The organism is Phenylobacterium sp. 58.2.17, assembly GCF_026411515.1.
Classification (GTDB): domain Bacteria; phylum Pseudomonadota; class Alphaproteobacteria; order Caulobacterales; family Caulobacteraceae; genus Phenylobacterium.
The window spans coordinates 55,658-106,494 of sequence record NZ_JAPMTQ010000013.1; the positions used below are offsets into that span (position 1 = coordinate 55,658).

Consider the following 50,837-nt stretch of genomic DNA (forward strand, 5'->3'; position numbering starts at 1 on the left):
CGCCTCCTGCGAGGCCGGCAGGCCGAGGCTGAGGTCGAGGCCGAGCGGGCCGGCCAGCTCCTCGGCGACGAAGGCGGTCAGGCTGCGGCCCTCGATGCGGCGGAACAGTTCGCCGGCCAGCACGCCGATCGAGATGGCGTGGTAGCCGGAGCGCGAGCCCGGCGGCCACAGCGGCTCGGTGGCGGCGAGCCGCGCAGCGGCGGTCTCCAGGTCGTAGAAGTCCTCGACCACGGCCGGGTCGCGGAAACTGCACAGCCCGGCCTGGTGCGACAGCAGCATGGCGATGGTGACGCCGTCCTTGCCGTGGGCGGCGAACTGCGGCCACCAGCGGGCGACGAGGTCGTCATAGGCGCAGGCGCCGCGCTCGACCAGCATGGCGAAGCAGAGCGCGCCCACCGCCTTGGTCGTCGACCAGACGTTGACCACCGAGTCGGCGGCCCAGGGGCGGGCGCCGGCGGCGTCGAGGCTGCCGGCCCAGAGGTCGACGACGGGACGTCCGTCGATCACCAGGGAGAGCGCCGCGCCGACGTCGCCGCGGTCGGCGAAGTTGCGTTCGAACTCGGCCGCCAGGGCGGCGAAGGCGGGATCGGCGGAGCCGTGGATCTGGATGCTCATTGGAAAGCCTTGGAGACGGTGAGGCCGTAGGTGCGCGGGGCGCCGTAGACGCGGAAGCCGAAGCCGAGGGGCAGGTTGTTCACCCCCTGGGTGACGTATTCCTCGTCGGCGAGGTTCTTGCCCCAGACGGCGATTTCCCAGTCGTTCGGCAGGGCGACGCTGGCCCGCGCGTTCCACACCCAGTAGGCGTCGGTGGCGATCAGCGGGTCGTTGAGCGCGTCCTTGAACATGTCGTCGGCGTAGCGGCCGTCGACCTGCACCCGGCCGACAGCGTCCTGGCCGAGGTCGAAGCTGTAGGCGGCAGAGACCGTGAAGCTGACCTCGGGCGCGTCGGGGAGCTTGTTGCCCTTGGGCACGTCGCCAGCGGAGGAGGCGAAGGCGCCGAGCTCGGTGCTCAGAAGGCCGAGGCCCGCCACGAGATCGAGGCCGGGCAGCGCGGCCGGCGACCAGGTCGCATCGAGGTCGAGGCCGTAGATCGAGGCCTCGTCGACATTGCCCAGCCGCTGGATCGGCAGGCCGCCCGAGGTGTCGCGGATGAAGGTCTGCACATCGGAATAGTCATAGAAGAAGGCGCTGGCCGACCAGGAGAGGCCAAGCTCCGGCAGCCGCTGCTTCACCCCGACCTCGTAGTCGATCAGGGTCTCGGGTTCGTAGGGCTGGAGCTGGGCGGTGGTGGTGGCCACGCCCGAGAAGAAGCCGCCGCTCTTCACCCCCTGGCTGATCGAGCCGTAGACCAGGGTCAGCGGGTCGGGCTTCCAGTTCAGGCCGAGCTTCCACGACCAGTTGGTGTCGTCGATGGTCTCGTCGATGAAGGCGAGCGTCACCGGGCCGGCGCCGCAGGGGACCATGGAGAGGAAACTGGCCGGGCAGTTCGGGACCAGATCGAGGTCGCCGCCGACATTGGCCTTTTCCTCCCAGGTGTAGCGCAGGCCGGCGACCAGGCTGAGGCCCTCGGCGAAGCGCCATTCGAGGTTGCCGAAGGCGGCGGCCGACTTGGCGGTCTGGTCGGTGAAGGTCAGGAGCGTGGTGTTGAACAGGTCCTGCAGCGAGCCGTCATAGGTCATCTTCACCCGGTCGCGGGAGGCGAAGACGCCGACGATCCAGTCGGTCTGCTCGCTGGTCCCGGAGAGCCGCAGCTCCTGGGAGACCTGGCTGATCTTGTCGCGCTCGACGAAGTCGGTCTGGCGATAGGGGCCGCCGTCGGTGTCGGCGCCCCACTGGCGCTTGAAGTCGACATAGCCGGTGATCGAGGTCAGGTCCGCCCAGCCGAGGTCGGCGGTCAGTCGCACCGTGGCCGCGCGCTGGTCGACGTCATAGGTCGGATCGACCGACCAGGCGCCGGCGAAGGGATCGCCGTCCGTGTCGGTATAGCCCTGGAAGTCCATGCAGGCCGGCGAGCCGGGGCAGATCAGGCCGGCGGGCGCGCCGGGCGGGGTCAGGGCGCCGAAGAACTCCGGGCCGCCGACCTCGGAGCGGCCCTTCTGGACCTCGAGCTTGACCAGGACCTCGAGGTCCTCGGTGGCCGCCCACAGCGCCTGGGCGCGGGCCATCCCGACCTCGCGGCGGCCGATGTCGCGGCCAAGCAGGCGGTTGTCGAAGAAGCCCTCGTCCTGCTTCACCGCCTTGCCCGCGAAGCGCAGGGCGAAGCTGTCGGAGACCGGCAGGTTGAGCATGCCCTCGATCTCGGCGGTCTGATAGTCGCCGTAGCCGACGGCCAGGCGGCCGGCGGTTCCGCCGAAGCTCGGCTTGGCGGTGACGATGTTGATCGCGCCGGCGGTCGAGTTGCGGCCGTAGAGCGTGCCCTGCGGCCCCTTGAGCGCCTCCATCCGCTCCAGGTCGAACAGGTCGAAGTTCATCAGCGCCAGCGAGCTTAAGTAGACCTCGTCGACATAGACGCCGGCGCTGGGATTGTTGGTCGCCGAGAAGTCGTTGAGGCCGACGCCGCGGATGGTCACCACCGGCAGCACGCCGGGCATGTTCTCCTTGATGTCGACGTTGGGGGTGAAGGCGACGAGGTCGCTGACCTGGGCCACGCGGCGGTCGGCCAGCTCCTGGGCGCCGACCACGGCGACGTTCAGGCCGACGTCGAGGGTGTCCTGGGTCCGCTTCTGGGCGGTGACGGTGACCGCCTCGATCTCGACCGGATCGGCGGCCTTTGCGGCCCCCGCGCTCATCGCCAGGACCGCCGCCCCGGCCAGCAGCCGCGCGCGCATGCGTCCGCAATCGCTCATCGTTTTCCTCCCCGCAGATCGGCGTCGCTCGTTGGCGGGCCGTTTTTCGACACTTGAGTTTGGCGGGATAACGACACGACCAAATCGAGCCGTCAAGAAACTTCGACACTTGCGTATGTCTGGTGTACGGATTGACGAAGGACGACGGAGGCGCGACGAACGGCCGATGACGGGCGCTGGCGATCAGGGGGGCGGCAAACCGGCGCGCAAGCGCGCGGCCAAGCGCGACCTGCTGTTCGCCGAAGCGGCCCGCGAGATCAACGCCATGGGCGCCGGCGGCATCGTGATCAACGACGTGGCCGAGCGCGTCGGCCTGTCGCGCAACGCCCTCTACTACTATGTCGCCGACCGCGCCGACCTGGTGTTCGGCGCCTACCAGCGGGCCTGCGAGGCGAACGCCGACGATCTGGCCGCCGCGGCCGAGGCCAGCGAGGATCCCCGCGAGCGGCTGCGCGCGCTGGTCGAGACGCAGCTGGCCTATGAGCGGCCGCCGCAGGCGGTGCTGAGCGACGTCGACTTCCTGCCCGACGCCCAGCGGCGGGTGATCCGCGAGCTGCAGGCGCGCAACGCGGCGCGGCTGTGCGGCTGGCTGGAGGACGGGGCCGCGGCGGGGATCCTGCGGCCCTGCAACAGCGAGATCGCCGCCCAGGCCCTGATCGGGATGATCTCGTGGGGGCGGCTGTCGGCCGGCTGGCTCGGCTATCGCGACGGGCGCGCGGCGCGCCGCCGGATCGCCGGCGCCATCGTCGAACTGATGCTGCACGGGTTCGCCGCCGGGCCGCGCGAGACGCCGCTATGCGCCCTGGACATCGAGGCGCTGACCGCGCGCTCGTTCAACGCCTTCGACCGCCAGCAGACCAACGAGATCAAGATCGCCCAGCTGATCGCGGCGGCCTCGCGGCTATTCAACCAGCGTGGCATCGACGGCGCCTCGCTCGACGACATCGGGGCCGAGGTCGGGGCCACCAAGGGCGCGGTCTACCACTATTTCGACGATAAGGCCGACCTGGTGACCCGCTGCTACCGGCGCGCCTTCGAGCTCTACGACCTGATCATGGACACCGCCGTCGAGCAGGGCCGCGACGGCTTCGACAAGGCGCTGATCGCCCTGCACCTGAACGTCCAGGCCCAGGCGGGGCCGGCCTCGCCGCTGATGCTGCAGCCGGGGCGGCTGGCCCTGGCGGAAAGCGACCGGGCGGCCTTCGAGCGCGCCAGCCAGCGGCTGCGGATGACCTCGAACCGCAGCCTGCGCCAGGGGATCGCCGACGGCTCGGTGCGGCCCTGCGACTCTGTGTTCGTCGGCGAGGTCTCGGCCGGGATCTTCCTCTGGCTGCCGAAATGGCTGCCGGCCAACTACCCGCTCAGCCCGCGGCAGATCGCCGACGAGGTCTGCGACGTGATCGCGTATGGGCTGGCGAAGGGGTAGGGGGCGCTTCGGACAGTCGCCCGCCATCTCTTCCAGGGCCGCGCGATGGTCAGATGGCGAACTCACGCCATCCCCAATGCGCCATCAGGCCGGCGCCGGGGAACGTCTCGCCGTCCAAGCCCGCCCCGACGCGCCAAATCGGCGGCCAATCGATCTCTTCCACACCGGTCGGGCTGGCGCCGATCATCGACGACCACGGCGATGCGCGGTCTATCCGCCATAGAAGTCCGCCCGCCCCCATGGCGGGACAGATCCGCAGGTCCAGAGCAAACGGCGCCTCATCGCCGAGGGCCGGCCCGTGCCAGAAATGGGGGCTCCGACCGGGGGTGCGCGCGATGATCGCGGTGAGCCGCTGCTCAGGCCCGCGCAGTCCGATCCAAATCGCCGGAAGCTTCCCGGGCGCGTTTGCGCAGAACAGTGTTTGCGGCCGGGCGACCGAAGCTGCCGCGGCGCCCGCAAACGAGAGGTCGAGGACGCCGCGTTCGGCCAACCGCGCCTTGAGGGGGGCCTCTTGGGGGCCGAGGCTCAGCGGGTGCGGCGCCGCGAACTCGGGCAACGGCCACGCCAGCTGCTCGCGCCGCCGCCCGCTCTCGTCGAGCACCTGGTAGCGGAGACCGGCGTCGTCGAGAGCGGCTTGCACGCAGTGGAGGTATTCCACGCCCTCCGGCATTCTGTGAGCCGTCCCGGCGCCGGCGGTGCAGAGCTGCAGAACCCCGCGGTGAACCTGCACGTCAAAGGCGAGGATGTGGCTGCAGACATAGGCCAGGACGCCCTCTCGAACGAGCAGGTCCCACATCGCGCGCCCGTGCTCGGGGCCGATGTCGCGCTGATAGGCGCCCGAGAAACCGTTCACCGAATGGACCGGATGGTGGCCGACGACGATCTTGCGGGCGGCGTCCCGATGTTCGGTGAGGATGCTTTCGAGCCAAGCGACGTCGACATAGCCCTCTCCGCCCAAGTCCGTGGCCAGCGTGTGGACGAAGACCAGCAAAAGGTCGCCCTGCCGCACGTAGTAAGAAAGGCCCTCCTGACCGGGTGGGCCGTTGCGCGGCATGCCGAGCACCTCGCCGAACACCCGCTCGCTCATGCGGTCATAGGCCGTGTGATTGCCGGTCGCGTGCCAGATCGGCGTAGCGGTCCGGTCGAGCCATGCCATTTCGGTCTCCAGCCAATGTCGCCATTGCGCGCGAAGGTCGGCCTCGTCCGGTGTTAGCCCGACGATCTCGTCGCCCGGAAAGATCACGAATTCAGGGGGCGGTTCGAGACGGCGCACCACCTCGCACACCCGGGCGAACGTAGTTTCGTGCAGGGCGCCCGGCACGCCTGAGCATGCATCGCCGAAAACGACGAACTGCCAGCCGGCGCCTCGTGGCGACAGGGCCGGAATGGCCGCGGCGTCGGCATGCTTGTCTGCATTGTTCATGGGGCGTCCCTGAAACAAAAAAGCCCGCCTGGAGAGGCGGGCGTATCAACGGTGATCTGATGACTGACGGTTGGGAGCTCTAGCCCAAGCAGCAGCGCACAATCGGCCGTGACGCCCAAGAGCGTCGGCGTCGGATCGAGGTTGTGCGGTCAAGAGACATCTCGTCAAAGTCGTCGCGCGAGAGGCCTATTGTCAACCGGCGTTTCGGCTGTCGGCGAACAGGCAAGGCTCAAGCTCGGCGTCCCGACCTTCGTCGGAACGAGCCGCCTGGCCGTGCGCCAGGGCGGAGCTTCCGCGCAGCGTCTCCGGTGAACGCCTGATCGGTCGGCGGCTGCGGCGGCGTCATGCTCGGCGGCGCTGATCAGGGAGCGAGACGATGGCGGTTCAATCGAGCGATGCGGAGGCGGCGGCGGCCGCGGTCGGGCGCTATATCGCGGCGTTCAACGCCGGGGACGCGGGGGCGATGGCGGCGTGCTTCGCCACGCCCGGGACGATCCTGGACGGGATGGCGCCGCACCTGTGGCACGGGCCGAGCGCGGCGACGGACTGGTATGGCGACGTGCTGGCCGAAGGCGAGCACCTGGGAGCGCGCGACTACCACGTGACCCTGGGGGCGCCGCTGCATGCCGACGTCAACGGCGAGGCCGCCTATGTGGTGTCGCCCGCCACCATGACCTTCAAGTTGAAGGGCCAGCGGGTCATCCAGACGGGGGCGACCTTCACGACCGCGCTGCGCAAGGGCGCGGACGGCTGGCGGATCTCGGCCTGGGCCTGGGCCAAGGGCCAGGCGACGACCTAGGGGCCGCTCGCTGGAAGCCGGCCGATGCCGGCTTCCAGCGGCGCGGGGCTCAGGAGGCGCCGGTCGCGCCGAACTGCAGCGTGTCCATCACCTTCTCGAGGTTGAAGCTTCCCGCCCGCTGGGCCGGCGGGAATTCCTTCAGGGTTTCGAGATACTCGCCGATGATGTCCTGGCACGGCACCAGGATGAACGCGCGGTCGAGATACCAGTCCCAGTAGGTGTTCGACGTGATGTCGGCGAACTCGTAGGGATCGGTGCGCAGGTTGTAGAGCTTGGGAATGCGGCCGGTGACGAACGGCCGGCCCCAGATCTCCAGAGTGCCCTCGACCTTCTGCTCCATGAACACGACTTTCCAGTTGTCCATGCGCAGCCCGGCCACTTCGCCTTCGTCAGTGAAATAGATGAAGCCCTTGCGCGGGCTCTTCTCGCCCTTGGTCAGGTGGCCGACCAGGCTGTCGCCGTCGAGGTGGGACTTGAACTTCTTGCCGTTGAGGGTGGCGCCCTTCTTGAGGTCGTCCTTGATCGTGCCGGCGCCCGCCATCTCGGCGAAGGTCGGCAGCCAATCGAGGTGCGAGACGATGTCGTTCGAGACCGAGCCCGCCGGAATCTTGCCGGGCCAGCGCACCATGGCCGGCACCCGATAGGCGCCTTCCCAGCTGGTGTTCTTTTCCGAGCGGAACGGGGTCGTGCCGGCGTCGGGCCACGAGTTGCAGTGCGGGCCGTTGTCGGTCGAGTACATGACGAAGGTGTCGTCGGCGATGCCGAGCTCATCGATGAGGTCGAGCAGCACGCCGATCGCCTTGTCGTGGTCGATCATCACGTCGTGATACTCGCTCTGCCACCGCCCGGCCTGGCCGCGGCTGGCCGGCTTCACGTGGGTGCGGAAGTGCATGTGCGTGGTGTTGAACCAGACGAAGAACGGCACGCCGGCCTTCACCTGATCGCGAATGAAGGCGACCGCCTTTTCGGTGACCTCGTCGTCGATCGTCTCCATGCGCTTCTTGGTCAGCGGGCCGGTGTCCTCGATCGACTGGCCGCCCTTGCCGTCGGCCTTGCAGTGCAGCACGCCGCGCGGGCCGAAGCGCTTGCGGAAGTTGGGGAATTCCTTGGGGTCCGGATAGTCGGGGTTCTCCGGCTCTTCCTCGGCGTTCAGGTGGTAGAGGTTGCCGAAGAACTCGTCGAAGCCATGCATCGTCGGCAACTGCTCGTCGCGGTCGCCGAGGTGGTTCTTGCCGAACTGGCCGGTGGCGTAGCCCTGCTGCTTGAGCACGGTGGCGATGGTCGGGATCGAGTCCTTCATCCCCTCCTTGGCGCCGGGCATGCCGACCTTGGTGAGACCGGTGCGAAGCCCGCCCTGCCCGGTGATGAAGCTGGCGCGGCCGGCCGTGCAGCTCTGCTCGGCGTAGTAGTCGGTGAACAGCATGCCTTCATTGGCGACGCGGTCGATGTTGGGCGTTCGGTAGCCCATCATGCCCTTGGTGAAACAACTGAGGTTCGACTGACCGATATCGTCGCCCCACATGACCAGAATGTTGGGTTTCTTCGCCACGGCAATTCTCCTCGCCCGCAAGACCAGGGCGAGATTTTCGCGTCCGGCGCGGCGGGCCGACATCGGGTTTTACCCGCGTGCTGCGAGGCGAATGTCTGGAGGCGGGGCGCGGGCGGCGCTCAGGCCGTGACCGGCGCCAGGTCGAGGCGAGCGGCGGCGAGCGCCAGCAGCGCCATGGCGGCCGCGGCGATCCAGAGGGCGCCGGGGCCGAGCCGGTGGAAGGCCAGGGCGCCGAGGGCGGCGCCGGCGACGAGGCCCAGCCACAGCAGCAGGTGCGGCGCCCAGCCGAAGCGATCGCCGCCCATCAGCGCTGCGGTGATCGCCTTGCCGAGCTTGACCAGGGCGCCGGTCATGTAGGTCAGGCCGAGGCGGACCTCGCCGTCCTGGGCGAAAACGGTGTTCTCGGCCCCCATGGCGAAGGCCAGGACCAGAATGGCGGCCGGCAGGGGCGCAAGCGCGGCGAGCGTGGCGGCCAGCGCCAGGGCGAGGCTGACGAAGGCCAGCACCGCCGGCCCGCGCCGGGCGCCGGCCTTGCGGCCGAGGAAGGCCCCGGTCGAGACCCCGGCCACGAAGGCGGCGATCAGCGCCAGGGCCAGGCCGGCGTAGCTCGCGCCCTCGGCCAGCCCCACCGCCAGGCGGGTGGAGTTGCCGCTCATGAACGAGACGAAGAAGCCGCCGGTCAGCAGGAAGCCGACGGCGTCCACGTAGCCGGCCACGGCTGAAAGGCCGCTGGCCAGCAGTCGAACCCGGCCGTTGAGACGTTTCAGCTCGCCCCCTCCTGGCTGCTTAAGCCTTGGTGTCGACCGAGCCGCCGGACTCGCCGTCGCCCACGGCGTAGGGATTGGCGGACGGGGCCGGTTCGGCGGCGGGCGGCAGGTCGGCGCCCGAGCCCTTGGCGGCGACCACGACCATGGCCGGCCGGATCAGCCGGCCGAGCAGCTCGTAGCCCGGCTGCAGCACCTGGATGACGCCGCCGGCGGCGACGTCGGGGGCGGGCTGCTCCATCATCGCCTGATGCTGGTGCGGGTCGAACTTCTCGCCCTTCGGCGGGTCGATCTTCTTCAGGCCGTTGTTCTCGAAGGCGCTCATCAGCGACTTCTGGGTCATCTCCATGCCGACCACGAAGCTCTTCACCGCGGGGTCGTCGACCGGCGCGGCCAGGGCGCGGTCGAGGGTGTCGGCGACGGTCAGCAGGTCGCGGCCGAACTTCTGGATCGCGAAGGCGCGAGCGTCGTTGGCCTCGCGCTCGGCCCGGCGCTTGGAATTCTCCGCGTCGGCGGCGACGCGCAGCATCTGGTCCTTGAGGGCCTGAACCTCGGCCTTCAGGGCGATGATCTCGTCGACGGCGGCGTCGGCGACGTCGTTGAATTCTTCGGCCGGCGTTTGATCGTCGGACATCTTGTAATCCTCTAAGCGTTCGTCACCTGGGACAGCACGCGGGCGGTATAGTCCACCAGCGGGATGACCCGGGCATAGTTTAGGCGGGCGGGACCGATCACGCCGATCGCGCCCAGCACCTTTTGCCGGCCCGTCATATAGGGCGCGGCGATGACGGCGGAACCCGAAAGGGAAAAGAGTCGCGTTTCGGCGCCGATGTAGATGCGCACGCCCTGGGCGTCCCGCACGTCGTCGAGCAAACCGATCAGCTGCTCCTTTTGTTCGAGGTCGTCGAACAGCATGCGCACGCGTTCGAGGTCGTCGAGGGTCTCGCGGTCGCCCAGCAGGTTGGCGCGGCCGCGGACGATCAGGGCGCGGCCCTCGCCGTCGCCGCCGCTCCAGGCGGCCATGCCGTCCTCGACCAGCCGGGCGGCGGCCTCGTTGAGCTGGCGGCGGGCGGCTTCCAGCTCGAGGCGGATCTCGAGCCCGGCCTCGCCCAGGGTGCGGCCGCGCAGCCGGGCGTTCATGAAGTTCGAGGCTTCCTGCAGCGAGGAGGGGGTGACGCCGGCCGCCAGCCGCATCAGCCGGTTCTCGACCACGCCGTCCTCGAACACCATCACCGCCAGGGCCTGGTCGGCCGACAGGGCGACGAACTCGACGTGCTTGACGCCGGCGTCCCGCACCGGAGTGACGACGATGCCGGCCCCGCCGGCGAGGCCCGAGAGGATGGCCGAGGCCTCGTTCAAGGCCTCCTCGAAGTTGCGGCCCTTGGCCGAGAGCCGGGCCTCGATGTTGCGGCGGTCCTCCTCGGCGACGTCGCCGACCTCGAGCAGGCCGTCGACGAACAGCCGCAGGCCGGCGTGGGTCGGCACCCGGCCGGCGCTGACGTGCGGCGCGCCGAGCAGGCCGAGCTGGGTCAGGTCCTGCATGGTGTTGCGGATCGAGGCCGGCGACAGGTGCACGCCGCCCTTGGAGAGGGTGCGCGAGCCGACCGGCTCGCCGGTCTCCAGGTAGCTCTCCACGACGCGGCGGAAGATTTCGCGGGCGCGTTCGTCGAGTTCACCGAGCGAAGGCCCGGAGGAAAGCAGCGGGTTGGTCACCACGGGCGGCGGTGCTCGGTCTGGGCCATGGACGGAACCTCTTTCATCTAGGATAAGCCGCCGGACGCAAGACGCCAGACCCATCCGTTTTTCCAATAGCCCGCAGGACCGCCATGCGCCCCTCCGACCGCACCCCCGACATGCTTCGCACCGTGACCCTGGAGACCGGGGTCAACCGCTATGCCGAGGGCTCCTGCCTGGTCAGCTTCGGCCACACCAAGGTGCTGGTCACCGCCAGCGTCGAGGAACGGGTGCCCGGCTTCATGCGTGGCCGCGGCGTGGGCTGGGTGACGGCCGAGTACGGCATGCTGCCGCGCGCGACCCACACCCGCGGCCGCCGCGAGGCCTCGGAGGGCAAGCAGTCGGGCCGCACCCAGGAGATCCAGCGGCTGATCGGCCGCTCGATGCGCGCGGTGGTCGATCCGGCGGCGCTGGGCGAGCGGCAGATCTCGATCGACTGCGATGTCATCCAGGCCGACGGCGGCACCCGCACGGCGGCGATCACCGGCGCCTGGGTGGCGCTGCGCATGGCCACGCAGTACCTGCTGGACGAGGGCGTGATCTCCAAGGACCCGATCGTCGACCAGGTCGCGGCGGTGTCGTGCGGCGTCTACAACGACACCCCGGTGCTGGACCTGGAGTACGAAGAGGACTCCAACGCCGAGGCCGACGCCAATTTCGTGCTGACCGGCAAGGGCGACATCGTCGAGATCCAGGCGACCGGCGAGAAGCGCGGCTTCACCCAGGACGAATTCGAGCAGCTGTTCAGCCTGGCCCGCAAGGGCATCGGCGAGCTGTGCGAGGCCCAGCGCGCGGCGACCGGCAAGTAGGAACGCATTGCTCCTCCGCTGGGGGAGCCGTCAGCCGGAAGGCTGACTGAGGGGGCTGCTGACTCGGGCGGGCCCCCTCCGTCTCGGCGGGTTGCGCCGATCCACCTCCCCAAGGGGGGGAGGAATTGTCTTGAGACATTCCGGAAACGAAAAACCCCGCCCCGGGGAGGACGGGGCGGGGTTCTCGTATCTAGACGGGCGGCTGGGGGAGGAGGGGCGCCGCGGCGCGTCTAGAGGCCGTTCAGCAGATAGCGGAACGACGATGCCGGCATGCGCGCAAGCTCGCGGGCGAAGGGGCCCATCATCCAGTCGATGACGCGTTCGATAGCGTTAGCCATGCCCATCTCCTTTGTGTGCGGCGCAGCATAATGTTGCGGTGCAAATAGGGATGTCTTGGCGACTATGCAATGGGCGCGGGGTGGTTTTTTGCATTCCGCAGCTCAAATTAGGGCATGTTCGACCGATTGGGGCGGAAATGTCGCACCCGATCCAGCGGGCGCTCGCCGGCGATGGCGCCGCTCGCGAGAATTTCCGCGCGAGCAAACGCGGCTTTCTGGCCGGGGAGCTGGGGGCGGGGTAAACGTCGACCTGCGGGTCGGCTGCTGTTGCTCAGCTACCGGCGCGAGGACGGTTCAGGTTTGCGTAGCGACGGCTATGCGGCGGGCGTCACCTGTCGCGGCGAGCGCAGGCAGCTAGGGCCTCGGCGGCCACTCGGCGGTGTCGTGGTCGGGGTGCTGGTAGGAGACGATGCTGGCCAGGTGAGCGGCGGCCCGCGGCTCGTCGGCGGCGTGCACCGGCAGGGCCGCGAGCCCGGCGAAATACGGCAGCTCGGCCGGCGAGGCGAGCTGCACGCGGGGCGCCACGTCGGCCGGGCGGTCGAGGGCGCCGATGGCCAGCCCCACATCGCCGTCGCCGTACTCGTAAGTCAGCGGCGTGCCGCAGTCGGCGCAGAAGCCGCGGGCGACCTTGTTCGAACTCTGGAAACGCCTGAGCTGGCCGCGGGTCCAGACCACAGCCTGGCGGGGGGCGCCGACATAGGGCCCGAAGAGGCCGCCGGTCGCCTTCTGGCACATGCGGCAATGACAGATCGAGGCGTCGCCAAGTTCGCCGTCGACGCGGAAGCGTATGGCTCCGCACTGGCATCCGCCGGTGATGTTCGTCGTCATGTCCGCGTCTCCGCACGCCCAGGCGGTGATGCTACCCGTTTGGCGGGAAGGCGGTAGAGCCGATTTTCCGAGGCCGCAGCGACGCCGAACCGGCCTTTGCCCGATACGGGTCCGGGTCTAGTCTGGCGGGCGGGGGCTAAGGGAAGAAAGCCATGAGTGACGCTGTCGGCCCTGGCGACCTGGTTCTCTGCGTCAACGCCGCCCCAAACCATGTCACGGGAAGACCGGTGCCCCTGCAGGCCGGCGAAACCTACCGGGTGATCGCGGTCATGGAGTTCGCCTGCCCATGCGGACGGTCCGACGCGCTGCTCGACGTCGGCATCGACTTCGCCTGGTGCCAGACGCGCTTCCGGCTGCTGCCCAAGCCCAAGGCGCAGGCTCGGACGCGCCGGGTTTCGGCGCCCAAGGAGACCGAGCCGGTGGGCTGAACCTCAGCCGAGGCGGCCCGCGGCGCCGTGGTCCACGGGCGCGCGCGAAATGGGGCGTCAGAGGTCCTCCGGCGGCGTCTTTCTGCGCCGGGGGCGTTCGCGCATCACGCCGGGATAGCCTTTGAGCGGCGAAAGCGGGGCGCCGTCGTAGATCCAGTCGGCCTGTTCGGGCAGGCCGAGGTGATAGCGCGGCTCGCGGCCGGTGCGGGTGGCGAACACGCCGCGCGGAATATTGACCATTTTCGGCGAGCGCGGCCGCTCATAGAGCATCGGCGTGCCGCAGCGGCTGCAGAAGCTGCGGACGACGCCGGTCTCCGGGTCTTCGTAGCGGGTCAGGTGCTCCTCGCCCTCCAGCAGCCGCAGGCGCGAGCGCCAGGAGCCGACATAGGTGGCGTAGGCCCCGCCGTGGGCGCGGCGGCCGGCCGCCGAATGATCGTGCCAGGCCCAGACGGCGGGGACGTCGATCTCCAGGTGGACGGCGCCGCAGGCGCAGGCGCCTTCGGATTGGACGGCGGAGCGTTTGGCCTCTTGCAGCATCTGGATTCTCGCGGCGGCGGACCGGGAGCCTAGCGCATGGGGCCGTGACGTGCGGGACTATCTGGCGGCGACGGGGGCGACGGGTTTGGGCGCGGCCAGTCCCCTCAGCAGGGCGTGGATGGCCATGATCGCCCCGGCCATCTCGCAGAGCTCCTCGAGAATGATCAGGCGGGTCCAGGTCAGGCCGGTGTGGCCGATGGAGGCGATCCAGCCCCGGTGGACGGCCGAGCTGACGGTTTCGAAGCCCAGCGACCCGACCAGGAACAGGAGGCCCGCGAGGATCAGGCACGCGGCGACGTCGCGCCGGATCCGCAGGAGGAACGGTACGAGCAGGGCCGCAACCGACGCCGCCAGCATGCCCGCCACCACGACCCAGTTGTAGTAGAAGGAGTCCGCGACGCCCCTCGCTTCCTGGAGGAGGTCGCCGGTCGGGTCCAGAATGCGTTCGTGAAGCGAGGCGCCTTCGTCGAGCGACAACAAGAGGAAGACGCCGCCGAGCAGGATCCACGACCAGCGGACGATCGCATCGCGGCCAAGCTCGCAGCGGGCGGAGGCCAGCGCCAGCCCGCCGGCCATCGCCCACAGCAAGGCCGAATACCAGGTCGGAACGTTGTTCTCGCTGTCCAGGTCGAAGAGCTGGAACAGCAGTCGGGACAGCTCCGAGCCGCCGGGGGCGACGCCGTAAGGATTGAGGCGATGCGCCGCGACATAGGCGCCGCCGAGCAGCAGGGCGACCAGCAGCAGCCGGATCGGAAATCCGTAGACGGAGACGCGAACGTCGGGAATGCGCGCGGCCGGACGTATCTCTGCGCGCCAGACCGCCCCTTTCCGCTGAAGGTTGTAGCGACCTTCGCCTCTTGCCTCGACGACCATGGTCCTGGCTCTAGCCGTGGGCCGGCTGCTTGGGCGCACTCGTCAGCATGCTCGGCTCTGGCGACGCGACCGCGGCCGGCGAGAGGGCCAGCGACCACAGCAGGGCATGCACCGCGAGGATGGCGCCGATCATCTCGAGCACCTCCTCGACGAAGATCAGGCGGTGCCAGCTGATGCGGAACACGTCGGTCGAGGCGATCAAGCCGGCCTCGTAGGACGAGCCGATGGTCTCGATGGCCAGGGATCCCGACAGGAACACGCCGCCCGCGAGGATCAGACGCGCCGCGACGCCTCTGGGAATGCGCAGGAGGAACGGCACGAACAGGCCGGCGACCAAGAGCACCAGGAGCATCCCCATCGGGGCCCAGCTATAATAGAAGGAATCGGCCAAGCCGAGCGAGCGCTTGATGGTGTCCCCGGCCAGGCCGAGCAGGCGTTCGTGCAGGGATCCGACCTCGTCCAGCGACAGCAGCAGGAAGACGCCGCCGAGCAGGGACCATGACAGGCGCCTGTGGGCGTCGGGGCTGAACTCGCGGCGTGACGCGACCATGGCCAGGCCGGCGGCCATCGCCCAGACCATGGAGGTGAACCAGGTCGGGACGTTGTTCTCGCCGTTGAGGTCGAACAGCTCGAACAGCAGTCGGGACGCCTCGGAACGGCCGGGCTCTATGCCGTAGGGATTGATTTTCTGCGCCACCACATAGGCGACGCCCAGCGCGCAGGCGACCAGCAGCAGGCGGATCGGAAAGCGGTAAGGCGATAGGCTGAAGGCCGGAATATGGGCTGCGCCGCCCTCTGCTGAATTCAACTTTTCTCTCCCCGCCCTTTCGAGCGCCGTTTTGTTCAGCACCCGGATTGACTCAGTATTGTTCGACGGGCGGCGAGGCCGCAACCTGCAATGCTCGCTGATTGTAGGCCTTCCCTTGGGGCGTGTGTTTTGTTCTGGACTTGGCGGCGGCCCGGTTGCTTAGAGGGCCCATGCAATGCAAGAGCCGGGCATGAGCCGTTTCTGGAGCGACCTGACCCACCAGCTGAAGCCCTATGTGCCGGGCGAGCAGCCGAAGATCGCGGGCCTGGTCAAGCTGAACACCAACGAGAGCCCGACCGGGCCGTCCCCCAAGGCGATGGCGGCGATCGCGGCCGAGGCGGCGGACACCCTGCGGCTCTATCCGGACCCCGAGGCCCGCGCCCTGCGCGAGACCCTGGCCCGCCATCACGGCGTGAGCCCCGACCAGGTGTTCGTCGGCAACGGTTCGGACGAGGTGCTGGCCCATGCCTTCGCCGCGCTCCTGAAGCGCGAGGCGCCGCTGCTGTTTCCCGACATCACCTACAGCTTCTATCCGGTCTATTGCGGGCTCTATTCCATCGCTTACGAGACCGTGCCGCTGGACGACCAGATGGCGGTTCGGGTCGAGGACTATCGCCGGCCGGCCGGGGCGATCATCCTGCCCAACCCCAACGCCCCGACCGGGGTGGCCCTGAGTCGCGCGCAGATCAAGCAGCTGCTGGACGAGCATCCCGACATCCCGGTGGTGATCGACGAGGCCTATGTCGACTTCGGCGCCGAGAGCGCGATCCCGCTGGTGGCCGAGCATCCGAACCTGCTGGTCGTGCAGACCATGTCGAAGTCGCGGGCGCTGGCCGGCCTGCGGGTCGGCTATGCAATCGGCGATGCGGCGCTGATCGAGGGGCTGGTGCGGGTCAAGGACAGCTTCAATTCCTATCCGCTGGGCCGGCCGGCCCAGGCCGGGGCCATCGCCTCGGTCGAGGACGACGCGTTCTTCCGGGCGTCGTGCGCGGCGGTGATCGAAGGGCGCGGACGGCTGACCGCGGGGCTGGAGGCGCTGGGCTTTGCGGTGCTGCCGTCGAGCGCCAACTTCGTGTTCGCCCGGCACGGGGCGCGGGGCGGGGCGGAACTGGCTGCGGCGCTGCGCGAGCGGGCGGTGATCGTGCGCCACTTCGGGGCGGCGCGGACCGCCGACTACCTGCGGATCACGGTCGGGACCCCGGCGCAGACGCAGCGGCTGCTGGACGCCCTGGGGGAAATCCTCGGCTAGCGCCTGCGGCGAGGCGGGGCCTAAGCTGGCCCCATGAGATGGAGCCGGGTGCTGGCGGGCGTCTATGCGGCGCTGTGCCTTGGAGCGTTGGCGCTGATCCCGATCAGCTCGCGCGGCTGGTTCGGGGCCCCCCCGGACCCGCTGGCCGGCGTGCTGGCGATCGTGCTGGCCATGCCCTGGAGCTTCGCCCTGCAATGGCTGCACGGCGGGCCGTGGCCCGGGATGCTGGTGGTGCTGGCCGGGATGGCGGCCAATGTCGGGGTGATCCTCTGGCTCGGCCGGGTCTCGCGGCGGCGGCTCTAGAGCAATTTCCGATCTGATTGGATCGGAAATTGCTCAAGACTCTTTGAATTTAGATCATTTTCTTCGCCGAACCGGTAGCCACTTCGGCGGAAAATGCTCTAGGCGACGACCACCTCGGCCTTCAGGAACTCGGCCAGGTTGCCGCCGGTGAAGTGCAGGGCGCGGACGCCGGCGCGGGCGGCGGCCTGCAGGTCGGAGTCCTTGTCGCCGACCATCAGCGAGCGCGACAGGTCGACCGGCCATTCCGAAATCGCGCGCAGCAGCATGCCGGGGTTGGGCTTGCGGTCCGGCGGATCGGGATGGCGGTAGACGTCGACCTGGGCGTCGGGATGCTGTGGGCAGTAGTAGTAGGCGTCGATGCGGGCGCCGACCTCGTCCAGGCTTTCGCTCATCCTGGCGTGCAGGGCGATGACGTCGTCCTCGGCGTAGTAGCCGCGGCCGACCCCCGACTGGTTGGTGACCACGAACACCCACCAGCCGGCGGCGTTGAAGGCGGCCACCGCCTCGCGGGCGCCGGGGATCCAGTGGAAGTCCTCCCAGCGGTGCACATAGCCGGGGTCTTCGTTCAGCACGCCGTCGCGGTCGAGGAACAGGGCGGGGCGGGGGATACTCATCGGGCGCTGACTCTCGGGTTCGCCATCCTATAGCCAAAGACTTGGGGCCCTGCGCGTGGTTTCGCCATGGCCGCGCACCGGTCTATGGTCGGCGCCTGTTTTTGATCCGAGGTCGAGTTGGCCGAGCCAGTCCTTTCCATCGACGATCTGAAGATCGACTTCAAAACCCATGACGGGATCGTCAGCGCCGTGCGCGGCGTCTCCTTGAGCGTCGCCCGCGGCGAGGTGCTGGGGGTGGTCGGCGAGAGCGGGTCGGGCAAGAGCCAGACCTTCATGGCCGCGATGGGCCTGCTGGCGGCCAACGGCCGGGCGAGCGGCTCGATCAAATTCAAGGGCCAGGAGCTGCTGGGGCTGAAACCCCGGGCGCTGAACAAGATACGCGGCTCCAAGATGACCATGATCTTCCAGGACCCGCTGACGGCGCTGACGCCGCACGTGCGGATCGGCGAGCAGATCGCCGAGCCGTTGCGGCTGCACCTGGGGATGGGCGACGCCGCCGCCAAGGCCAAGGCGCTGGAGTGGCTGAAGCATGTGCGCATCCCCGAGGCGGGGCGGCGGATGAGCCAGTACCCGCACGAGCTGTCGGGCGGTATGCGCCAGCGGGTGATGATCGCCGCGGCCATGGCCTGCGCGCCGGAGCTGCTGATCGCCGACGAGCCGACCACGGCGCTGGACGTGACCGTACAGGCCGAGATCCTGGACCTGATGGCCGAACTCGGCCGCGAGACGGGCACGGCGATGGTGCTGATCACCCACGACATGGGGGTGATCGCGCGGCTGGCCGACCGGGTCTGCGTGATGAAGGACGGGGCCTATGTCGAGGAGGGCGAAGCCGCCGCCCTGTTCGCCGCGCCGCAGGACCCCTACACCCAGGCGCTGCTGGCGGCGATCCCGCGGCTGGACCGCGCGGACCGCGGCGGACGTCCGACCCTCGATCCCGTTTCGGCCGACGCCCCGGTGGTGGTCGAGGCGCAGGACATCGAGGTCCACTTCCCGGTCCACCAGGGGATGTTCGGGGCCAAGGCCTTGCTGCGCGCCGTCGACGGGGTGTCGTTCAAGGTGCGCCAGGGCGAGACCCTGGGCGTGGTCGGCGAGAGCGGCTGCGGCAAGTCCACCCTGTCGCGGGCGGTGCTGAACCTGATCCCGGCGACCGGCGGGGCGGTGAGCGTGCTGGGCCGCGACATCACCCATGCCGACCGCGAGTCGATGCGCGCCGCCCGCCGCGACCTGCAGATCGTGTTCCAGGACCCGCTGGCCAGCCTCGACCCGCGCATGACCATCGGCGATTCCATCGCCGAGCCGCTGAGCGTGTTCCGCCCCGAGCTGAAGGGCGCGGCGCGCGAGGCGCAGGTGCGCGCGATGATGGAGCGGGCGGGGCTCTCGACGGCGCTGATCAACCGCTATCCGCATGAGCTGTCGGGCGGCCAGAACCAGCGGGTCGGGATCGCCCGTGCGATGATCCTGGAGCCGAAGCTGGTGATCTGCGACGAGGCGGTCTCGGCGCTCGACGTCTCGATCCGCGCCCAGATCATCGACCTGCTGATCGAGCTGCAGAAGCAGATGGGCATGGCGATGATCTTCATCAGCCACGACCTGGCGGTGGTGCGCGAGATCAGCCACCGGGTGATGGTGCTGTATCTGGGCCGGGTGATGGAGGAGGCGAGCGGCGAGCAGCTCTATGCCGACCCGCAGCACCCCTACACCAAGGCCCTGTTGTCGGCGGCGCCGATCCCCGATCCGGCGCGCGAGCGCAGCCGCGCGCGGATCAAGCTGATCGGCGAGCCGCCCTCGCCGATGGATCCCAGGAGCGCGCTGCGCTTCCTGCCTTCCAGGCTGACGGCGGAGGGACCGGTCTATGTGCCGCAGCTGAAGGAAGTGGCCCCCGGCCACCTGGTCAGCGAATACGACCCGGCATGAGCGGCCGCCCAAGCCGGGATGACGCCCGGGGATGACGAACGCGGCGGGAGTTGCAGCATGACCACCAAGATCATTCCCGTGCTGATGTCGGGCGGGGCCGGGACGCGGCTATGGCCGCTGTCGCGGACCGGGCGACCCAAGCAGTTCCACCGGCTGGGCGGGCAGCACAGCCTGATCCAGGACACGGCCCTGCGGCTGACCGGCGAGGACTTTGCGGCTCCCGTGGTGGTCTGCGCGGCGGCGCACGCCGACCTGGCGCGCGAGCAGTTGCAGGCGGTGGGGATCACGCCGCAGGCGCTGATCACCGAACCGGCCCCGCGCAACACCGCCCCGGCCTCGGTGGCGGCCGCCGCGTTCGGCGCGCAGATCGATCCGCAGGCGCTGATGGTGCTGATGCACGCCGACAACCTGGTCGCCGACGTCGCCGCCCTGCACGGCGCGATCGAGGCCGGGCGGGCGGCTGCGGAGGCCGGTGAGATCGTGCTGCTGGGCCTGAAGCCCACCGGCCCCTCGACGCTCTACGGTTATATCCAGGCCCAGGGTGACGGCGCAGTGCGCAAGGTGGCGCGGTTCGTCGAGAAGCCGGACCTGGCGACAGCCCAGCAGTTCGTGGCCGATCCCAACTTCACCTGGAACGGCGGGATGTTCCTGTTCAAGGCCGGGGCGTTCCTGGACGAGGCGCGGCGGCTGGCCCCCGAGGTCACGGCGGCGGCGCAGGCGGCGGTCGAGGGCGCGGCGCAGGCGGGCGACCTGGTGGCGCTGTCGCCGGCGTTCCTGGAGGCGCCGAGCATCGCCATCGACGTGGCGGTGATGGAGAAGACCGACCGCGCCAGCGTGGTCGAGGCCGACATCGGCTGGGCCGACGTCGGCAACTGGGGCGCGCTCTGGGAGTTGTCGGACAGGACCGAGCGCGGCGACGCCCTGGAGGGCGAGGTGGTGGCGGTCGAGACCAAGGACTGCCTGGCCCGCACCGATGGGCCGGTCGTGGTGCTGGCCGGGGTCGAGGACCTGGTGGTCGTGGTCGAGAACGGGGTGGTGCTGGTCACCCGCCGCGACGCGCCCGCCGCCGTGCGGGCCGGGGTCGAGGCGCTGAAGGCCGGCGGGCGTGGCGACCTGCTCTAGCTGAAGGAACAAGCGATGACCTCACATCCCCCAAGCCTGACCCTGGCCGCCGCGGCGGCGGCGTTCGCCCTGGCTGGTTGCGGCCAGCAGGCGGCCAAGCCTGCCGAGGCTCCGGCCGAAGTCCCCGCCGCCCCGGCCGCCGCGCCCGCGCCCGTCGCGGTTGCGCCGGCCGTCGACCAGGCGGCGCTCAAGGGGCTGTTGAGCCCGGACGAGACGTTGGAAGTCCTCAGCTTGGATGCGAGCGGCGCGGCCAGCGCCAGCGGCGAGGTCAAGGGCTACAAGACCACGGTCTACGCCGTGCCGGTGGCGCAGGGGCAGACCCTGAGCGTGACCTTCGAGCCCTCGAACACCAACCTCTACATGAACGTGGTCGACGCCGCCGACACCAGCGGGGCGGCGGCGCACCGCGGCGAGGTCGACGGACCCAATGCGAGCGTGACGGCGCCCAAGGCCGGAGTCTATCTGATCAAGCCGTTCCAGCCGCGGGCGACGGCGCGTCGCGGCGAGAGCGGGACGTTCAAGCTGGCGGTTGCGGTGAAATAGCCAGGGTCGAGAGCTTGCGGCGGAGGTCGTCCGTCTCGGGTCCCGGCTTGAAGGGCGGGATGGTCAGGAAGGCCTCCAGCTGATCGCGGCGGAAGTCGCTGAGGTCTTCGATGCGGCCCTCGGCGATCGCCTCCACGACGGCCAGGCCGCGCAGGAACAGCGGATCGACCAGCTTAAGCCGAGCCTGCGCGTCGGCCATGACGTTGCCGGGACGCACGTCCGAGCCGCCCCATAGGCGCCAGCGGCGGGCGCCCTCGGCGCTGAGCGCGAGCACCCGCGTGCGAAGCTCTGCGAGGTCGGCGTCGGCCTGCGGGAACGCCAGCGTCTCGTCCAGCTGGTAGCCGCTCTTGTTGCGCACGCCGAGCGCCGCACAGAAGGCGGCGGCGGCGTCCTCCGGGGCCGGCCAGAGCCGCTCCATGATCACCACGTAACCGTCGCCCGCCAGCGGCAGGACGGCGTCGACCCGCGGCAGCCAGCGGTTCGGCGGGCCGTCCAGGACGGCCTGGGCGTGCAGGCGGTAGGCGGGGTCAAAAGGCGTCACCCGCGCGGCGAGCGCGCCGGACGGATCGGCCAGCACCCACGACCAGTCGCCGGTCCCGATCTCGCGCCAGCCGGCGTCGGCCAGCAGGGCGCGGGCCTGGTCGGCGGAGGCGTCGGACGGGATGTGCGGCGTCATGTCGTGCTGCCCTGCCGGTCGCGGTCGGGCCTCGCGCGTCAGTCGCCGCCAGAAGCCATGGAGACGACAATCTTGCCCTTGGCCCGGCCGGTTTCAAGGTAGGCGAAGGCGTCCGCGATCCTGGCGAAGGGGAAGGTGCGATCGATGACGACCCGCAGCCGCTGGGTCGCGATCCAGTCGCCCAGCTGGGTCAGGTCCTGGCTGCTCGGGCGCATGAACATGTAGCGGTAGTCGACGCCCGCGGCGCGGGCCTTGCGGCGGACGCCGGCGCTGATCAGCCAGAACAGCACGGCCAGACCCTTGCGTCCGCCGAGGTCCAGCAGCGCCGTCCGCGGCTCCGGAACCGCGGCGACCGAGACGACCTTGGCCCCCGGCTTCACGATCTGGAACATCCGCTCCAACGTCGCCCCGCCGACCAGGTCGAGCCCGGCGTCGAAGTCGCGGGCGAGGTCCCCAAGGCCGCCGGCCGTATAGTCGATCACCACATCGGCCCCCATGGCGCGGACCAGCGCCTCGCCGCGCGGGGAGGCGGTGGTGGTGACGTGGGCGCCGAGCAGCTTGGCGATCTGGATCGCGAACGTGCCGACGCCGCCGGCCCCGCCGGAGATGAAGACCTTCTGTCCCGCAGCGACGTGCAATTCGTCGCGCAGCGCCTGGAGCGCGGTGAGCGCGGCCAGCGGCGTGCCGGCGGCGGTCTCGAAGTCCAGGCCGGCCGGGATCTGGGCGACGCAGTCCTCGCCGACCACCGCCTGCTCGGCGAAGGCGCCTGGCCGGTGTTTCTCGACCCGCGCGAACACCCGGTCCCCGACCTTGAACCGTGTGACCTGGGCGCCGACCGCCGCCACCTCGCCGGCCAGCTCGCAGCCCAGGACGGTGGGGAGGTTCAGGCGATAGAGGGGGCGAAGCTTGCCCTTGCGGAATCCGACGTCGACCGGGTTCAGGCCGGCCGCGCGCACGGCGATCAGCAGTTCGCGAGGGCCGGGCTTGGGCGCCGGAAACTCGATCAGGGCCGCGCCATCGGCGCCGCCGTAGCGTTGGAGAACATAGGCTCGCATGGGGAGGCTCCTCTCGACGCCGAGCTGTCTAACCTTTAAGTTAAGTTTAAGGTCAACCGCGGAGGCCGGGATCGTGCTGATCGGCGAGATCGCCAAACAGACGGGGCTGTCGGCCTCGCGCATCCGGTTCTACGAGTCGCAGGGGCTGCTGCGCGCCTCGCGCCGGCCCAACGGCTACCGGACCTATGCCGCCGACACGCTGACTGCGCTGAGCATCATCACCAGCGCGCAGGACGCGGGGTTCTCGCTGGACGAGATCCGCCGGCTGCTGCCGAGCGATCCGGCCGCCCGGCGGCACGGGGAGCTGGTCGCGGCCCTGCGCGAGAAGCTCGCGGACATCCGCGCCATGGAGAAGCGGCTGGCGCGGACCCGGCGGCGGCTGGAGGTGCTGGTGGCCGACATCGAGGATCGGCCCGAGGGGCTGTCCTGCGAGGAGAACGCCGACCGGATCCTGCGCAACTTCGCGGTGGCCGAATAGGGCGCCAGCCTGCGCGCGGCGCCAGGCAGCGATTGCCGTTGCGGGTTTGCGCCGCTAGACGTGGCCCATCTCCCACATCGGCTCTGACATGACGCTTTCTCTGGACGACATCCGCGCCGCCGCCGACCGGCTGAAGGGGCACATCGAGCGCACGCCCTGCCGCCATTCGCGGACCCTGTCGGAGATTACCGGCGCCGAGGTGTGGGTGAAGTTCGAGAACCTGCAGTTCACGGCGGCCTACAAGGAGCGCGGGGCGCTCAACACCCTGCTGCAGTTGTCCGACAACGAGCGGGGCCGCGGCGTGATCGCCGCCTCGGCCGGCAACCACAGCCAGGGCTTGGCGTATCACGCCGCGCGGCTGGGCATTCCGGTGACCATCGTCATGCCGCGCTCGACCCCGTTCGTGAAGGTCCAGCAGACCCGCGGCCACGGCGCCAACGTGGTGCTGGAGGGCGACAATTACGACGAGGCCTCGGCGGTGGCGATGAGGCTCTGCGCCGAGCAGGACCTGGCCTTCGTCCACCCGTTCAACGACCTGCAGGTGATGGCCGGCCAGGGGACGGTGGCGCTGGAGATGTTCGAGGACGTGCCGGACCTGGACGTCCTGCCGATCCCGATCGGCGGCGGCGGGCTGATCGCCGGCTGCGCCACCGTGGCCAAGTCGCTGAACCCCAAGGTCCAGGTGATCGGCGTCGAGCCGGCCATGTATCCGTCGTTCACCGCGAAGATGCGCGGCGTCAACGGGACCAGCGGCGGGGCGACCATCGCCGAGGGCATCGCGGTCAAGCAGGTCGGCGACCTGTCCTACGCTATCGCCCGGCCGCTGATCGACGAGGTGCTGCTGATCGAGGAGCCGCACTTCGAGCGCGCGGTGGCGCTCTACTGCAATGTCGAGAAGACCGTGGTCGAGGGCGCCGGCGCAGCCTCGCTGGCCGCGCTGCTGGCCTATCCCGGCAAGTTCAAGGGCAAGAAGGTCGGGCTGATCGTCACCGGCGGAAACATCGACACCCGGCTGCTGGCCTCGGTGCTGACCCGCGAGCTGGTCCGCGACCAGCGGCTGGTCTCCCTGCGGATCATCGGCGACGATCGTCCCGGCCTGCTGGCCACCGTCTCGGCGGTGATCGGCCAGATGGGCGCCAACATCATCGAGGTGGCCCACAACCGCCTGGCCCTGGACGTGCCGGCCAAGGGCGCGGAGTTCGACATCATGATCGAGACCCGCGACGCCCAGCACACCCAGGAAATCATGGACGCCCTGCGCGAGCACGGCTATCCGCCGCGCGCCGTCTAGAGAGACCTCACATGAAGCGCCTTCTTCCCGTTCTCGCCGCCCTGCTGCTGGCCGCCTGCGGCCGCGGCGGCGCCGACCCTGCCGAGCTGGCCAAGTCCGCGGCCGAGGCCAAGGCGTTCATGGAGACCAACGGCAAGGCCGAAGGCGTCCAGACCCTGCCCTCGGGCGTGCAGTACAAGATCGTCCGCTCAGGTCCCGCCACCGGCCTGAAGCCCGGCCCGAATGACGAGGTGAAGGTCCACTACGAGGGCAAGTTGGTCTCCGGGAAGATCTTCGACTCGTCCTACGAGCGCGGCGCCCCGGCGGCGATGCCGCTGCCGGCGCTGATCCCGGCCTGGAAGGAAGCCCTGCAGCTGATGCGGCCGGGCGATGAGTGGACGCTCTATGTCCCGCCGGCACAGGGCTATGGCGAAGAAGGCGCCGGCAACGGCGAGATCCCGCCCAACAGCGTGCTGATCTTCCGCATCGAACTGATCGACGTGCTGCCGGCGCCGGGTCGCATCGGCCAGGGCTGATGGTTCCGCCGCTGGTGATGCTGCCGGGGCTGCTCTGCGACGAGCGGCTCTGGAGCGAGCAGGCCCAGGCGCTGTCGGACATCGCTGCGCCACTGATCGCCGACCTGACCAAGGACGACAGCGTCGCCGCCATGGCCGCCCGCGTCCTGTCCGAAGCGCCGCCGCGCTTCGCGCTCGCCGCCCTGTCGATGGGCGGCTACGTCGCCTTTGAGATCATGCGCCAGGCGCCCGAGCGGGTGACCCGCCTGGCCCTGCTGGCGACCAGCGCGGCGCCCGACAGCCCAGAGCGCGCGACGACGCGGCGGATGGCGATCGAGTCGCTGAAGCTTGGACGGTTCCTGGGGGTCACGACCCGGCTGCTGCCGCAGCTGGTGCACGCCTCGCAGGTCGATGGACCGGTAGGGCAGGAGGTGCGGGCCATGGCCGCGCGGGTCGGCGGCGAGGCGTTCCTGCGCCAGCAGACAGCGATCCTCGGGCGGCCGGATTCGCGGCCGACTCTGGCGGCCATCGATGTTCCGACCCTGGTCGCTGTTGGCGATTCCGACGCGCTGACGTCGCCGGCCGAATCCGGCGAAATCCACGCAGGGATCGCCGGATCGCAACTGCACATGTTCGAAGCGTGCGGCCACCTGCCGCCGCTGGAGCAGCCGGCCGCCGTCAGCGCCCTATTGCGGGGCTGGCTGACTGCGGCCTGACGCCTCAGCCCATCTTCATCCGCAGCGCGCCCATGTAGTCGCGCTTGCCGATCGGCACGCCGCGCGAGCGCAGCAGGTCGTAGGCGGTGGTGGCGTGGAAGTGCAGGTTCGGGGTGGAGAACGACATCAGGAAGTTCTCGGCGGTGAACGGGATCTTCGTGCCGCGGAACTCGAAGAACACGTCCTTGCCTTCGTAGGCGTTGATTTCGTCCGGCTTGATCGCCGCGAGCTTGGCGTGGGTGTCCTTGATCAGCGCGATCAGGGCCGGCAGGTCCTGGGCGGTCTGGTCGCCGCCGGGCGAGAACACGCCGGCCTTCACGCCCTCGATGGCGCCCAGCGAGTGGTGGGCGACCGAGATCACCTGGAAGCGGAAGTCGAACATGTCCTCGCACATCTTCGAGGTCACGATCTCATGCGGGTCGATGCCGTTGTCCTGGCAATGGGCCAGGCCGCGTTCCAGGAAGCCGGCGACGCCGCCGACGGTTTGCAGGAAGGAAGCGACGCTGACGTCGTAGAGGGAAATCGCCATCTGACCGGCCTTTGATTGAGCGTGGGGCCGGCACTCTCTTCCGCGTCGCGTTCCTAGACCAGCGGTTTTCGGCTCTACTTGAACATGCCCTCGCGCAGGTTGATCCCGTGCTCGAGCCAGGCCTTCAGCGAACACTGCATCTGGGTCCAGCCCTGGCAGTTGCCGTAGGAGGCGCGCAGGCCGACCTGCGTCTGCTTCCAGCCGTGCTCCTCGATGGAAACCAGGGTGCGGCCGTCGTCGAGCCCCTCGAAGCTCATGGTCACCTGGGTCTTGTAGCCGACGTGGGTGACGAGGTTGCCCTCGTTCTCGGGCGGGCCGTCGTTGGCTTCCCACTCGAAGACGATCTTCTGGTTGGGGACCACCTCGATCACCCAGACCGGGAAGGCGCCCGGGAAGTCGGCGAAGTCCCAGTAGACCGTGGCGCCGGTCTCCAGCCGGCCTTTGGCGCCGCCGGTGGTGAAGTACTGCGACAGCTGGTCGGGGTTGGCGACCGCTTCGAACACCTCGGCGAGCGGCTTGGCGATGCGGGCGGTCACCCGAAAGTTCAGATCCATGGTCCTGCTCCTGTGAGCTTTCACTTGCTTGGCGGTCATTTGTGTTATAAATTTATAACATGTCAAGCGACGACGAAAACGACCTGATTTTCAAGGCTTTGGCGTCGTCCACGCGGCGGCGGATGCTGGACGAGATCAAGGACCAGCCGCTGACCACCGGGGAGCTGTGCCTGCGCTTTCCGCAGCTCGACCGCTGCACGGTGATGCAGCATCTGAAGGTGCTGGAGGCCGCCGACCTGGTGATCGCCCGGCGGGAGGGGCGCGAGCGCTGGAACCACCTGAACTCGATGCCGATCAAGCAGATCCATGACCGCTGGCTGGGGCCGTATGCCGAGCGCGCAGTTAGCCTGCTGGAACGGCTGAAGACCGACCTCGAGGGCTGAAGCATACCGCCTGCTTGAAGGCTTGCGTCCAAGCGCTGCACCCTGTTTGCTGGCCGCCAAACCAGAACCGAAAAACAGAATCCAAGGGGGAAACGCCATGCGCCTCACCAAGCCGCGAATCGCGCCGGTCCAGGACGCTCAGCTGAACGACGAGCAGAAGGAGATCCTGGCGCCGATGGGCGATCGGGTGCTCAACATCTTCCGCACCATGGTGGGGGCGCCGAAGGCGGCCAAGGGCTTCCTGGCCTGGGGCAACTACGTGCTGTCGAAGAAGAACGACCTGCCGGCCCGCGAGCGGGAGATCGTGATCCTGCGCATCGGCTATCTCTGCAAGTCCGGTTACGAGTGGACCCAGCACGTGCCGATCGGCGTGCGGGCGGGCCTAACCGAGGATGAGGTCGCCCGGATCAAGGGCGGGGCCGATGCGCCCGGCTGGAGCGCGGCGGACCAGGCGTTGCTGCGGGCCAGCGACGAGCTGCACCACGACCAGTTCATCACCGACGCGACCTGGAGCGCGCTGAAGGCGCACTTCAGCGACAAACAGTGCATGGACGTGGTGTTCACCGCCGGCCAGTACACCCAGGTCTCGATGATCCTGAACTCGTTCGGCGTGCAGCTGGACGCCGGCCAGACCCTCGATCCCGACCTGAAGGGGTTCTGAGCATGCGGCTGGCGGGCAAGAGCGCCATCGTCGTCGGGGCCGGCCAGACGCCGGGCGAGACGATCGGCAACGGCCGGGCGATCGCGATGCTGTTCGCCCGCGAGGGCGCGCAGGTGCTGTGCGTCGATCGGCTGATCGACCGGGCGCAGGAGACGGTGGCGCTGATCGAGGCCGAGGGCGGCCGGGCCAGCGCCGTGGCGGCCAACATCACCAAGGCGGCCGACTGCGAGGCGATGGTGGCGACGGCGCGCGAGCGGTTCGGCCCCATCGACATCGTGGTCAACAATGTCGGCATCGGCGGGGGCGGCGACGGACCGGCGCACAGGCTGACCGAGGAGGCCTTCGACCGCATCCTGGCGGTGAACCTGAAGGGCGCCTGGCAGGTCTCCAAGGCCGTGCTGCCGACCCTGCGCGAGCAGGGCAAGGGCTCGATCGTCAACATCTCGTCGCTGGCCTCTATCGCCGGCGGCAATCAGGCGGCCTACGAGATCTCCAAGGCGGCGCTGAACCGGCTGACCACCAGCGTCGCCCAGGCCAATGCGGCCAAGGGCGTGCGCTGCAACGCCATCGCCATGGGCCTGCTGGACACGCCGATGGCGGTGGCCGGCATCGCCCAGGCCAGCGGCCAGGAGCAGCAGGCGGTGCGCGAGGCCCGCAACGCCCGGGTGCCGTTGGGCGGCCAGATGGGCACGGCCTGGGACACCGCCTATGCGGCGCTGTTCCTGGCCAGCGACGAGTCGCGGTTCATCACCGGAACGGTGCTGTTCGTCGACGGCGGCATGTCGAGCCGGGTGGGGTAGCTCCGCCGCTCGTTCCTCCCCAGCTGGGGGAGCATCTCGTCGTTTAGACCCCGATCCCGCGGGCCATCATCGCGGCGAAGACCGGGATCGAGGCGAAGACGGCGAGTTCGGCGATCAGGAACGGGCGGACGGCCTTCACGTCGGCCGCGCCGAGGGCGAAGCCGGGCTCGGCGCGGGCGCGCTTGCGCCATTGCAGGATGCGCAGGGTCGGCGGGGCCGACAGCAGGCCGACGAGGGCGAAAGCCCCGACCTTGGCCCAGAACGTCCAGGCGCCGAGATAGGCCTCCGGGCCCTTCACGCCCATGTAGACGCGCGCGAAGCCGACGATGAGGATCAGGGCCGCAATCAGCCCGTAGTGCAGGTCGACGATCCCCAGCCGGCGCAGGGCCGCGCCGCCTAGGCCGGGACGGATCGTGGCGAGCTCGACGGCCAGGATGGCGGCGAGGCTGAAGACCAGCAGGTGGTGGGCGATGGCGAGGAGGAGGTCGGTCACGGCGCGCTCCGATCGGTTGCGCCGCGACTGTGGAGCTTTTAACTTACAATGTAAATACTAAGTCTTGGCCCTAGGTCTTGGGGCCGGTCCGGTAGTCGTCGAACTTGCCGTCGCGCTCGCTGAGGGCGGCGGTGACGCCCTCGCGCAGCCGGGCCATGTATTCGCGCGAGGCCTTGGTGCTCCAGCCGAGGGCGTGAAGGTCGGTGCCGGCGCGGATGCCCTGGCGCATGCCCATCACCTCCATCTGGCGGTGGACGAGGCGCTTGTTGAGCTGGGCCAGCTCCGGGTCGACCTTGGCGATCCGCTCGGCCATGGCGAGAACGGCCGGTTCCAGGTCGGCGAGCGGATAGGCGCGGTTGGCGAAGCCGAGGCGGACCGCCTCGTTCCCGTCGATGGAATCGCCGGTCAGCATCTGCTCCATGGCCGCGCGCATGCCCATCAGCCAGACGTGATAGTGGTTGTCGGGCGGGCTCATGGTGCGCACCGCGGGATAGCCGATCTGGGCGTCCTCGGCGACGTAGACCAGGTCGCAGGCGACGGCGAGTTCGGAGCCGCCGGCCAGGCACCAGCCATGCACCTGGGCGATCACCGGCTTGGCCAGGTCCCAGACCCGGAAGCAGCCGTCGACGACATGGCGCGCCCACTGGCCCTGGTTCCCGGCCGTGTGCCAGGGGAGCTCGCCGACGCCGGCCAGGTCGTAGCCGGACGAAAAGCAGCTCCCCGCCCCGCGGATGATCATCACCCGCACGTCGGGGTCGGCGTCGCCGGCCTCCAGCGCGGCGAAGATCTCGGCCCGGAGCGCATTGGAGAGGGCGTTGCGCTTGGCGGGGCGATTGAGGGTGATGCGGCGCACGTGCGGGGCCGGATCATCGGTCAGCAGGATCGGGGCGTCGGCCATGGGGTCCTCCTCCGGAATTTCGGGGAAGGGTCGGCGCTTGACGCCGCGACAGTCAAAGCCGCGCTCAGGCCAGGCGCAGGACCACGGCGCCGGCGGCGATCAGCAGGGCGGCGAGAATGCGGCCGGGGGTCGGACGCTCGCGCAGCACGAAGACGGCGATGGCGGTGGCGAACAGGATCGAGGTCTCGCGCAGGGCGGCGATCACCGCCACCGGGGCATAGGTCATCGCCCACAGCGCCAGGCCGTAGGAGGTCAGCGTCCCCAGCCCGCCGACCAGGCCGAGCGCAAGATGCGTGCGGGCATAGGGGATGAAGGTGCGCCAGCGGGCGGCCAGCACCCAGATCAGCAGCGGCGCGCCCGAGAGCAGGTTGAGCCAGAGGGTGTAGGCGGCGGGCGTCCCCGAGGCCCGGACCCCGGCCCCGTCGATCAGGGTATAGCTGGCGATGACCACCGCGTTGAGCAGGGCCGCGCGCACGCCGGCGCCGCTGGTCCCGCGCGCGCCGAGCGCCAGGCTGAGCACCCCGCCGCAGACCAGGGCGATCCCGACGGTGGCGACGGCGGACAGCTGCTCGCCCAGCCAGAAGCGACTGACCAGGGCGACGATCAGCGGCGCGGTCCCGCGCATCAGCGGATAGGCCTGGCTCATGTCGGCGCCGCGATAGGCGCGGGCGACCAGCAGGTAGTAGCCGACCTGCAGCACGGTGGAGGCGGCCAGGAACGGCCAGCTCTCGCGCGCCGGCTGGGCCAGGAACGGCAGGGCCAGCGCCGAGATCGCCGCCGCAGCGGCGGCGACCAGGATGGTGGTCAGCAGCTTGTCCGGCGCCAGCTTGACGATGGCGTTCCAGCTCGCATGCAGCAGGGCCGCAAAGAGAACGATGCCGAAGACGCTGAGGGGCATGGAGGCGACCTTACCCAATCCGCTCACCCCGGCGAAAGCCGGGGCCCATGCGGACGTCGTGCCAGCGGCAGCTTAGCTTGGGTCCCGGCTTTCGCCGGGATGAGCGGATGTCAGTCCGTGAACACCACGGTCTTGGCGCCGTTCAGCAGCACGCGGTCTTCCAGCCGCCAGCGGACGGCGCGGGCCAGGACCCGACGCTCGATGTCGCGGCCCTTGCGAATCAGGGCGGCGGGGGTGTCGCGGTGGCTGATGCGCTCGACGTCCTGCTCGATGATCGGGCCCTCGTCGAGGTCGGCGGTGACGTAGTGGGCGGTGGCCCCGATCACCTTCACGCCGCGCTCGTGGGCCTGGTGGTAGGGCCGCGCCCCCTTGAAGCCGGGCAGGAACGAGTGGTGGATGTTGATGCACCGCTCCTCAAGCTTGGCCGCCAGGCCGTCGGACAGCACCTGCATGTAGCGGGCGAGGACCACGAGCTCGGTGTCGGTGTCCTGGATCAGCTTCCAGATCGCCGCTTCCTGCTCCAGCTTGGTCGAGCGCTTGACCGGCAGGTGGTGGAACGGCACGTCCGAGAGGTCGAGGTTGGCGTAGGTCTCGATCGGGTGGTTGGAGACCACGGCGGTGATCTCCATCGGCAGTTCGCCGCGCCGCCAGCGATAGAGCAGGTCGGCCAGGCAGTGGTCCTGCTGGCTGGCCAGGATCATGACCTTGCGCTTGACCTTCGGGTCGCGCAGCGACCAGCGCATGGAAAAGCCCTTGGCCAGGTCCTCGAACTGCCCGCGCAAGGCGTCGAGGTCCGCGCCCTTGGCGTCGAAGACGACGCGCATGAAGAACTTGCCGGTCTCCTGGTCGTCGTATTGCTGGGCGTCGAGGATGTTGGCGCCGCGCTCGAACAGGAAGGCCGAGACGCGCGCGACGATGCCCGGCTGGTCGGGGCAGGAGAGGGTCAGGATCATGGCGCCTGTCTAGGCCGCGATCATGATCAATACGTCAAGGCTGGAGGCTCGCGGCTTGGAGGTCGGCGGCGGGAGGGCTTAGGTTGCGCCCATGCCCACGCCCCAAGCCCTGACCGCCCGCGCGCTGGAGATCCTCGAGACGCTCGTGGCCTTCGACACCACCTCGCGCCTGTCCAACCTGGCCCTCATCGAGTGGGTCGAGGCCTATCTGGACGGCCATGGGGTCGCGCACCGGCGGGTTCCGAACCATGACGGCAGCAAGTCGAACCTGATCGCCAGCATTGGGCCGGCCGAGGCCGGCGGGGTGGTGCTGTCGGGCCATACCGACGTGGTGCCGGTCGACGGCCAGGCCTGGACCAGCGATCCCTTCGTGCTGACGCCCAAGGACGACGGGCGGATCTATGGCCGCGGAACCTGCGACATGAAGGGGTTTCTGGCCCTGGCGCTGGCGGCGGTTCCGAGCCTGGCCGGGGCGAATGCGAAGAAGCCGGTGCACCTGGCGTTTTCCTACGACGAGGAGATCGGCTGCCTGGGCGCGCCGGACATGATCGCGGTGATCGCCCGCGAACTGCCGCGCCCGGCGCTGGTGGTGGTCGGCGAGCCGACGATGATGGAGGCGGTGCGCGGCCATAAGGGCATCTCGACCTTCACCGTCACGGTGACCGGCAAGGAGGCCCATTCCAGCCAGACCCAGCTGGGCGTCTCGGCGATCATGGAGGCGATCCCGCTGCTGGCGTCGCTGAAGGCGCTGGCCGCGCGGCTGGAGGAGGAGGCCGATCCGGCCTCGCCGTTCACGCCCAGGCACGCGACCCTGACCGTCGGGCTGCTGAACGGCGGCACGGCCGGCAACATCCTGGCGCGGGAGTGCGCGTTCCAGTTCGACCTGCGCTGTCCGCCCGGCCAGGACCCGCTGGCGCTGCTGGCCCCGTTCCGGGCGCAGGTGGCGGCGCTGGACGCGCGGCTGAAGGCGCTGTTCCCGCAGGCCGGGGCGAAGATCGTGCAGCGTTCGGGCACCCCGCCGCTGTCGCCGGAGGAGGACGGAGCGGCCGAACTGTTCGCCCGGCGGCTGGCCGGCGACAACGGTCCGGCCCGGGTGGTGCCCTATGCGGCCGAAGCCGGGCAGTTCCAGGAGGCGGGCTTTTCCACCGTCATCTGCGGCCCCGGCTCGATCGACCAGGCCCACCAGGCCGACGAGTATGTCGACCGCGCCCAGATGGAGCGCGGCGGGGCGTTTATGGCGCGGTTGATCGATTGGGCCGCAGCGGGCGAATGACCGCCCGCCGCCCGAACAGGTCGTAGGGGTTCCAGGTCATGGCCCGGGCGATCTGGGCCGTCGAGGCGCGCCGCCGCTTCTGGACCTGTCGGCGGCTCTTGAGGATGGTCGGCAGCCCCTTGAGCGACTCGGTGAACGCCCGCCAGACGATATGGGCGTGCGGATGGTTCTCGCGCCGGCTGGAGATGTAGGCCACCGCCACGAGGTGCAGCGGCACGACGATCGGCAGCAGCGGCCAGGGCGTGTCCTTGTAGACCACGTAGAAGCGGTTTCGGGTGCCGTGGAAGACGGCGAACTCCGACTTGCGCCCGCCGGTGGAGGCCGAGCCGACGTGGTGGATGGTGGCGGCCGGGACCAGCACGGTTGGCTCGCCGGCCAGCTGCAGCCGGTAGCCGAGGTCGACGTCCTCGGAATAGCAGAAGAAGAACTCGTCGAAGCCGCCGAGCTCTAGGAACAGCTCCCGGTCGATCATCATCGCCGCGCCGCAGGGCGAGAACACCTCGCCCTCGGGAGTGTTTCCGGGATCGGGGGCCAGATAGCCGCCGCGGTAGGGGATGCCGTAGCCGCTCATGACGTCGCCCAGGCCGTCGAGATGGGTCGGGTCCTCGGCCATCACCTGGCGCGAGGTGAAGGAGCGCACCTGCGGATGGCGCCCGGCGGCCGCGACCAATTGTTCCAGCCAGTCGGGCTCGGCGTAGGCGTCGGGGTTGAGCAGCACGAACCAGCGGCCGCGCCCCAGCCGCGCGGCCTGGTTGCCGGCCCCGGAGAAGCCGAGGTTCTCGGCGTTCTCGATCAGCCGCACGAACGGGAACTCGCGCGCGATCGCGCCGTCGCCGGGATCGGGCGAGGCGTTGTCGATCACCAGGGTCTCGAAGTCGCGATAGGTCTGGTCGGCCAGGTGCTGCAGGCAGGCGCGCAGGGTCGGGCCGGAATTGTAGGCGATGACGCAGACTGTGATCTGAACCGCGGTCTCGACTGATGGTGCGACTGGGGACTTGGCTAGGCTTTGCGGCGCTGGCGACTTGTGTTCCTGCGCGTGGTCGTTCATGCGGGGGCGGTTCCAAACTTGCAGGCAGCCATGACGTCGATCACGCCGCTCTCCATTCCTGAGGTCCTGCTTATCACGCCCAAGCGCCATGGCGATGCGCGCGGCTGGTTCGCCGAGACCTGGAGCCGCCGTTCGCTGGCGGCGGCCGGCGCGGACCACGACTTCGTGCAGGACAACCAGGCCTTCAACGCCAAGGCCGGCACGGTCCGCGGGCTGCACTTTCAGAACGCGCCGCATCCGCAGGCCAAGCTGGTGCGGGTGCTGCGCGGCGAGATCTTCGACGTGGCGGTCGACATCCGTCCCGGCTCGCCGACCTTCGGCCAGTGGGTGGGCGCGAGGCTGACCGCCGAGGGCGGCGAGCAGCTGCTGGTGCCGCGCGGCTTCGCGCACGGCTACCAGACCCTGACCGACGGCTGTGAGCTGGCCTACAAGGTCGACGGCGACTACGCGCCGCAGACCGAGGGCTCGCTGCTGTGGAACGACCCCGAGGTCGGCATCGCCTGGCCCTGGGACGGAGAAGTCATCCTCTCCGACAAGGACCGCGTGGCGCCGCGGCTGAAGGACATGCCGGCGGCGTCGTTCTGAACGACCGCCCGGACTGAAACGAGTGACGGAAATGAGTGAGCTGGTCCGCATCCTCGACATCGAGGCGATCGACCTGGACATGTTCCGGGGCCACACGCCTCCGGGCGAGACGCGGCGCATCTATGGCGGCCAGGTGGTGGCCCAGGCGCTGGCGGCGGCCTATCGCACCGTCGACGGGCGGGTCTGCCACTCCATGCACGCCTATTTCATCCGCGGCGGCGACCCGAAGATTCCGATCCTGCTGAAGGTCGAGCGGGTGCGCGACGGCGGCAGCTTCACCATGCGGCGGGTCACCGCCCTGCAGCACGGCCAGCAGATCTTCAACCTGTCGGCCTCGTTCCAGGTCCCGGAGGCGGGGCTGGAGCACCAGATCGCGATGCCGGCCCTGCCGGGACCGGACGGCCTGCTCGACGAGGACGAACTGCGCGCGGCGGGCGGCGAGACCGAGCAGCGGCGGACCTGGCCGGTCGAGGTGCGGCCGGTCGATCCGCCGCCCTACGGGACCGCCCCGGTGATGGATCCCGAGCAGGCGATCTGGTTCCGGGCCCGCGAGCCGCTGGGCGCCGACCCGATGATCCACCAGTGCGCCCTGGCCTACGCCACCGACATGACCCTGCTGGACACTTCGCTGCGCCCGCACGGCATTCCGTGGAGCGAGGGGCGGCTGCAGGTCGCCAGCCTCGACCATGCGCTGTGGTTCCATCACGCCACCGACTTCACCCAGTGGCACCTCTATGTGCAGGACAGCCCTTCGGCCTCGGGCGGGCGCGGCTTCAACCGCGGCTCGATCTTCGACCAGGGCGGCAAGCTGGTGGCCTCGGCCACGCAGGAAGCGCTGATCCGGTATCGGTAGGCCTTACTCGGCCGCGTGACAGCAGAAGCAGAGCTTCGCGCCGCCAGGATCGCGTACATAGGCGCCGTAGTAGTCGGAGTGATACTGCGGACGCAGGCTGGGCGCCCCCTCGTCGGCGCCGCCGTTGCGCAGGGCCGTGGCGTAGGCCTGGTCCACCGCCGGGCGGCTGGACGCCAGCAGCGCGGTCATCTGGCCGTTCCCGGGCGTCGCGGCGCCCTCGAACGGTCGTCCGACGATCAGAAACGGCCGCGCTCCGCCCGGCGAGGTCCAGACTGCCCAGCCGCGGGCGGGATCGACGAACTTCAGCGGATAGCCGAGGGCCTCCATGACCGGGCCGTAGAAGCCCATGGCCCGGTCAAGGTCGTCGGCCCCGATGAAGACGTGAGAGATCACGCGGTCGGCGCCGTCTCTTCCTGCGCCACGAAACCCTTCCAGCCGTTCATGTATTCGACGAAGGCCGGGCCCAGGCGCTCGTTTCGCAGGTGCTCGCGCGTGACCGGCAAGGCGATCGAGGCGAAGTCCGGATCGGCGGCGACCTTCTGCGGGAAGTCGTGGTGCAGGATGGCGGCGCGGCCGATCAGGACGTAGTCGGCGCCGTCCGCCCGGCACTGGCGCGCGGTCGCGCCGGACATGATCTTGCCGGCGACCCCGAGCCGGACCTGTCCGCGGTCCAGTTCGGTGAAGTAGGACATCAGGCTGCGGCCCTGGAACGCTTCCTCGACCGGCTCCTTGGCCACGTCCCACAGCGACATGTCGAGATAGTCGATCTTGCCTTGAGCCAGCACCTGGCGGGCGACCTCGATGATCTCGGCCAGCTCCAGGCCGAAACGCTCGGGCGACAGGCGCAGGCCGAGCTGGAAGTTCGCGCCGCAGCGGGCGCGGATCCCGTCGATGATCTCGAAGACCAGGCGGGCGCGGTTCTCCGGCGAGCCGCCGTAGCGGTCCTCGCGCCGGTTGAGGGTCGGCGACAGGAACTGGCAGAGCACGTAGCCGTGGGCGCCATGGATCTCGACCCCGTCGAAGCCGGCCTTCTCGGCGCGGACGGCGGCGGCGATGAAGTCCTCGCGCAGCTGCTCGACCTCGGCCAGGGTCAGGGCGCGGGCGCCGGTCTCCGGATCGTCCGACGGGCAGACCGGCGCCTGGCCGATCAGCTCCTGGGGCGAGCGGTTGCCGGCGTGGTGCAGCTGCAGGGCCGCGATGCTGCCCTTGGCCTTGATCGCCGCGGCCAGGCGGGTGAGGCCGGGCAGGTGCTGGTCGCCGAACACGCCGAGCTGGCCCGGAAAGCCCTGGCCGATGGCCTGGACGTGGGCGGCGCAGGTCATGGTCAGGCCGAAGCCGCCCTCGGCCCGATAGGTCAGCCAGGCGAACTCGTCGTCGGACAGCGTGCCGTCGGGGTGGCTCTGGGTGTTGGTCAGCGGCGCCAGCATGAAGCGGTTCTTCATCGCCGGGCCGTGCTGGAAGCTAAGGGGGGTGAACAGGTCGGTCATGCTTCCACCTCGAACTTGAGGCCTGCGTTCTTCTGCAGGCGCGCGATCAGCTTGTCGCCCAGGGCCGCGCCCGGGACCCAGAGGCCGCCGGGAACGTCGGCGGCTTCCTTGACGAGACAGATGGCGGTCTCGGCGATCATTTTCGAGGTCGAGCCGTAGCCAGGGTCCTTGTCGCCCTTGACCGAGACCACGACCTTGCGGCCGTCGGCGGCGATCCCGATGAAGGCCGCGTCATAGAAGCCGGTCTCGCGCTCTTCCTTGCTGGGGCCCTCGCCCGGCTGCGGGCCGGTCCCTTCCTCGAGGGCGAAGCTGGCCGGCGCCTTGGGATCGACCACGGCCATTTCGTCATAGACGAAGTCCTGGCCGTAGGCGTGGCCCTGCAGGAAGTTCGAGCGGTGGACGTTCTTGGTGTTGATGGCGGCCATCATGAACGGGCCGACGTCGGCGCCCAGGTCCTCGTCGCGCTCGACGGCGTTCCCGGCCGGCTGCTCGGGGCCCTTGAAGCCCGGGGTCAGGGCGAACGGGTCGACCATCAGGGCGAACAGGCTGGGGTCCTTCTGGATCGCGGCCATGGTGGCCCGGCCGCTGGCGGCGGTGCCGCCCGAGAGGCCGCCCTTGAGCTGGCGCATCCGGCCCTTCACCCGCGGGACCACGCCGCCGAGCTTCTGGCGGGCGGTCGCCTGCGCGAAGTAGACGCCGAGCTCGAACGGGATGGAGTCGAAGCCGCAGGAGAACAGGATGCGCGCGCCGCTCTTCTGGGCGGCCTCGTGGTGCTGCCTGATCATGGCGGCCATCCAGTTCGGCTCGCCGCAGAGGTCGAGATAGTCGGTTCCGGCCGCGACGCAGGCGGCGACCAGGTCCGAGCCGTAGAGCTGGTAGGGGCCGACGGTGGTCAGCACCGCCTTGGCGCGCTCGACCATCGCCTTGACCGAGGCCGGGTCGCCGGCGTCGGCGACGATCAGCGGCGTGTCCTTGGGGGCGCCGATCTCGTCGCGGACCTGCTGCAGCTTCTCCAGGCTGCGCCCGGCCATGGCCCACTTCACCTCGCCGCCGACGCCGTACCGCCCGGCCAGGTGTTCGGCCACCAGGCGTCCGGTGAAGCCGGTCGCGCCGTAGACGATGATGTCGAATTCCGCGCCGCTGTTCATGGCGTCTGTCTCCGCTTTTCCGGTCCCTAGAGCGCGCGACCTTGCCGGAAAAACGGCGGCTCGCAAACGAGCGTTTGAAATTGAGCGCCTGTTAAACGTGGTTCACGCGTCTTTTTCGCCAGGCCAGGGCTTCCGGCGCTTGCTCTGCCGTGGGGGAAGCGGATCAATGACGGCAGACGCTGGCGGCGACCGGCGCTGAGGGAGAAGCCAGATTGATCCAGCACGCGCAGGCCAGCGGGCCTCGGCCGTTGTCGACTTCGACTGCGCTCTCCTTTTCCACCCTGGCGTTTCCGCTCGGGGCGCTGGCGGTGGCGGTGTCGGTCTACATCCCGCCGTTCTTCGCCAGCCACCTGGCGGTAGACCTGACCTTGATCGGGGTCGCCTTCTTCGTGGTGAGGATGCTCGATCTCGGCGTCGACCCGGTGCTCGGCCTGGTGATGGACCGCACACGCACACGGCTCGGCCGCTACCGGGTCTGGGTGCTGATCGGCGGTCCGATCCTGATGGCGGCGGTCTACGCGCTGTTCGAGGCGCCCAGCGGGATCGGGCTGCCCTACCTGATCTTCTGGCTGCTGGTGTTCTACCTGGGCAATTCGATCCTGGGCCTCGGCCACTCGGCCTGGGCTGCGACCCTGGCCACCGAGTACCACCAGCGCTCGCGGATCTTCGGCATCTTGGCGGCGGCCGGCGTGATCGGGGCGATGACCGTGCTGGTGATCCCGATCGGGGCGGCGCATGTCGGACTGTCGGAGGCCGAGGGCGTCAAGGCCATGGGCTGGTTCATCTTCGCGATGATCCCGGCGGTGGTGGCGATGGTCTGCCTGCGCACGCCCGAGCACATCGTGAAGACCCCGTCCGAGCACTTCGCGTTCAAGGACTACCTCTCGCTGATCACCAAGCCGGACCTGCTGCGGCTGTTCCTGGCGCAGATGGCGCTGACGCTCGGCCCCGGCTGGATGAGCGCGCTCTACATGTTCTTCTTCACCGACTCGCGCGGGTTCTCGACAGAGCAGGCTTCGGCCCTGCTGCTGGTCTATGTGGTGGCCGGCATCCTGGGCGCGCCGCTGACCGCACGGCTGGCCATGCGGTTCTCAAAGCACCGCACGCTGATGGTCACCACGACGGCCTATTCGCTGGGCCTTTGCACGGTGATGTTCCTGCCCAAGGGCGATATGGCCTTCGGGATCCCGATGATGTTCTGGCAGGGCTTCATGGCCGCCGGCTTCGACCTGATGATCCGCGCCATGCTGGCCGACGTCGCCGACGAGGTGCGGCTGGAACAGGGCCAGGAGCGCTTAAGCCTGATCTATGCGCTGAACGCCCTCGCCAACAAGATCGCCTCGGCCTTCGCCATCGTGCTGACCTTCCCGCTGCTGGCGCAGATCGGCTTCAATCCTGCTGACGGCGCGGTGAACACCGACAGCGCGATCCGCGGGCTGGAGCTGGCTTTCATCGTCGGGCCGATCGTGTTCGTGATGCTGGGCGGGGCCTGCGTGCTGGGCTGGAAGCTCGACGCGGCCAAGCATGCGGCGATCCGCGAGGAGCTGGAGCGGCGCGACGCGCTCTACGCCGAGGCGCCGATCCTGGACAGCTTCGCGCCGGACGTGGCGCCGGCGGTGACCGGGGAGCGCGACTGACGCGGGGTCATGGTGGGCGGCGGGGCAAAACCGTGACAGCGTAAGCCTCGCGGCCCAACAAGAGGCCGGGTTTGGAAACGCCGATGAGCGGGTTGATCCTTCATCACTACGACACCTCGCCGTTCTCGGAGAAGGTCCGCCTGATGCTGGGCCTGAAGGGCCTGGTCTGGGACTCGGTTCAGGCGCCGGTGATCATGCCCAAGCCGGAGCTGACGCCGCTGACCGGCGGCTATCGGCGCATCCCGGTGCTGCAGATCGGCGCCGACATCTATTGCGACACCCAGGTGATCCTGGCCGAGATCGAGACGCGGGCGCCGTCGCCGCAAGCGATCGGGGGCGCGGCGTGGGCGGTCAACGCCTGGGCCGACCGGCAGTTCTTCGGCGTCACCGTGCCGATCATCTTCGGGGCGCTGGGCGAGGCCACGGCGCCGGAGTTCATCGCCGACCGCGAGAAGCTGACCGGGCGGCCGTTCAACGTCGCGGCGATGAAGGCCGCCGCGCCGCTGATGGCTCCGCAATGGCGGGCGCAGGCGGCGTGGATCGAGGAGGGGCTGGCGACCTCCGACTGGCTGGCCGGCGAGGCGCCGGGCCTGGCCGACGTCGCCGCCTACATGAACATCTGGTTCTTGGCGCGGAACCTGCCGGCCGTGGCTGACGAGCTCCTGGCCGGGCTGACGCGGACGCAAGGCTGGCGCGAGCGGGTGGCGGCCATCGGCCACGGAACCCGCCGCGAGATCAGCGGCGCCGACGCCCTGGCCGTCGCGCGGGGCGCCGAGCCGGAACCTGCGCCGGCCCACGACCCGACCGAGGCGCTGGCGCCCGGAACCGCAATCACCGTCGCCGCCGACGACTATGGCCGCGACCCCGTCGAAGGGACCCTGGTGGCGGCGACGCCAGGCCGGATCGTCCTTTCCCGCGAGACCCCTGAACTTGGCAGGACCCAGGTTCACTTTCCACGCGCCGGCTACGTCGTCGGCAAGGCCTGAAGGAGCGCCACCATGGAAGACCGCATCACAGTCGAGATCAGCGAGGGCGTGGCCGATGTCCGCCTGGTCCGCACCGACAAGATGAACGCGTTGGACGACGCCATGTTCTCGGCCCTGATCGAGACCGGCGAGCGGCTGAAGGCCGAGGCGGGCGTGCGGGCCATCGTGCTGTCGGGCGAAGGCCGGGCGTTCTGCGCCGGCCTGGACATGGGCAACTTCGGCAAGATGGCCTCGGGCGAGCGCAAGGGCGGCCAATCCTCGACCGGGGAACCGCTGCTGACCGACAACCGCACGGCCGGCGGCTCGAACCGCGCTCAGCATGCGGTGATGGTCTGGAGCGAGCAGGTGGTCCCGGTGATCGCCGCGGTGCACGGCGTGGCGTTCGGCGGCGGCTTCCAGCTGGCCCTGGGCGCGGACCTGCGCTTCGTCACCGCCGACACGCGGATGTCGGTGATGGAGATCAAGTGGGGCCTGGTGCCGGACATGGCCGGCATGGTGCTGATGCGCGGGCTGGTGCGCGACGACGTCGCCCGTGAGCTGACCTATACGGGCCGGATCTTCGATGGCGAGGAGGCCGCGCGCCTGGGCCTGGCGACCCGCGTCTGCGCCGACCCGCGGGCCGAAGCCTTGGCGCTGGCGGCCGAGATCGCGGCCAAGAGCCCGACCGCGATCCGCGCGGCCAAGCGGCTGCTGGACATGGTCGCCGACGCCGACCAGCACGCGATCCTCAAGGCCGAGAGCGTCGAGCAGGCCGCGCTGATCGGCTCGCCCAACCAGGTCGAGGCGGTGATGTCGAACCTGCAGAAGCGCGCCGCCGCCTACGCCGACTGATGGTCACGCTCTATCACTGCGCCGACGCCCGCTCGTTCCGCGCCCTCTGGGCCATGGAGGAGCTGGGTGTCCCCTATGAGTTGAAATTGCTGCCGTTTCCGCCGCGGGTGCGGGCCCCGGAGTACCTGGAGATCAACCCGCTGGGGACCATCCCGTTCTTCGTCGACGGGGAGACGAGGATGACCGAATCCTCGGCCATCCTGCAGTACCTGGCCGTTCGGCACGGCGGGCCGCTGAACGTGCCGAACGACGATGGCGACTACGGCGCCTGGCTGAACTGGCTCTATCTGGGCGAGGCGACGCTGACCTTCCCGCAGACCCTGGTGCTTCGCTACACGCGGCTGGAGCCGAAGGAGCGGCGCAATCCGCAGGTCGCCGAGGACTACGCCAAATGGTTCGCGGCCAGGCTGCGGGCGGTCGATAGGGCCTTGGAAACTCGGGACTATCTGGTGGCTGGACGGTTCACGGCGGCGGACATCTCGGTCGGCTATGCCTTGCTGCTGGCGAGCACGCTGGGACTTTCGGAGCGGTTCAGCCCGGCGGTGGCCGCCTATTGGGCGAGGCTGCAGGACCGCGAGGGGTTCCAGCGGGCCAAGGCGGCGCAGGCCGCAGAGGGGACGCCGGAGTGGCAGGTTTAGCGGGCCAGATCGCAGGAAGGCGCCGGTAGAAATTCCTCCCCTCTTGGGGGAGGTGGATCGATGCGCAGCATCGAGACGGAGGGGGACTGCAGAGGCCCTAGGCCCCCTCAGTCAGCTGAGCTGACAGCCCCCCCAGCGGGGGAGCAATTTAGGCGTTCCACTCGGCCAGGACCTCGGGGTCGGTCTCGGGCGTGGCGGCGCGAAGGGCGGTGAAGGCGTCGGGGGGCAGCAGCCGGCGGAGCGCCCAGACCGCGGCGCCGCGGACGACGGGGGCGGGGTCGGCGAGCCCGGCCTGGGCGCTGGGCGCGAGGGTCGGGTCGCCGGAGTTGCCGATGGCGTAGAGCACGTTGCGGACGAAGCGGTCGCGGCCGATCCGCTTGACCGGGCTTTTCGAGAACAGGGCGCGGAAGGCCGCGTCGTCCAGGCCGGCGAGGTCGGCCAGCGCCGGCTCGCGCAGGGCCTCGCGGGCGTGCAGCCGCTGCTCGCGGCTTTGGGCCGCGAACTTGTTCCAGGGACAGACCGCCAGGCAGTCGTCGCAGCCATAGATGCGGTTGCCCAGCAGGGGCCGGAACTCGCGCGGGATCGGGCCCTTAAGCTCGATGGTCAGGTAGGAGATGCAGCGGCGGGCGTCGAGCTGATAGGGCGCGGGGAAGGCCTTGGTCGGGCAGATGTCCAGGCAGGCGCGACACTGGCCGCAGGAGCCGCCGCTGGGGCCGTCGGCCGGCAGTTCGAGCTCGGTCAGGATCGAGCCGAGGAACAGCCAGGAGCCGAACTCGCGGCTGACCAGATTGGTGTGCTTGCCCTGCCAGCCGAGGCCGGCGCGCTCGGCCAGCGGCTTTTCCATCAGGGGCGCGGTGTCGACGAAGACCTTCAGCTCGCCGCCGAAGCGGGAGACCAGCCAGCCGGCCAGCTGCTTGAGCCGGCCCTTGATCAGCTCGTGATAGTCGTCGCCCTGGGCGTAGACCGAGATCGCCCCGCGGTCCTTGCGGGCCAGGGTCTGCAGCGGGTCGTGGTCGGGGCCGTAGTTGACGCCGAGCATGATCGCCGAGCGGGCGTGGTCCCACATGGCGGTCGGGTGGCGGCGGCGATCCTGCGTCTCCTCGATCCAGCCCATCTCGCCGTGGCGGCCGTGCTCGACGAACTCACGCAGGCGCTCCGAGGCGGCCCACTCCGCGCGGGCGTCGGCGATGCGGCAGACGTCGAAGCCGAGTTCGGCGGCGCGCTGGCGGATCAGGTCGGCTGTCTTGGGATCAGAAGTCGAGGTCGTCATAATGCTGCGCCGGCGCGAGGCCGGGCCAGCGATCGGCCAGCAGCGGCCGGAAGCACGGCCTCGATTTCAGCTTCATGTACCACGTCTTGACCGCGGGGAAGTCGCGCCAGGGCACGTCGCCGAAATAGTCGATCACCGACAGGTGGGCGGCGGCGGCGAAATCGGCCATCGAGAGGCGGCGGCCGGCCAGCCAGTCGCGGCCCGACAGCAGGGTCTCGACATAGACCAGGTGCGCGCGCAGCGCCTCGCGGCCGGCGCGCATGGCGGCCAGATCCGGGGCGCCGAGGCCCAGCAGGCGCTTTTCCATCTTCTCGTGCAGCAGGAAGCCGCCGACCTCGTAGTCGAACTTGCGGTCGAACCATTGCAGCAGGCGGCGGGCCTCGGCGCGCTCGGCCGGGTCGCGACCGAGCAGCGGCGGCTCGGGATGGGTCTCTTCCAGGTGGTCGAGGATGGCGCGGCTTTCGCACAGCACCAGCGGCTCGCGACCGCCGCCCACGACCAGCACGGGCGTCAGGCCCGAGGGGTTGAGCCTCACCAGCGCCTCGGGTCGTTCCCAGTAGCGGACCGCCTCCTCGGCGAACGGCAGCCGCTTTTCGCCCAGCGCGAGGCGGACCTGCCGGGAGGCGGGATCCAGGGGGAAATGAAGGAGGGTGAGGTCGAGGCTCATCAGGCGACCGAGTATCGCTAGTCCTCGTTAAGGCCACGTTTACCGAGGGCGGTCTCGGCGAAGGCGCCGCCGTGCGGTTCGGCCGCGCCGCGCGGGTCCGGATGGATGATGATGTCGGCGCTGGGGAACTCGGCCAGGATGCGCTTTTCGGCCGCGACCACCGCGGCGTGAGCCTGTTCCAGCGAGAGGGCGGGGTCGAGGTCGACGTGCATCTGCATGTGAACGTACGGACCCGAGGCGCGGGTCCGCAGCTGGTGCACGTCGGTCAGCGCCGGGTCGTGGGTGACCAGGGTCTTGATCCGCTCGCGCTCCTCGTGCGGCAGTTCGCGGTCCATCAGCTGGTTGGCGGCTTCGCGGAACACGCTGATCGCACCCCACAGCAACAGGCCGGTGACCACCAGGGCGGCGAGGGCGTCGAGGCCGGAGAGTCCCAGCCAGGCGGCCGCGGCGATGCCGACCAGGGCGGCGATGTTGGAGGCCAGGTCCGTCGCGTAGTGGGCGCGGTCGCCGGCGACGGCCACCGAGGCGGTGCGCTTCAGAACCCAGCTCTGGGCGCTGATCAGGCCGAAGGTCAGGGCCGTGGAGACCGCCATCACGATCACCGCCAGAACCTCCTGGCGAACCGGCTGGGGATCGATCAGGCCCATGACCGCCTCGCGGCCGACCAGGGCGGCGGAGGCGAACACCAGGCCGCCCTGCATCAGGCTGGCGAAGGCCTCGGCCTTGCCGTGGCCGAAGCGGTGCTCGGCGTCGGGCGGACTGGCGGCGTAGCGGACGGCGAAGAAGGTGACCAGCGAGGCCAGCAGGTCGAGGGCGGAGTCGGCGGCCGAGGCGAGCAGGGCGATCGACCCGCTCATCGCCCAGACCAGCGCCTTGATCGTCACCAGCAGCAGCGCCACCCCGGTGGAGGCGAGCGTGATGCGGCGGGTCAGCACGGCCGTTTCGGCGGCGGAGAGACGAGGTTGGACCATGGCCCGTCATACCGTCCCGCGCCCGGCGACCCCAGCGCGAACGACTCGCGGCCGGTTCCAGCCGATGCTGTTCGTCTCCTCCCCCGCCTGAGGGGCGAGGGAGCTGGTTTGATCAGACCCCGGCCAGCGCCGCCTCGATGCCGGCCAGCAGGCTGGAGGCGGTGATCGGCTTGGCGACGTGCAGGTCGGCGCCGGCGGCGCGGGCCTCTTCGAGGTGCTCGGCCATGGCGTTGGCGCTGAGCATGACGATCGGCGCGGGCGCGGCGCCGCGCTCGGCCTCCAGAGCGCGGATGGCGCGGGTGGCGGCCAGGCCGTCCATGTACGGCATCTGCATGTCCATCAGCACCAGGTCGAAGGCGCCGGCGGCGAAGGCCTCGAGCGCCTGGGCCCCGTCCTCGACGATCACCAGGTCGGCGCCCTGGCTGGCGAGGATCAGCTGGACGACGCGCTGGTTGGTCGGATGGTCCTCGGCCAGCAGCACCCGCAGGGGGCCGGCGGCGCGGCAGGCCGGCGCGGGGGCGGGGACGGGGCGGACGCCGCGCGTCTCTTCCGCGGGCTCGGCGCGGGCGAGCGGCAGGGCGACCACGAAGCGGCTGCCGACGCCCGGCTGGGAGGTCGCGGCGATCTCGCCGCCCATCATCTCAGTCAGCGAGCGGCAGATCGACAGCCCCAGGCCCGTGCCGCCGAAGCGGCGGCTGATCGAGGCGTCGGCCTGGCTGAAGCGGTTGAACAGCCGGCTGGCGTGCTCGGCGTCGAAGCCGACGCCGGTGTCCTCGACGACCAGGGTCAGGCGGCCGTCGTCGGCGAGGTCCAGCCGCAAGGTCACGGCGCCGCTGGGGGTGAACTTGATGGCGTTGGAGAGCAGGTTGGCGACGATCTGGGCGATGCGGGCGCCATCGCCGACGAAAAGGCCGCGGGCGCCTGGGCCGCGGGCCAGTTCGAAGTCCAGACCCTTGTCCGCGGCCCGGTAGCGCATGACCTCGATGCAGGGGCCGAGCGCCAGGTCGAGGTCGAAGGGCGCGATCTCCAGCGGCAATTCGCCGGCCTCGATCTTGGAGACGTCGAGGATGTCGGAGACCAGGCGCTCCAGCACCGTGCCGGAATTGCGGATCAGGTCGACCATCTCGGCCTGGTCGACGGCCAGCGGCGTGCGGGCCAGGGCGTCGACAATGCCGATGACGCCGTTGAGAGGGGTGCGGATTTCGTGGCTCATATTGGCCAGGAAGTCGGACTTGGCGCGGCTGGCCGCCTCGGCGGCGACCTTGGCCTCGCGCAGTTCGCGTTCGGCCGCGACGCGCTCGGTGACGTCGCGGGCCACGCCGTAGATGCGGTCGCCGAACCGCTGGGCCCGCCATTCGAGGGTCAGGTAGCGGCCGTCCTTGTGCCGGTAGCGGTTGGTGAAGCCGAGCACCGGCGCGCCGGGCCGGCGGTTCTCGACCTCCTCGACGCTCTCCAGGGTGCCGGGCATGTCGTCGGGGTGGACCAGGCCCAGCAGCGGCTGGCCGCGCATCTCCTCCGGATCGTGGCCGAGCAGGGTGCGCCAGGAGGAGCTCGCCTTGAGCACGCGGCCTTGGAGGTCGCGGATCACCAGCAGGTCGAGCGAGAATTCGAAGAAGGCCCCGACATCCACGAGCGGGTCGTCGCCAGACCAGGGCGCGGCGAGCGGCTCACGGAGCATGGGACGAATCCTCGAAAGCGGGGGAACTGGCCAAGTGGATAGTCCGGTAGGGTTAATCCTGCATTGCGGCGAGCGGCGGCCGGGCGGGAACGGGCGCCCGTCGCGGCCGAAAGTGGTTTAGCTTCCGGCCATGGATCTGAAGCATCTGGAACAGATCGTGGCGATCAGCCGGCACGGCGGGTTCAGCGGCGCGGCCCGGCGGCTGGGCGTGGCGCAGTCGACGCTGAGCAAGAACATCGCCCGGCTGGAGGCCAAGCTGGGGGTGGAGCTGTTCGCGCGCGACGGCGGGGCCGCCCAGCCGACGCCCTATGGCCGCTTCCTGGTCGCCCGGGCCGAGGCGGTGCTGCGCGACGTCGAGGCCCTGAACCACGATTTCGACAAGCTGGTGCACGGCGAGCGCGGGCGGCTGCGGATCGGTGTCGGGCCGGCTCCGCGGCACGGGCTGCTGGGCCCGATCATCACGGCCATGGCGCAGCGCTATCCGGAGCTGTCGCTGCGGACCGCCCAGGACAACGCCCAGCGGCTGGTCAGCGACCTGACCGAGGGCGCCTATGACGCGGTGTTCGTCCACCAGGAGGCGGCCGCGCCGTTCGGCGACCTGGTGCGCGTGCGGGTGCTGCGGGGGCCGCACGTGGCGCTGGCGCGGCCCGGTCATCCGCTGCTGGACCGGGGGGCGTTGACGCCGGACCAACTGCTGGAGTTCCGGCTGGCGAGCTGCCCGCCGAGCGCGGCCTTCCTCGACTGGGTCGGCCCGGTGAGCGGGGCGGCGGCCGAGCATCTGGCCGGATTCCGCACCGACTCCTACGACCTGATCCGCGAACGGCTGCTGACCGGCGATTTCGTCACCGTGGCCCCGGCCTTCGTCTACCAGGACGACGTCCAGCGCGGGGTGCTGGCGTCCGCGCCGCTGGCCTGGGACGGGCTCTACGAATGCTGGATGCTGGTCGCCCGCGAGCGCTGGCGATCGCCGGAGATCAAGGCGATGGCCGAGGCCGCCAAGGCGGCCGGCGCGCGGCTGGAGGCGGCGCTCGCCCCATAGACCGCGTCGATGGAGACGCAGCAGTTCTCGACGTGGCGGCGAAGGGCGCCGCGCTCCTAGGATCGCCCGCGAAAACGTCAGGGAGGACGTCGCGATGGCGAAGGCGAAGGGCGTGTTGGCCGGCCAAATGGCCGGCGAGACGATCGGCGAGGGACTGTTCGTGCTGCCGGGGCAGGGGAACAGCCTGGCGGTGACCACCGGTGACGGGATCATCGTGCTGGACGCCAGCGGCCACGCCCACGCGCCGGGGATGATCGCCGACCTGCGCGAGCGTACTGAGGCGCCGGTCCACGCCATCGTCTATTCGCACGGCCACAACGGCTACAACGCCTCGGTCGACCTCTGGGACGTGCACAATCGCGAGCGCGGCGAGCCGGCCGCCCGGCGCATCGCCCACCGGCTGCTGCCCGCCCGCTACGCCCGCTATCGCGAGACCGCCGAGCTGCAGGCGCGGATGGCGGCGATGCAGTTCCCGACCCGGCGCACGCTGGAGGAGATCGGCGCGGGGTTCGGCCTGCACGACCCGACCGAAACCTTCGACGACACGATGACCGTGACCACGGCCGGGCGGCGGGTGGAGCTGATCCACGCGCCGTCGGAAGTCGATGACGCGCTGGCCCTGTGGCTGCCCGACGACGGGCTGCTGGCGGCCGGCGCGGCGGCTCCGGGCACGACCATTCCGAACATCGGCACGCCGTTGCGCACCCAGCGCTACACGCTGCGCTGGGCGGTGACGCTGGAGCGGCTGGCGGCGCTGGAGGCCGAGCGGCTGCTGACCGAGTTCGGGCCGCTGATCGAGGGCCGCGCGGCGGTGCGCGAGTGGCTGATCGAGACGGCGAACGCCCTGCGCTGGCTGCGCGAGGAGGTGGTGCGCCGCCTCAACGCCGGCATGAACGAGCGCGAGATCCTGGCCGACATGACCTATCCGGCCGCGATCTTCGACAAGCCCTGGATGGCCCCGACCTATGGCGCGCCGGAGTATATCGTCCGCGACCTGTATCGGGAGGAGAACGGCTGGTGGGACCGCAATCCGACCAACCTGCACCCGGCCGGCGAGGCGGCGGCGGCGCAGGCGGTGTGGTCGGCGATCGAGCCTGACCAGGTGCTGGCCCGGGCCCGCGAGCTGGCCGGCGCGGGCGAGGCGCAGCTGGCCCTGCACGTGGTCGACCTGATCGTCGGCGGCCCGGCGGGCGACTCGCGGGTGGCGCAGGCCCGCGCGTTGAAGGCCGAGCTATGCCGCAGCCTGGCGCAGACCACCACAGCGTTCGTCTCGCGCTCGCTCTACCGGACCAGCGCGAACCTGTTGGACCAGGAGGCGACCAGCTGGACCGCGCTGAGCTAGGCTAGGCCGCCTGCAGCGGGGTCGGGCCGACATAGACCGACTGCGGACGGATCAGCCGGCCGCCGGCCACCTGTTCGCGGGCGTGGGCGATCCAGCCGGCGACCCGGCCCATGGCGAAGACGCACGTGAAGGCGCTGGGCGGGAAGTCGAGCGCCTCGAGCAGCAGGGCGGTGTAGAACTCGACATTGGTGTCGAGCGGCCGGTTCGGCTTGTGCTCCTTGAGGATCGCCAGGGCCGCGGCCTCGACCGCCTCGGCGAAGGCGATGCGGCCGGGGCGGACATTGGAGCCGTCGTCCAGGCGGCGGACAGCGGCCTTCAGGGCGTCGGCGCGCGGGTCGCGCACCCGGTAGACGCGGTGGCCGAAGCCCATCAGCCGATCCCCGCGGGCCAGGGCCTGTTCGATCCAGCTCCGGGCGTTGGCGGGGGCGCCGATCTCGTCGAGCATCTCGATCACCGGGCCGGGCGCGCCGCCGTGCAGCGGCCCCTTCAGGGCGCTGATCCCGCCGAGCACCGCCGAGGTCAGGCCGGCGCGGGTCGAGGCGATCACCCGGGCGGCGAAGGTCGAGGCGTTGAGGCCGTGATCGCTGACCGTGACCAGGTAGGTGTCGAGGGCGCCCGCCTGGGCCTGGGCCGGGACCTGGCCGGAAATCATCCGCAGGGCGTCGGCGGCGTGGCCGAGCGCCGGGTCGGGGGCGACTGGGGCCAGGCCCTGGTGGGCGCGGACCACGGCGGCGGTGAACACGGCCGGGGCCGCGATCAACCGCAGGGCGGTGGCCAGGTCGTCGCCGTCCGGCAGGCGGGCGGTGAGGGCGCGCATCGCCTCCACCGGGGTCAGGTCGAGCAGGCCGGGATCGAGGGCGGCGACCTCCGAGAACACCTCGGCGCGGGCCGCGCCCAGGGCCGGGGCCAGATCGGCCGGCAGCGGGTCGAAGAACCCGTCGAACAGGGTGCGGACCAGATCCTCGAACCGCGTGGCGCCGGCCAGTTCGTCGAGCGAGCGGCCGCGGATGATCAGCACGCCGCGCTGGCCGTCGACTTCCGACATCACGGTGTTGGCGGCGACGACGTCTTCAAGGCCATCGGACATGGCGGGAACTCCTCTTGCTTGCCGCGATATTTGCCCGCAAGCTGGAAGCGTCAATCTTGATCAATATAATCAACATATGACCGCATCCGCCCCCGCCAGACCGCCCGAATGGATCGCCGCCGAGGAGGCTCGCGCCCGGCTGGGCGTGCGCTCCCAGACGCTCTACGCCTATGTCAGCCGCGGGCGTGTTCAGGTGCGGCCCGATCCGCGCGATCCGCGTCGCAGCCTCTATCGGGCTTCGGACATCTCGGCCCTGACCGACCGCAAGAGCCGCAGCCGCAAGGTGGCCGAGGTGGCGGCGGGGGCGATCACCTGGGGCGAGCCGGTGCTGACCTCGGCGATCACCACGGTGTCGGGCGGGCGGCTGTTCTATCGCGGCCGCGACGCGGTGGAGCTGGCGCAGACCGAGACGCTGGAGGCGACGGCGCGGCTGCTGCGCGGCGGCCACGGCGCGGCGCTGAAGCGCACCGATCGGCCCAGCCCGCCGGAGGGGCCGGACATGCGCTCG

The 50,837-nt window shown here is 70.1% G+C and carries 54 protein-coding genes and 1 pseudogene (1 of these 55 cut by a window edge); 26 read left to right on the forward strand and 29 right to left on the reverse strand.

Features of this window, described 5'->3' with window-relative positions:
- Positions 1-615, reverse strand: partial view of a serine hydrolase domain-containing protein gene (locus OUA97_RS11100; protein WP_267231954.1) — the 5' portion only. It extends 513 nt beyond the left edge of the window; only the first 615 of its 1,128 coding nucleotides appear in the window; its start codon is at positions 613-615; its stop codon lies off the left edge, out of view.
- The gene (locus OUA97_RS11105; protein WP_267231955.1) at positions 612-2,846 is read right to left on the reverse strand and encodes a TonB-dependent receptor; all 2,235 of its coding nucleotides are present in this window, start codon (positions 2,844-2,846) and stop codon (positions 612-614) included. The genes OUA97_RS11100 and OUA97_RS11105 overlap by 4 nt, the downstream gene beginning before the upstream one ends.
- A 166-nt stretch (positions 2,847-3,012) precedes the next feature.
- Between OUA97_RS11105 and OUA97_RS11110 the strand changes: the two genes are divergently transcribed.
- Positions 3,013-4,272 (forward strand): TetR/AcrR family transcriptional regulator, encoded by a 1,260-nt coding sequence (locus OUA97_RS11110; protein WP_267231956.1) that lies wholly within the window; start codon positions 3,013-3,015, stop codon positions 4,270-4,272.
- Between the two features lie 49 nt (positions 4,273-4,321).
- On the opposite strand, the gene OUA97_RS11115 is transcribed toward OUA97_RS11110, so the two are convergent.
- Positions 4,322-5,695, reverse strand: a complete 1,374-nt coding sequence (locus OUA97_RS11115) for a metallophosphoesterase family protein (RefSeq protein WP_267231957.1) — start codon at positions 5,693-5,695, stop codon at positions 4,322-4,324.
- Positions 5,696-6,071: 376 nt separating this feature from the next.
- Here OUA97_RS11115 and OUA97_RS11120 point away from each other — a divergent pair, with 376 nt between their 5' ends.
- A complete protein-coding gene (locus tag OUA97_RS11120) occupies positions 6,072-6,494 on the forward strand; it encodes a YybH family protein (protein WP_267231958.1) in 423 nt (140 codons plus the stop codon).
- Positions 6,495-6,543: 49 nt separating this feature from the next.
- Here the strand turns inward: OUA97_RS11120 and OUA97_RS11125 are convergent, their stop codons facing one another.
- The 4 genes from OUA97_RS11125 to hrcA all read right to left on the reverse strand — a co-directional run bounded on the left by OUA97_RS11125 (position 6,544) and on the right by hrcA (position 10,523).
- Complete coding sequence (locus tag OUA97_RS11125; RefSeq protein WP_267231959.1) at positions 6,544-8,043, reverse strand: arylsulfatase; 1,500 nt, start codon at positions 8,041-8,043, stop codon at positions 6,544-6,546.
- Between the two features lie 119 nt (positions 8,044-8,162).
- Positions 8,163-8,759 carry a YoaK family protein gene (locus OUA97_RS11130; RefSeq protein WP_267231960.1) on the reverse strand — a complete coding sequence of 199 codons (597 nt, stop codon included), beginning with the start codon at positions 8,757-8,759 and terminating at the stop codon, positions 8,163-8,165.
- Between the two features lie 70 nt (positions 8,760-8,829).
- Positions 8,830-9,441 (reverse strand): nucleotide exchange factor GrpE, encoded by a 612-nt coding sequence (gene grpE / locus OUA97_RS11135; protein WP_267231961.1) that lies wholly within the window; start codon positions 9,439-9,441, stop codon positions 8,830-8,832.
- A gap of 11 nt (positions 9,442-9,452) precedes the next feature.
- Positions 9,453-10,523 (reverse strand): heat-inducible transcriptional repressor HrcA, encoded by a 1,071-nt coding sequence (hrcA, locus tag OUA97_RS11140; protein ID WP_267231962.1) that lies wholly within the window; start codon positions 10,521-10,523, stop codon positions 9,453-9,455.
- A gap of 110 nt (positions 10,524-10,633) precedes the next feature.
- On the opposite strand from hrcA, the gene rph reads away from it, so the two are divergent.
- Complete coding sequence (gene rph, locus OUA97_RS11145; RefSeq protein WP_267231963.1) at positions 10,634-11,350, forward strand: ribonuclease PH; 717 nt, start codon at positions 10,634-10,636, stop codon at positions 11,348-11,350.
- A gap of 692 nt (positions 11,351-12,042) precedes the next feature.
- Here the strand turns inward: rph and OUA97_RS11150 are convergent.
- Positions 12,043-12,516: a GFA family protein gene (locus OUA97_RS11150; protein WP_267231964.1), complete on the reverse strand. Its 474-nt coding sequence runs from the start codon at positions 12,514-12,516 to the stop codon at positions 12,043-12,045.
- Positions 12,517-12,668: 152 nt separating this feature from the next.
- On the opposite strand from OUA97_RS11150, the gene OUA97_RS11155 reads away from it, so the two are divergent.
- Complete coding sequence (locus OUA97_RS11155) at positions 12,669-12,944, forward strand: hypothetical protein (RefSeq protein ID WP_267231965.1); 276 nt, start codon at positions 12,669-12,671, stop codon at positions 12,942-12,944.
- 57 nt (positions 12,945-13,001) lie between these two features.
- On the opposite strand, the gene OUA97_RS11160 is transcribed toward OUA97_RS11155, so the two are convergent.
- From OUA97_RS11160 to OUA97_RS11170, 3 genes are read right to left on the reverse strand one after another with little or no spacing between them, the layout of a single operon-like run.
- Positions 13,002-13,481: a GFA family protein gene (locus OUA97_RS11160; RefSeq protein WP_267231966.1), complete on the reverse strand. Its 480-nt coding sequence runs from the start codon at positions 13,479-13,481 to the stop codon at positions 13,002-13,004.
- A 57-nt stretch (positions 13,482-13,538) separates the two neighbouring features.
- Positions 13,539-14,354, reverse strand: coding sequence for a hypothetical protein (locus OUA97_RS11165; protein WP_267231967.1), 816 nt, complete (start codon positions 14,352-14,354; stop codon positions 13,539-13,541).
- 10 nt (positions 14,355-14,364) lie between these two features.
- Positions 14,365-15,162, reverse strand: coding sequence for a hypothetical protein (locus OUA97_RS11170; protein WP_267231968.1), 798 nt, complete (start codon positions 15,160-15,162; stop codon positions 14,365-14,367).
- Between the two features lie 190 nt (positions 15,163-15,352).
- Between OUA97_RS11170 and hisC the strand changes: the two genes are divergently transcribed.
- Together hisC and OUA97_RS11180 are read left to right on the forward strand one after the other, a co-directional pair.
- Positions 15,353-16,411 carry a histidinol-phosphate transaminase gene (gene hisC / locus OUA97_RS11175; protein ID WP_267231969.1) on the forward strand — a complete coding sequence of 353 codons (1,059 nt, stop codon included), beginning with the start codon at positions 15,353-15,355 and terminating at the stop codon, positions 16,409-16,411.
- A 33-nt stretch (positions 16,412-16,444) separates the two neighbouring features.
- Complete coding sequence (locus OUA97_RS11180; protein WP_267231970.1) at positions 16,445-16,714, forward strand: hypothetical protein; 270 nt, start codon at positions 16,445-16,447, stop codon at positions 16,712-16,714.
- A gap of 98 nt (positions 16,715-16,812) precedes the next feature.
- Here the strand turns inward: OUA97_RS11180 and OUA97_RS11185 are convergent, their stop codons facing one another.
- Positions 16,813-17,328 (reverse strand): D-glycero-alpha-D-manno-heptose-1,7-bisphosphate 7-phosphatase, encoded by a 516-nt coding sequence (locus OUA97_RS11185; protein WP_267231971.1) that lies wholly within the window; start codon positions 17,326-17,328, stop codon positions 16,813-16,815.
- Between the two features lie 117 nt (positions 17,329-17,445).
- Between OUA97_RS11185 and OUA97_RS11190 the strand changes: the two genes are divergently transcribed.
- Genes OUA97_RS11190 through OUA97_RS11200 form a run of 3 tightly spaced genes read left to right on the forward strand, consistent with a single transcriptional unit; the run spans position 17,446 to position 20,910 of the window.
- Positions 17,446-19,245, forward strand: a complete 1,800-nt coding sequence (locus OUA97_RS11190; RefSeq protein WP_267231972.1) for a dipeptide ABC transporter ATP-binding protein — start codon at positions 17,446-17,448, stop codon at positions 19,243-19,245.
- A 57-nt stretch (positions 19,246-19,302) separates the two neighbouring features.
- The gene (locus OUA97_RS11195) at positions 19,303-20,367 is read left to right on the forward strand and encodes a mannose-1-phosphate guanylyltransferase (RefSeq protein ID WP_267231973.1); all 1,065 of its coding nucleotides are present in this window, start codon (positions 19,303-19,305) and stop codon (positions 20,365-20,367) included.
- A gap of 15 nt (positions 20,368-20,382) precedes the next feature.
- The gene (locus OUA97_RS11200; protein ID WP_267231974.1) at positions 20,383-20,910 is read left to right on the forward strand and encodes a PPC domain-containing protein; all 528 of its coding nucleotides are present in this window, start codon (positions 20,383-20,385) and stop codon (positions 20,908-20,910) included.
- Here the strand turns inward: OUA97_RS11200 and OUA97_RS11205 are convergent.
- Together OUA97_RS11205 and OUA97_RS11210 are read right to left on the reverse strand one after the other, a co-directional pair.
- On the reverse strand, positions 20,885-21,586 hold the full coding sequence (locus OUA97_RS11205) for a hypothetical protein (RefSeq protein WP_267231975.1): 702 nt from the start codon (positions 21,584-21,586) through the stop codon (positions 20,885-20,887). The genes OUA97_RS11200 and OUA97_RS11205 overlap by 26 nt on opposite strands.
- Positions 21,587-21,624: 38 nt before the next feature.
- Positions 21,625-22,641: an NADP-dependent oxidoreductase gene (locus OUA97_RS11210; RefSeq protein ID WP_267231976.1), complete on the reverse strand. Its 1,017-nt coding sequence runs from the start codon at positions 22,639-22,641 to the stop codon at positions 21,625-21,627.
- A gap of 73 nt (positions 22,642-22,714) precedes the next feature.
- On the opposite strand from OUA97_RS11210, the gene OUA97_RS11215 reads away from it, so the two are divergent.
- The 4 genes from OUA97_RS11215 to OUA97_RS11230 all read left to right on the forward strand — a co-directional run bounded on the left by OUA97_RS11215 (position 22,715) and on the right by OUA97_RS11230 (position 25,620).
- On the forward strand, positions 22,715-23,119 hold the full coding sequence (locus tag OUA97_RS11215; RefSeq protein WP_267231977.1) for a MerR family transcriptional regulator: 405 nt from the start codon (positions 22,715-22,717) through the stop codon (positions 23,117-23,119).
- A gap of 88 nt (positions 23,120-23,207) precedes the next feature.
- The gene (locus tag OUA97_RS11220; protein WP_267231978.1) at positions 23,208-24,410 is read left to right on the forward strand and encodes a threonine ammonia-lyase; all 1,203 of its coding nucleotides are present in this window, start codon (positions 23,208-23,210) and stop codon (positions 24,408-24,410) included.
- 11 nt (positions 24,411-24,421) lie between these two features.
- On the forward strand, positions 24,422-24,925 hold the full coding sequence (locus tag OUA97_RS11225; protein ID WP_267231979.1) for an FKBP-type peptidyl-prolyl cis-trans isomerase: 504 nt from the start codon (positions 24,422-24,424) through the stop codon (positions 24,923-24,925).
- Positions 24,925-25,620 (forward strand): alpha/beta fold hydrolase, encoded by a 696-nt coding sequence (locus tag OUA97_RS11230; RefSeq protein ID WP_267231980.1) that lies wholly within the window; start codon positions 24,925-24,927, stop codon positions 25,618-25,620. Before OUA97_RS11225 ends, OUA97_RS11230 begins: the two co-directional genes overlap by 1 nt.
- Positions 25,621-25,624: 4 nt before the next feature.
- Here the strand turns inward: OUA97_RS11230 and OUA97_RS11235 are convergent, their stop codons facing one another.
- Complete coding sequence (locus OUA97_RS11235; protein ID WP_267231981.1) at positions 25,625-26,149, reverse strand: DUF1993 domain-containing protein; 525 nt, start codon at positions 26,147-26,149, stop codon at positions 25,625-25,627.
- Positions 26,150-26,223: 74 nt separating this feature from the next.
- On the reverse strand, positions 26,224-26,703 hold the full coding sequence (locus OUA97_RS11240) for an SRPBCC family protein (RefSeq protein ID WP_267231982.1): 480 nt from the start codon (positions 26,701-26,703) through the stop codon (positions 26,224-26,226).
- Between the two features lie 59 nt (positions 26,704-26,762).
- On the opposite strand from OUA97_RS11240, the gene OUA97_RS11245 reads away from it, so the two are divergent.
- From OUA97_RS11245 to OUA97_RS11255, 3 genes are all read left to right on the forward strand, one after another.
- A complete protein-coding gene (locus OUA97_RS11245) occupies positions 26,763-27,086 on the forward strand; it encodes an ArsR/SmtB family transcription factor (RefSeq protein ID WP_267231983.1) in 324 nt (107 codons plus the stop codon).
- A 97-nt stretch (positions 27,087-27,183) separates the two neighbouring features.
- Positions 27,184-27,747, forward strand: coding sequence for a carboxymuconolactone decarboxylase family protein (locus OUA97_RS11250; protein ID WP_267231984.1), 564 nt, complete (start codon positions 27,184-27,186; stop codon positions 27,745-27,747).
- 2 nt (positions 27,748-27,749) lie between these two features.
- On the forward strand, positions 27,750-28,547 hold the full coding sequence (locus OUA97_RS11255; protein WP_267231985.1) for an SDR family NAD(P)-dependent oxidoreductase: 798 nt from the start codon (positions 27,750-27,752) through the stop codon (positions 28,545-28,547).
- A 43-nt stretch (positions 28,548-28,590) separates the two neighbouring features.
- Here the strand turns inward: OUA97_RS11255 and OUA97_RS11260 are convergent, their stop codons facing one another.
- From OUA97_RS11260 to purU, 4 genes are all read right to left on the reverse strand, one after another.
- A complete protein-coding gene (locus OUA97_RS11260) occupies positions 28,591-29,040 on the reverse strand; it encodes a DUF2214 family protein (protein WP_267231986.1) in 450 nt (149 codons plus the stop codon).
- Between the two features lie 70 nt (positions 29,041-29,110).
- Complete coding sequence (locus tag OUA97_RS11265; RefSeq protein WP_267231987.1) at positions 29,111-29,938, reverse strand: enoyl-CoA hydratase-related protein; 828 nt, start codon at positions 29,936-29,938, stop codon at positions 29,111-29,113.
- A gap of 64 nt (positions 29,939-30,002) precedes the next feature.
- Positions 30,003-30,836: an EamA family transporter gene (locus OUA97_RS11270; RefSeq protein ID WP_267231988.1), complete on the reverse strand. Its 834-nt coding sequence runs from the start codon at positions 30,834-30,836 to the stop codon at positions 30,003-30,005.
- A 110-nt stretch (positions 30,837-30,946) separates the two neighbouring features.
- A complete protein-coding gene (gene purU / locus OUA97_RS11275) occupies positions 30,947-31,789 on the reverse strand; it encodes a formyltetrahydrofolate deformylase (RefSeq protein ID WP_267231989.1) in 843 nt (280 codons plus the stop codon).
- A 91-nt stretch (positions 31,790-31,880) separates the two neighbouring features.
- On the opposite strand from purU, the gene argE reads away from it, so the two are divergent.
- Positions 31,881-33,062: an acetylornithine deacetylase gene (gene argE, locus OUA97_RS11280; protein ID WP_267231990.1), complete on the forward strand. Its 1,182-nt coding sequence runs from the start codon at positions 31,881-31,883 to the stop codon at positions 33,060-33,062.
- Here the strand turns inward: argE and OUA97_RS11285 are convergent.
- Entirely contained in the window at positions 33,022-34,110 is a 1,089-nt protein-coding gene (locus tag OUA97_RS11285; RefSeq protein ID WP_267231991.1) for a glycosyltransferase family 2 protein, read from the reverse strand. The genes argE and OUA97_RS11285 overlap by 41 nt on opposite strands.
- A gap of 30 nt (positions 34,111-34,140) precedes the next feature.
- Here OUA97_RS11285 and rfbC point away from each other — a divergent pair, with 30 nt between their 5' ends.
- Positions 34,141-34,695, forward strand: a complete 555-nt coding sequence (gene rfbC, locus OUA97_RS11290) for a dTDP-4-dehydrorhamnose 3,5-epimerase (RefSeq protein ID WP_267231992.1) — start codon at positions 34,141-34,143, stop codon at positions 34,693-34,695.
- 31 nt (positions 34,696-34,726) lie between these two features.
- Positions 34,727-35,548, forward strand: a complete 822-nt coding sequence (locus tag OUA97_RS11295; protein WP_267231993.1) for an acyl-CoA thioesterase — start codon at positions 34,727-34,729, stop codon at positions 35,546-35,548.
- A 3-nt stretch (positions 35,549-35,551) separates the two neighbouring features.
- On the opposite strand, the gene OUA97_RS11300 is transcribed toward OUA97_RS11295, so the two are convergent.
- From OUA97_RS11300 to OUA97_RS11310, 3 genes are read right to left on the reverse strand one after another with little or no spacing between them, the layout of a single operon-like run.
- Positions 35,552-35,941 (reverse strand): VOC family protein, encoded by a 390-nt coding sequence (locus OUA97_RS11300; protein WP_267231994.1) that lies wholly within the window; start codon positions 35,939-35,941, stop codon positions 35,552-35,554.
- A complete protein-coding gene (locus OUA97_RS11305; RefSeq protein ID WP_267231995.1) occupies positions 35,938-37,035 on the reverse strand; it encodes an NADH:flavin oxidoreductase in 1,098 nt (365 codons plus the stop codon). Before OUA97_RS11305 ends, OUA97_RS11300 begins: the two co-directional genes overlap by 4 nt.
- Complete coding sequence (locus tag OUA97_RS11310) at positions 37,032-38,183, reverse strand: saccharopine dehydrogenase family protein (protein WP_267231996.1); 1,152 nt, start codon at positions 38,181-38,183, stop codon at positions 37,032-37,034. The genes OUA97_RS11305 and OUA97_RS11310 overlap by 4 nt, the downstream gene beginning before the upstream one ends.
- 212 nt (positions 38,184-38,395) lie before the next feature.
- On the opposite strand from OUA97_RS11310, the gene OUA97_RS11315 reads away from it, so the two are divergent.
- The 4 genes from OUA97_RS11315 (at position 38,396) to OUA97_RS11330 (ending at position 42,275) form a co-directional block, all read left to right on the forward strand.
- Positions 38,396-39,820 carry an MFS transporter gene (locus tag OUA97_RS11315; protein ID WP_267231997.1) on the forward strand — a complete coding sequence of 475 codons (1,425 nt, stop codon included), beginning with the start codon at positions 38,396-38,398 and terminating at the stop codon, positions 39,818-39,820.
- Positions 39,821-39,903: 83 nt separating this feature from the next.
- Positions 39,904-40,806: a glutathione S-transferase family protein gene (locus OUA97_RS11320; protein WP_267231998.1), complete on the forward strand. Its 903-nt coding sequence runs from the start codon at positions 39,904-39,906 to the stop codon at positions 40,804-40,806.
- A gap of 12 nt (positions 40,807-40,818) precedes the next feature.
- Positions 40,819-41,637: a crotonase/enoyl-CoA hydratase family protein gene (locus tag OUA97_RS11325; RefSeq protein ID WP_267231999.1), complete on the forward strand. Its 819-nt coding sequence runs from the start codon at positions 40,819-40,821 to the stop codon at positions 41,635-41,637.
- Complete coding sequence (locus tag OUA97_RS11330) at positions 41,637-42,275, forward strand: glutathione S-transferase family protein (protein WP_267232000.1); 639 nt, start codon at positions 41,637-41,639, stop codon at positions 42,273-42,275. The genes OUA97_RS11325 and OUA97_RS11330 overlap by 1 nt, the downstream gene beginning before the upstream one ends.
- Before the next feature lie 148 nt (positions 42,276-42,423).
- On the opposite strand, the gene queG is transcribed toward OUA97_RS11330, so the two are convergent.
- The 4 genes from queG to OUA97_RS11350 form a co-directional block, all read right to left on the reverse strand.
- A complete protein-coding gene (gene queG, locus OUA97_RS11335) occupies positions 42,424-43,545 on the reverse strand; it encodes a tRNA epoxyqueuosine(34) reductase QueG (RefSeq protein ID WP_267232001.1) in 1,122 nt (373 codons plus the stop codon).
- A complete protein-coding gene (locus OUA97_RS11340; protein WP_267232002.1) occupies positions 43,526-44,212 on the reverse strand; it encodes a glutathione S-transferase family protein in 687 nt (228 codons plus the stop codon). Before OUA97_RS11340 ends, queG begins: the two co-directional genes overlap by 20 nt.
- Before the next feature lie 17 nt (positions 44,213-44,229).
- A complete protein-coding gene (locus OUA97_RS11345) occupies positions 44,230-45,183 on the reverse strand; it encodes a cation diffusion facilitator family transporter (RefSeq protein WP_267232003.1) in 954 nt (317 codons plus the stop codon).
- Between the two features lie 112 nt (positions 45,184-45,295).
- Complete coding sequence (locus OUA97_RS11350; protein WP_267232004.1) at positions 45,296-46,861, reverse strand: PAS domain-containing hybrid sensor histidine kinase/response regulator; 1,566 nt, start codon at positions 46,859-46,861, stop codon at positions 45,296-45,298.
- A gap of 130 nt (positions 46,862-46,991) precedes the next feature.
- Between OUA97_RS11350 and OUA97_RS11355 the strand changes: the two genes are divergently transcribed.
- On the forward strand, positions 46,992-47,900 hold the full coding sequence (locus tag OUA97_RS11355) for a LysR family transcriptional regulator (protein ID WP_267232005.1): 909 nt from the start codon (positions 46,992-46,994) through the stop codon (positions 47,898-47,900).
- Positions 47,901-47,994: 94 nt separating this feature from the next.
- Complete coding sequence (locus tag OUA97_RS11360; protein ID WP_267232006.1) at positions 47,995-49,242, forward strand: alkyl sulfatase dimerization domain-containing protein; 1,248 nt, start codon at positions 47,995-47,997, stop codon at positions 49,240-49,242.
- A gap of 1 nt (position 49,243) precedes the next feature.
- On the opposite strand, the gene OUA97_RS11365 is transcribed toward OUA97_RS11360, so the two are convergent.
- On the reverse strand, positions 49,244-50,329 hold the full coding sequence (locus OUA97_RS11365) for a citrate synthase/methylcitrate synthase (protein WP_267232007.1): 1,086 nt from the start codon (positions 50,327-50,329) through the stop codon (positions 49,244-49,246).
- 76 nt (positions 50,330-50,405) lie between these two features.
- Here OUA97_RS11365 and OUA97_RS11370 point away from each other — a divergent pair.
- A pseudogene (locus OUA97_RS11370) lies at positions 50,406-50,837 on the forward strand (citrate synthase); the annotation flags it as partial.

What these genes read in the sequence shown, in the direction of transcription:
- queG (WP_267232001.1), bottom strand. Translation starts at nt 43,545, where the DNA reads ATGACGACCTCGACTTCTGATCCCAAGACAGCCGACCTGATCCGCCAG.
- OUA97_RS11245 (WP_267231983.1), top strand. Translation starts at nt 26,763, where the DNA reads ATGTCAAGCGACGACGAAAACGACCTGATTTTCAAGGCTTTGGCGTCG.
- OUA97_RS11250 (WP_267231984.1), top strand. Translation starts at nt 27,184, where the DNA reads ATGCGCCTCACCAAGCCGCGAATCGCGCCGGTCCAGGACGCTCAGCTG.
- OUA97_RS11205 (WP_267231975.1), bottom strand. Translation starts at nt 21,586, where the DNA reads ATGACGCCGCACATCCCGTCCGACGCCTCCGCCGACCAGGCCCGCGCC.
- OUA97_RS11265 (WP_267231987.1), bottom strand. Translation starts at nt 29,938, where the DNA reads ATGGCCGACGCCCCGATCCTGCTGACCGATGATCCGGCCCCGCACGTG.
- OUA97_RS11285 (WP_267231991.1), bottom strand. Translation starts at nt 34,110, where the DNA reads ATGAACGACCACGCGCAGGAACACAAGTCGCCAGCGCCGCAAAGCCTA.
- rph (WP_267231963.1), top strand. Translation starts at nt 10,634, where the DNA reads ATGCGCCCCTCCGACCGCACCCCCGACATGCTTCGCACCGTGACCCTG.
- OUA97_RS11320 (WP_267231998.1), top strand. Translation starts at nt 39,904, where the DNA reads ATGAGCGGGTTGATCCTTCATCACTACGACACCTCGCCGTTCTCGGAG.
- OUA97_RS11330 (WP_267232000.1), top strand. Translation starts at nt 41,637, where the DNA reads ATGGTCACGCTCTATCACTGCGCCGACGCCCGCTCGTTCCGCGCCCTC.
- OUA97_RS11220 (WP_267231978.1), top strand. Translation starts at nt 23,208, where the DNA reads ATGACGCTTTCTCTGGACGACATCCGCGCCGCCGCCGACCGGCTGAAG.
- OUA97_RS11210 (WP_267231976.1), bottom strand. Translation starts at nt 22,641, where the DNA reads ATGCGAGCCTATGTTCTCCAACGCTACGGCGGCGCCGATGGCGCGGCC.
- OUA97_RS11295 (WP_267231993.1), top strand. Translation starts at nt 34,727, where the DNA reads ATGAGTGAGCTGGTCCGCATCCTCGACATCGAGGCGATCGACCTGGAC.
- OUA97_RS11165 (WP_267231967.1), bottom strand. Translation starts at nt 14,354, where the DNA reads ATGGTCGTCGAGGCAAGAGGCGAAGGTCGCTACAACCTTCAGCGGAAA.
- OUA97_RS11270 (WP_267231988.1), bottom strand. Translation starts at nt 30,836, where the DNA reads ATGCCCCTCAGCGTCTTCGGCATCGTTCTCTTTGCGGCCCTGCTGCAT.
- OUA97_RS11255 (WP_267231985.1), top strand. Translation starts at nt 27,750, where the DNA reads ATGCGGCTGGCGGGCAAGAGCGCCATCGTCGTCGGGGCCGGCCAGACG.
- OUA97_RS11185 (WP_267231971.1), bottom strand. Translation starts at nt 17,328, where the DNA reads ATGAGTATCCCCCGCCCCGCCCTGTTCCTCGACCGCGACGGCGTGCTG.
- OUA97_RS11240 (WP_267231982.1), bottom strand. Translation starts at nt 26,703, where the DNA reads ATGGATCTGAACTTTCGGGTGACCGCCCGCATCGCCAAGCCGCTCGCC.
- argE (WP_267231990.1), top strand. Translation starts at nt 31,881, where the DNA reads ATGCCCACGCCCCAAGCCCTGACCGCCCGCGCGCTGGAGATCCTCGAG.
- OUA97_RS11235 (WP_267231981.1), bottom strand. Translation starts at nt 26,149, where the DNA reads ATGGCGATTTCCCTCTACGACGTCAGCGTCGCTTCCTTCCTGCAAACC.
- OUA97_RS11180 (WP_267231970.1), top strand. Translation starts at nt 16,445, where the DNA reads ATGAGATGGAGCCGGGTGCTGGCGGGCGTCTATGCGGCGCTGTGCCTT.
- purU (WP_267231989.1), bottom strand. Translation starts at nt 31,789, where the DNA reads ATGATCCTGACCCTCTCCTGCCCCGACCAGCCGGGCATCGTCGCGCGC.
- OUA97_RS11230 (WP_267231980.1), top strand. Translation starts at nt 24,925, where the DNA reads ATGGTTCCGCCGCTGGTGATGCTGCCGGGGCTGCTCTGCGACGAGCGG.
- OUA97_RS11110 (WP_267231956.1), top strand. Translation starts at nt 3,013, where the DNA reads ATGACGGGCGCTGGCGATCAGGGGGGCGGCAAACCGGCGCGCAAGCGC.
- grpE (WP_267231961.1), bottom strand. Translation starts at nt 9,441, where the DNA reads ATGTCCGACGATCAAACGCCGGCCGAAGAATTCAACGACGTCGCCGAC.
- OUA97_RS11200 (WP_267231974.1), top strand. Translation starts at nt 20,383, where the DNA reads ATGACCTCACATCCCCCAAGCCTGACCCTGGCCGCCGCGGCGGCGGCG.
- hisC (WP_267231969.1), top strand. Translation starts at nt 15,353, where the DNA reads ATGAGCCGTTTCTGGAGCGACCTGACCCACCAGCTGAAGCCCTATGTG.
- OUA97_RS11340 (WP_267232002.1), bottom strand. Translation starts at nt 44,212, where the DNA reads ATGAGCCTCGACCTCACCCTCCTTCATTTCCCCCTGGATCCCGCCTCC.
- OUA97_RS11155 (WP_267231965.1), top strand. Translation starts at nt 12,669, where the DNA reads ATGAGTGACGCTGTCGGCCCTGGCGACCTGGTTCTCTGCGTCAACGCC.
- OUA97_RS11365 (WP_267232007.1), bottom strand. Translation starts at nt 50,329, where the DNA reads ATGTCCGATGGCCTTGAAGACGTCGTCGCCGCCAACACCGTGATGTCG.
- OUA97_RS11225 (WP_267231979.1), top strand. Translation starts at nt 24,422, where the DNA reads ATGAAGCGCCTTCTTCCCGTTCTCGCCGCCCTGCTGCTGGCCGCCTGC.
- OUA97_RS11325 (WP_267231999.1), top strand. Translation starts at nt 40,819, where the DNA reads ATGGAAGACCGCATCACAGTCGAGATCAGCGAGGGCGTGGCCGATGTC.
- OUA97_RS11360 (WP_267232006.1), top strand. Translation starts at nt 47,995, where the DNA reads ATGGCGAAGGCGAAGGGCGTGTTGGCCGGCCAAATGGCCGGCGAGACG.
- OUA97_RS11305 (WP_267231995.1), bottom strand. Translation starts at nt 37,035, where the DNA reads ATGACCGACCTGTTCACCCCCCTTAGCTTCCAGCACGGCCCGGCGATG.
- OUA97_RS11160 (WP_267231966.1), bottom strand. Translation starts at nt 13,481, where the DNA reads ATGCTGCAAGAGGCCAAACGCTCCGCCGTCCAATCCGAAGGCGCCTGC.
- OUA97_RS11310 (WP_267231996.1), bottom strand. Translation starts at nt 38,183, where the DNA reads ATGAACAGCGGCGCGGAATTCGACATCATCGTCTACGGCGCGACCGGC.
- OUA97_RS11115 (WP_267231957.1), bottom strand. Translation starts at nt 5,695, where the DNA reads ATGAACAATGCAGACAAGCATGCCGACGCCGCGGCCATTCCGGCCCTG.
- OUA97_RS11105 (WP_267231955.1), bottom strand. Translation starts at nt 2,846, where the DNA reads ATGAGCGATTGCGGACGCATGCGCGCGCGGCTGCTGGCCGGGGCGGCG.
- OUA97_RS11195 (WP_267231973.1), top strand. Translation starts at nt 19,303, where the DNA reads ATGACCACCAAGATCATTCCCGTGCTGATGTCGGGCGGGGCCGGGACG.
- OUA97_RS11150 (WP_267231964.1), bottom strand. Translation starts at nt 12,516, where the DNA reads ATGACGACGAACATCACCGGCGGATGCCAGTGCGGAGCCATACGCTTC.
- OUA97_RS11355 (WP_267232005.1), top strand. Translation starts at nt 46,992, where the DNA reads ATGGATCTGAAGCATCTGGAACAGATCGTGGCGATCAGCCGGCACGGC.
- OUA97_RS11345 (WP_267232003.1), bottom strand. Translation starts at nt 45,183, where the DNA reads ATGGTCCAACCTCGTCTCTCCGCCGCCGAAACGGCCGTGCTGACCCGC.
- OUA97_RS11120 (WP_267231958.1), top strand. Translation starts at nt 6,072, where the DNA reads ATGGCGGTTCAATCGAGCGATGCGGAGGCGGCGGCGGCCGCGGTCGGG.
- rfbC (WP_267231992.1), top strand. Translation starts at nt 34,141, where the DNA reads ATGACGTCGATCACGCCGCTCTCCATTCCTGAGGTCCTGCTTATCACG.
- OUA97_RS11350 (WP_267232004.1), bottom strand. Translation starts at nt 46,861, where the DNA reads ATGCTCCGTGAGCCGCTCGCCGCGCCCTGGTCTGGCGACGACCCGCTC.